55 protein-coding genes (2 of these 55 only partly in view) are annotated in these 57,671 nt (G+C 36.5%); 22 read left to right on the forward strand and 33 right to left on the reverse strand.

From position 1 onward, the window contains the following. Nucleotides 1-69, reverse strand: the beginning of a protein-coding gene (locus C8J95_RS02885; protein WP_107807533.1) for a hypothetical protein. 315 nt of this gene lie to the left of the window's left edge; the window shows 69 of its 384 coding nt (coding positions 1-69); it begins with the start codon at nucleotides 67-69; its stop codon lies beyond the left edge, outside the window. 44 nt (nucleotides 70-113) lie between these two features. Between C8J95_RS02885 and C8J95_RS02890 the strand changes: the two genes are divergently transcribed. Next, nucleotides 114-1,580, forward strand: coding sequence for a S41 family peptidase (locus C8J95_RS02890; protein WP_107807534.1), 1,467 nt, complete (start codon nucleotides 114-116; stop codon nucleotides 1,578-1,580). Nucleotides 1,581-1,610: 30 nt separating this feature from the next. Further along, on the forward strand, nucleotides 1,611-3,179 hold the full coding sequence (locus C8J95_RS02895) for a S41 family peptidase (RefSeq protein ID WP_107807535.1): 1,569 nt from the start codon (nucleotides 1,611-1,613) through the stop codon (nucleotides 3,177-3,179). Nucleotides 3,180-3,223: 44 nt separating this feature from the next. On the opposite strand, the gene ribH is transcribed toward C8J95_RS02895, so the two are convergent. The 10 genes from ribH to C8J95_RS02945 all read right to left on the reverse strand — a co-directional run bounded on the left by ribH (nucleotide 3,224) and on the right by C8J95_RS02945 (nucleotide 14,796). Further along, on the reverse strand, nucleotides 3,224-3,712 hold the full coding sequence (gene ribH / locus C8J95_RS02900; RefSeq protein WP_059154455.1) for a 6,7-dimethyl-8-ribityllumazine synthase: 489 nt from the start codon (nucleotides 3,710-3,712) through the stop codon (nucleotides 3,224-3,226). Nucleotides 3,713-3,715: 3 nt separating this feature from the next. Beyond that, nucleotides 3,716-4,405, reverse strand: a complete 690-nt coding sequence (locus tag C8J95_RS02905) for a tetratricopeptide repeat protein (protein ID WP_107807536.1) — start codon at nucleotides 4,403-4,405, stop codon at nucleotides 3,716-3,718. A 161-nt stretch (nucleotides 4,406-4,566) separates the two neighbouring features. Next, nucleotides 4,567-5,103 (reverse strand): adenine phosphoribosyltransferase, encoded by a 537-nt coding sequence (locus C8J95_RS02910; protein WP_107807537.1) that lies wholly within the window; start codon nucleotides 5,101-5,103, stop codon nucleotides 4,567-4,569. Nucleotides 5,104-5,109: 6 nt separating this feature from the next. Beyond that, complete coding sequence (locus tag C8J95_RS02915; protein ID WP_107807538.1) at nucleotides 5,110-6,309, reverse strand: hypothetical protein; 1,200 nt, start codon at nucleotides 6,307-6,309, stop codon at nucleotides 5,110-5,112. Between the two features lie 76 nt (nucleotides 6,310-6,385). After that, complete coding sequence (locus C8J95_RS02920; RefSeq protein WP_107807539.1) at nucleotides 6,386-7,708, reverse strand: quinol:cytochrome C oxidoreductase; 1,323 nt, start codon at nucleotides 7,706-7,708, stop codon at nucleotides 6,386-6,388. A gap of 11 nt (nucleotides 7,709-7,719) precedes the next feature. After that, nucleotides 7,720-8,430, reverse strand: a complete 711-nt coding sequence (locus C8J95_RS02925) for a cytochrome c (RefSeq protein WP_107807540.1) — start codon at nucleotides 8,428-8,430, stop codon at nucleotides 7,720-7,722. Further along, nucleotides 8,423-8,944 carry a DUF3341 domain-containing protein gene (locus tag C8J95_RS02930; protein WP_059154460.1) on the reverse strand — a complete coding sequence of 174 codons (522 nt, stop codon included), beginning with the start codon at nucleotides 8,942-8,944 and terminating at the stop codon, nucleotides 8,423-8,425. Before C8J95_RS02930 ends, C8J95_RS02925 begins: the two co-directional genes overlap by 8 nt. Further along, nucleotides 8,931-10,328, reverse strand: coding sequence for an NrfD/PsrC family molybdoenzyme membrane anchor subunit (gene nrfD, locus C8J95_RS02935; protein WP_009086546.1), 1,398 nt, complete (start codon nucleotides 10,326-10,328; stop codon nucleotides 8,931-8,933). Before nrfD ends, C8J95_RS02930 begins: the two co-directional genes overlap by 14 nt. A 19-nt stretch (nucleotides 10,329-10,347) precedes the next feature. Beyond that, nucleotides 10,348-13,404 (reverse strand): TAT-variant-translocated molybdopterin oxidoreductase, encoded by a 3,057-nt coding sequence (locus C8J95_RS02940; protein WP_107807541.1) that lies wholly within the window; start codon nucleotides 13,402-13,404, stop codon nucleotides 10,348-10,350. 21 nt (nucleotides 13,405-13,425) lie between these two features. Next, entirely contained in the window at nucleotides 13,426-14,796 is a 1,371-nt protein-coding gene (locus C8J95_RS02945; RefSeq protein WP_065083144.1) for a c-type cytochrome, read from the reverse strand. Between the two features lie 179 nt (nucleotides 14,797-14,975). On the opposite strand from C8J95_RS02945, the gene C8J95_RS02950 reads away from it, so the two are divergent. Next, nucleotides 14,976-15,536: an SPOR domain-containing protein gene (locus C8J95_RS02950; protein WP_107807542.1), complete on the forward strand. Its 561-nt coding sequence runs from the start codon at nucleotides 14,976-14,978 to the stop codon at nucleotides 15,534-15,536. Between the two features lie 49 nt (nucleotides 15,537-15,585). On the opposite strand, the gene C8J95_RS02955 is transcribed toward C8J95_RS02950, so the two are convergent. Together C8J95_RS02955 and C8J95_RS02960 are read right to left on the reverse strand one after the other, a co-directional pair. Further along, nucleotides 15,586-16,272 (reverse strand): response regulator transcription factor, encoded by a 687-nt coding sequence (locus C8J95_RS02955; protein WP_034869927.1) that lies wholly within the window; start codon nucleotides 16,270-16,272, stop codon nucleotides 15,586-15,588. Between the two features lie 18 nt (nucleotides 16,273-16,290). Beyond that, nucleotides 16,291-17,838, reverse strand: coding sequence for a sensor histidine kinase KdpD (locus tag C8J95_RS02960; protein WP_185124585.1), 1,548 nt, complete (start codon nucleotides 17,836-17,838; stop codon nucleotides 16,291-16,293). A 218-nt stretch (nucleotides 17,839-18,056) separates the two neighbouring features. Between C8J95_RS02960 and C8J95_RS02970 the strand changes: the two genes are divergently transcribed. Further along, the gene (locus tag C8J95_RS02970; RefSeq protein ID WP_107807545.1) at nucleotides 18,057-18,338 is read left to right on the forward strand and encodes a DUF2752 domain-containing protein; all 282 of its coding nucleotides are present in this window, start codon (nucleotides 18,057-18,059) and stop codon (nucleotides 18,336-18,338) included. 32 nt (nucleotides 18,339-18,370) lie between these two features. Beyond that, nucleotides 18,371-18,745 (forward strand): CCC motif membrane protein, encoded by a 375-nt coding sequence (locus tag C8J95_RS02975; protein ID WP_107807546.1) that lies wholly within the window; start codon nucleotides 18,371-18,373, stop codon nucleotides 18,743-18,745. 51 nt (nucleotides 18,746-18,796) lie between these two features. On the opposite strand, the gene C8J95_RS02980 is transcribed toward C8J95_RS02975, so the two are convergent. From C8J95_RS02980 to C8J95_RS02995, 4 genes are all read right to left on the reverse strand, one after another. After that, entirely contained in the window at nucleotides 18,797-19,141 is a 345-nt protein-coding gene (locus tag C8J95_RS02980) for a hypothetical protein (RefSeq protein ID WP_045182467.1), read from the reverse strand. A gap of 3 nt (nucleotides 19,142-19,144) precedes the next feature. Next, complete coding sequence (locus C8J95_RS02985; protein ID WP_107807547.1) at nucleotides 19,145-21,208, reverse strand: S9 family peptidase; 2,064 nt, start codon at nucleotides 21,206-21,208, stop codon at nucleotides 19,145-19,147. Nucleotides 21,209-21,293: 85 nt separating this feature from the next. After that, nucleotides 21,294-22,037, reverse strand: coding sequence for a uroporphyrinogen-III synthase (locus C8J95_RS02990; protein WP_107807548.1), 744 nt, complete (start codon nucleotides 22,035-22,037; stop codon nucleotides 21,294-21,296). 19 nt (nucleotides 22,038-22,056) lie between these two features. Continuing rightward, nucleotides 22,057-22,701 (reverse strand): DUF4271 domain-containing protein, encoded by a 645-nt coding sequence (locus C8J95_RS02995; RefSeq protein ID WP_255412706.1) that lies wholly within the window; start codon nucleotides 22,699-22,701, stop codon nucleotides 22,057-22,059. An 81-nt stretch (nucleotides 22,702-22,782) separates the two neighbouring features. Here C8J95_RS02995 and C8J95_RS03000 point away from each other — a divergent pair, with 81 nt between their 5' ends. From C8J95_RS03000 to C8J95_RS03015, 4 genes are read left to right on the forward strand one after another with little or no spacing between them, the layout of a single operon-like run. Continuing rightward, on the forward strand, nucleotides 22,783-23,499 hold the full coding sequence (locus C8J95_RS03000) for a polyprenol monophosphomannose synthase (RefSeq protein WP_107807550.1): 717 nt from the start codon (nucleotides 22,783-22,785) through the stop codon (nucleotides 23,497-23,499). Next, entirely contained in the window at nucleotides 23,496-23,849 is a 354-nt protein-coding gene (locus C8J95_RS03005; RefSeq protein ID WP_029728169.1) for a DUF4296 domain-containing protein, read from the forward strand. The genes C8J95_RS03000 and C8J95_RS03005 overlap by 4 nt, the downstream gene beginning before the upstream one ends. A gap of 3 nt (nucleotides 23,850-23,852) precedes the next feature. Continuing rightward, entirely contained in the window at nucleotides 23,853-24,989 is a 1,137-nt protein-coding gene (tgt, locus tag C8J95_RS03010) for a tRNA guanosine(34) transglycosylase Tgt (RefSeq protein WP_059154469.1), read from the forward strand. 3 nt (nucleotides 24,990-24,992) lie between these two features. Beyond that, nucleotides 24,993-26,087: an LptF/LptG family permease gene (locus tag C8J95_RS03015; protein WP_107807551.1), complete on the forward strand. Its 1,095-nt coding sequence runs from the start codon at nucleotides 24,993-24,995 to the stop codon at nucleotides 26,085-26,087. On the opposite strand, the gene C8J95_RS03020 is transcribed toward C8J95_RS03015, so the two are convergent. Further along, complete coding sequence (locus C8J95_RS03020) at nucleotides 26,081-26,800, reverse strand: biotin--[acetyl-CoA-carboxylase] ligase (RefSeq protein WP_107807552.1); 720 nt, start codon at nucleotides 26,798-26,800, stop codon at nucleotides 26,081-26,083. The two genes, C8J95_RS03015 and C8J95_RS03020, sit on opposite strands and share 7 nt — an antisense overlap. Nucleotides 26,801-26,868: 68 nt before the next feature. Between C8J95_RS03020 and rsfS the strand changes: the two genes are divergently transcribed. The 6 genes from rsfS to C8J95_RS03050 all read left to right on the forward strand — a co-directional run bounded on the left by rsfS (nucleotide 26,869) and on the right by C8J95_RS03050 (nucleotide 31,872). Beyond that, a complete protein-coding gene (gene rsfS / locus C8J95_RS03025; RefSeq protein WP_009086569.1) occupies nucleotides 26,869-27,231 on the forward strand; it encodes a ribosome silencing factor in 363 nt (120 codons plus the stop codon). A gap of 36 nt (nucleotides 27,232-27,267) precedes the next feature. Next, nucleotides 27,268-29,241: an ATP-dependent zinc metalloprotease FtsH gene (gene ftsH / locus C8J95_RS03030; protein WP_034869944.1), complete on the forward strand. Its 1,974-nt coding sequence runs from the start codon at nucleotides 27,268-27,270 to the stop codon at nucleotides 29,239-29,241. A gap of 46 nt (nucleotides 29,242-29,287) precedes the next feature. Then, a complete protein-coding gene (locus C8J95_RS03035; RefSeq protein ID WP_107807553.1) occupies nucleotides 29,288-29,866 on the forward strand; it encodes an LUD domain-containing protein in 579 nt (192 codons plus the stop codon). Between the two features lie 11 nt (nucleotides 29,867-29,877). Beyond that, nucleotides 29,878-30,750 (forward strand): phosphatidate cytidylyltransferase, encoded by an 873-nt coding sequence (locus C8J95_RS03040; RefSeq protein WP_059322747.1) that lies wholly within the window; start codon nucleotides 29,878-29,880, stop codon nucleotides 30,748-30,750. Next, nucleotides 30,751-31,413: a phosphatidylserine decarboxylase family protein gene (locus C8J95_RS03045; protein ID WP_059322746.1), complete on the forward strand. Its 663-nt coding sequence runs from the start codon at nucleotides 30,751-30,753 to the stop codon at nucleotides 31,411-31,413. Nucleotides 31,414-31,491: 78 nt separating this feature from the next. Continuing rightward, on the forward strand, nucleotides 31,492-31,872 hold the full coding sequence (locus C8J95_RS03050; RefSeq protein WP_107807554.1) for an OsmC family protein: 381 nt from the start codon (nucleotides 31,492-31,494) through the stop codon (nucleotides 31,870-31,872). 88 nt (nucleotides 31,873-31,960) lie between these two features. Here the strand turns inward: C8J95_RS03050 and C8J95_RS03055 are convergent, their stop codons facing one another. Next, nucleotides 31,961-33,772 carry an ABC transporter ATP-binding protein gene (locus tag C8J95_RS03055; RefSeq protein ID WP_107807555.1) on the reverse strand — a complete coding sequence of 604 codons (1,812 nt, stop codon included), beginning with the start codon at nucleotides 33,770-33,772 and terminating at the stop codon, nucleotides 31,961-31,963. A 109-nt stretch (nucleotides 33,773-33,881) separates the two neighbouring features. Next, nucleotides 33,882-34,271, reverse strand: a complete 390-nt coding sequence (locus C8J95_RS03060) for a DUF4293 family protein (protein WP_107807556.1) — start codon at nucleotides 34,269-34,271, stop codon at nucleotides 33,882-33,884. A gap of 168 nt (nucleotides 34,272-34,439) precedes the next feature. On the opposite strand from C8J95_RS03060, the gene rho reads away from it, so the two are divergent. The 5 genes from rho (at nucleotide 34,440) to C8J95_RS03080 (ending at nucleotide 38,391) form a co-directional block, all read left to right on the forward strand. Further along, nucleotides 34,440-36,227 (forward strand): transcription termination factor Rho, encoded by a 1,788-nt coding sequence (rho, locus tag C8J95_RS03065; protein ID WP_107807557.1) that lies wholly within the window; start codon nucleotides 34,440-34,442, stop codon nucleotides 36,225-36,227. A 2-nt stretch (nucleotides 36,228-36,229) separates the two neighbouring features. Beyond that, on the forward strand, nucleotides 36,230-36,712 hold the full coding sequence (locus C8J95_RS03070) for a hypothetical protein (protein ID WP_107807558.1): 483 nt from the start codon (nucleotides 36,230-36,232) through the stop codon (nucleotides 36,710-36,712). Nucleotides 36,713-36,880: 168 nt separating this feature from the next. Continuing rightward, entirely contained in the window at nucleotides 36,881-37,471 is a 591-nt protein-coding gene (locus C8J95_RS03075) for an RNA polymerase sigma factor (RefSeq protein WP_107807559.1), read from the forward strand. Between the two features lie 50 nt (nucleotides 37,472-37,521). Further along, nucleotides 37,522-37,656 carry a hypothetical protein gene (locus C8J95_RS18910; protein WP_255365527.1) on the forward strand — a complete coding sequence of 45 codons (135 nt, stop codon included), beginning with the start codon at nucleotides 37,522-37,524 and terminating at the stop codon, nucleotides 37,654-37,656. Between the two features lie 39 nt (nucleotides 37,657-37,695). Next, nucleotides 37,696-38,391 (forward strand): YjjG family noncanonical pyrimidine nucleotidase, encoded by a 696-nt coding sequence (locus tag C8J95_RS03080; RefSeq protein ID WP_107807560.1) that lies wholly within the window; start codon nucleotides 37,696-37,698, stop codon nucleotides 38,389-38,391. A gap of 154 nt (nucleotides 38,392-38,545) precedes the next feature. On the opposite strand, the gene C8J95_RS03085 is transcribed toward C8J95_RS03080, so the two are convergent. The 4 genes from C8J95_RS03085 to C8J95_RS03100 all read right to left on the reverse strand — a co-directional run bounded on the left by C8J95_RS03085 (nucleotide 38,546) and on the right by C8J95_RS03100 (nucleotide 43,095). After that, a complete protein-coding gene (locus tag C8J95_RS03085; RefSeq protein WP_107807561.1) occupies nucleotides 38,546-39,469 on the reverse strand; it encodes a carbohydrate kinase in 924 nt (307 codons plus the stop codon). Between the two features lie 95 nt (nucleotides 39,470-39,564). After that, a complete protein-coding gene (locus tag C8J95_RS03090; protein ID WP_107807562.1) occupies nucleotides 39,565-40,296 on the reverse strand; it encodes a hypothetical protein in 732 nt (243 codons plus the stop codon). 14 nt (nucleotides 40,297-40,310) lie between these two features. Beyond that, entirely contained in the window at nucleotides 40,311-41,636 is a 1,326-nt protein-coding gene (locus C8J95_RS03095) for an MFS transporter (protein ID WP_107807563.1), read from the reverse strand. 4 nt (nucleotides 41,637-41,640) lie between these two features. Then, nucleotides 41,641-43,095, reverse strand: coding sequence for a mannitol dehydrogenase family protein (locus C8J95_RS03100; RefSeq protein ID WP_107807564.1), 1,455 nt, complete (start codon nucleotides 43,093-43,095; stop codon nucleotides 41,641-41,643). 166 nt (nucleotides 43,096-43,261) lie between these two features. On the opposite strand from C8J95_RS03100, the gene C8J95_RS03105 reads away from it, so the two are divergent. Then, nucleotides 43,262-44,272, forward strand: a complete 1,011-nt coding sequence (locus C8J95_RS03105; RefSeq protein ID WP_107807565.1) for a LacI family DNA-binding transcriptional regulator — start codon at nucleotides 43,262-43,264, stop codon at nucleotides 44,270-44,272. Between the two features lie 49 nt (nucleotides 44,273-44,321). On the opposite strand, the gene trpS is transcribed toward C8J95_RS03105, so the two are convergent. The 9 genes from trpS to topA form a co-directional block, all read right to left on the reverse strand. Continuing rightward, nucleotides 44,322-45,287, reverse strand: coding sequence for a tryptophan--tRNA ligase (gene trpS, locus C8J95_RS03110; RefSeq protein WP_107807566.1), 966 nt, complete (start codon nucleotides 45,285-45,287; stop codon nucleotides 44,322-44,324). A gap of 80 nt (nucleotides 45,288-45,367) precedes the next feature. Further along, nucleotides 45,368-46,045 carry a hypothetical protein gene (locus C8J95_RS03115; RefSeq protein ID WP_107807567.1) on the reverse strand — a complete coding sequence of 226 codons (678 nt, stop codon included), beginning with the start codon at nucleotides 46,043-46,045 and terminating at the stop codon, nucleotides 45,368-45,370. 2 nt (nucleotides 46,046-46,047) lie between these two features. After that, nucleotides 46,048-46,905 carry a dTDP-4-dehydrorhamnose reductase gene (gene rfbD / locus C8J95_RS03120; protein ID WP_107807568.1) on the reverse strand — a complete coding sequence of 286 codons (858 nt, stop codon included), beginning with the start codon at nucleotides 46,903-46,905 and terminating at the stop codon, nucleotides 46,048-46,050. Beyond that, on the reverse strand, nucleotides 46,890-47,381 hold the full coding sequence (locus C8J95_RS03125; RefSeq protein WP_107807569.1) for a thioesterase family protein: 492 nt from the start codon (nucleotides 47,379-47,381) through the stop codon (nucleotides 46,890-46,892). Before C8J95_RS03125 ends, rfbD begins: the two co-directional genes overlap by 16 nt. Nucleotides 47,382-47,454: 73 nt before the next feature. Continuing rightward, complete coding sequence (locus C8J95_RS03130) at nucleotides 47,455-47,940, reverse strand: OmpH family outer membrane protein (RefSeq protein WP_107807570.1); 486 nt, start codon at nucleotides 47,938-47,940, stop codon at nucleotides 47,455-47,457. A gap of 72 nt (nucleotides 47,941-48,012) precedes the next feature. After that, the gene (locus C8J95_RS03135) at nucleotides 48,013-50,538 is read right to left on the reverse strand and encodes an outer membrane protein assembly factor (protein ID WP_107807571.1); all 2,526 of its coding nucleotides are present in this window, start codon (nucleotides 50,536-50,538) and stop codon (nucleotides 48,013-48,015) included. Between the two features lie 28 nt (nucleotides 50,539-50,566). Then, on the reverse strand, nucleotides 50,567-51,322 hold the full coding sequence (locus C8J95_RS03140) for an isoprenyl transferase (RefSeq protein ID WP_107807572.1): 756 nt from the start codon (nucleotides 51,320-51,322) through the stop codon (nucleotides 50,567-50,569). Nucleotides 51,323-51,657: 335 nt separating this feature from the next. Next, nucleotides 51,658-52,737 carry a formimidoylglutamase gene (locus C8J95_RS03145; RefSeq protein ID WP_107807573.1) on the reverse strand — a complete coding sequence of 360 codons (1,080 nt, stop codon included), beginning with the start codon at nucleotides 52,735-52,737 and terminating at the stop codon, nucleotides 51,658-51,660. Nucleotides 52,738-52,745: 8 nt separating this feature from the next. Beyond that, on the reverse strand, nucleotides 52,746-55,286 hold the full coding sequence (topA, locus tag C8J95_RS03150) for a type I DNA topoisomerase (protein ID WP_107807574.1): 2,541 nt from the start codon (nucleotides 55,284-55,286) through the stop codon (nucleotides 52,746-52,748). 237 nt (nucleotides 55,287-55,523) lie between these two features. Between topA and ileS the strand changes: the two genes are divergently transcribed. Next, nucleotides 55,524-57,671: the 5' portion of an isoleucine--tRNA ligase gene (ileS, locus tag C8J95_RS03155; RefSeq protein ID WP_107807575.1), read on the forward strand. Its footprint extends 1,239 nt past the window's final position; 2,148 of the gene's 3,387 nt are visible here — the first part of the coding sequence; it begins with the start codon at nucleotides 55,524-55,526; its stop codon lies off the right edge, out of view.

Genomic DNA, 57,671 nt, shown 5'->3' on the forward strand with positions numbered 1-57,671 from the left:
TTTACAAGATTCACAGATAAAAAATAGAGCACCTAAAAAAAATAAGCTGTACATTAATCTCTTTTTCATACTTTTAATTTTGAATTTAAGATACACAAATCTACCTGAAAAATATGAAATTTATAAATAAATTATTGTTTGCTTCCGTTACTGGAGCAATGCTTCTTACTTCATGTAACAGAAATAATCCGGATCCTGTGGAACCTGAAAAGCCAAAGGAGGTAAATGATTTTGTTTGGCGAGGGCTTAATTCCTGGTATTACTGGCAGGAAAAAGTTCCGGAACTTGCGGATAGTTTTAAAAATTCTGCACAATATGTGAGTACTATTAATAGCAAAACTCCGGATGCTTTATTTTACAGCCTTCTTTATCAATATACTATAGTAGACCGAAACTCCTGGATTATATCTGATATAGATAAAGAATTAGCAAATTCGAACGGAGTATCTAAAAGTACCGGAATGGATTTTACAATTTATACTAAAGTTCCGAACGGAGATACAAAAATAGGCATTGTAAATTATGTTGTCCCGAATTCTCCAGCATATAACGCCGGGATCAAAAGGGGAGATGTTATTACAAAAGTTAACGGAGCCACTCTTAATAATTTTAATTATGGACAACTATTAAATGATAGTTTCAGTGTTACTTTTGCTCAGAGTGCTAGTGGAGATCCTAGCTCCGGTGTAATAACAACTACTGGTGAAAAAGCGGCAATTACGCTTACAGCTGTGGATAATCTTGTAGAGCATGCTGTCGCTGCTCAACAGGTTTTTACAGAAGGCAATAAAAAGATTGGTTATCTTGTTTACAATGCGTTTCAGAATAGCGATAGTGAGCTTGTCACTGTATTTGGAGATTTAAAAGGTCAGGGCATTACAGATCTTATTTTGGATCTACGGTATAATGGTGGTGGGTTTGTAAATACAGCCGTATCACTTGGAAGTTTGGTAACGGGACAATTCTCGAACTCTCCATTTGTTATTATGGACTTTAATAAGAAGCATTTGGATGAAAATGAAACTAAATATTTAGGTTCAGCTGCTGGTAGTTTAAATCTGAGTAAAATTTATGTTCTTACAAGTGGAGGGACTGCATCGGCAAGTGAACTGACAATAGACTGTCTGCGTCGTTATATCAGTGTAATTACAATAGGAGAGGAAACGTATGGTAAATTTGTAGGATCTAATACCATTTATGACTCTCCATCTATGTATTCATCGTCAGGAAGGAATTTGTCTCATAATTGGGCATTACAACCTATTACATTTGCATACTACAATAAAGATCGTGTAGCCCCACAAGTAGGTTCGAAGGGAGGGTTACTGCCAAATTATGCTATACAGCCTGCACAATATGCCGGCCAGCTTAAAGAATTTGGAGACAGATCGGATGTTGCTTTAGACAGTGCTATAAAATTGGCTACAGGACAACTTCAACTATCTTCGGCTACTGCAATGGCTTCTACTAAAGGTCGTAGCGCTTATCCTCTTGCTTCCGGAGGTGATTCCTTTGTTGCCAGCAAAAGAACAATGACTCCCTTAGGTACAGATGTATATACTAAACCTAAAAATAAATAACTAAACAAATCCAATATTATAAATTATTATATGAAAAATTTAAATAAACTATCCTTAGTCTCTCTAATAGGGCTATTATCATTTACATCCTGTTCCAGAGATACTATAAATATAGATAATAATACGAATGGAGGTGGTACCACAGTAGCTGTAAAAGCAGAGAATGATTTTGTATGGAAAGGTCTTAATTCCTGGTATTATTGGCAGAAAAACGTTCCTGTTCTTGCAGATAACTTTAAAAATTCTACTGAGTATGCGAGTACTTTAAATGCAAAAACTCCGGATGCACTATTTTATAGTTTTCTATACCAATATAAAGTTGTAGATCGTTTTTCTTGGATTGAGCAAAATGGAGTTATCCAAAGGTCTGCAAGTATAAGGGCTGCTATTACTAAAACCACAGGTTTAGAGTTTAATGCATGGTTAAAAGAGGTTAATAAGCCAAATCTTATAGGTATTGTTAATTATGTTGTTCCTGGTTCTTCGGCAGAAAGAGAAGGTGTTAGAAGAGGAGATGCAATTCTGGAAGTTAATGGGTCTCCTCTTACAGTAGATAATTACAGCAGTCTGTTTGCTGATTCATTTAGTGTTACTGTACAAAAAGTTAAAGGTTTGGATAGTAATTCGGATCCAATAGGTGATGGAGATAAAAGAAAAGTTAACCTCTCTTCGAGTGAAATAAACGATAATCCAGTAGCTTTTGATACAGTAATTGATTCTGGAGGGAAAAAGATTGGTTATTTAGTATATAACGCCTTTAAATCTGATTTCAATGGAGAATTAAATGATGCTATTGGAAGAATGAAGCAAGCTAATATTACAGATTTGGTATTAGATCTAAGATATAATGGTGGTGGTTCTGTAGAAACGGCCGTGGCTCTTGGAACAATGATTACGGGTAAAATAGGCCAGCCTTACGTTATTGAACAGTATAATGATAAGCATACAAAATATAGTGGAGCAGAGCTTATGAAAAAGCAAGTACCTCTTTATAGTAAAACAGATTCGAGAGTTCAAATTAATCCGGGAGTTGACATTAATACACTAGGGAATCTTAATAAAATCTGCATCCTTACAACTGGAGGAACTGCATCTGCCAGTGAATTAACTATTGATGCATTAAGACCTTATATGGAAGGGAGGGTTATTACTATTGGAGAGACAACTTACGGAAAGTTTGTTGGCTCTATTACGTTATATGATTCACCCAGTACAGATTATATAAACCGTAATGCTAGTGATCTTAATAAATCCCACAATTGGACTATGCAGCCAATTGTATTTGCTTATTGGAACTCCAGAAATGATGCTCACCCTCTAATTACTGAAACTAATAAAAATGGAGGTTTTGTTCCTAATATAAGAACGGCAGGAAGAGAATATTTTGGAAATCTTAAAGAATTTGGTAATACTTCCGATCCGGACTTAGCGAAGGCGATAGAACAAATTACAGGAGTAAGTACAAAGGCTCAATTATCGGCTTCGATAAGAAATAATAGTGTTTCATCTTTTTCAGATTTAACCTTTTTTGGAAGTAGAAAGACACATACTCCTTACGCTACAGATGCGTATATAGACAATCCAAAAGTAAAAAAATAAAAAAAGGAGCCGAAAGGCTCCTTTTTATTTTATAGAGGCAGAGATTATTTACTCAGGTTCTTTTTGAATTCCACCATTTCCATTGCTGTTACAGCAGCTTCAATACCTTTATTTCCTAATGCACCACCACTTCTGGCAATAGACTGCTCTTTGTTATCATCAGTTAATAGGCAGAAGATAGCAGGGGTGTCTGTCATTAAATTGATGTTAGTGATACCTTGGGTCACTCCAGAGCATACGTAGTCAAAATGAGCCGTTTCTCCGCGAATTACACACCCAATAGCAATGACTGCATCATACTTCCCGGTTTTTGCCAACTGCATAGAAGCATAACTTAGTTCAAAAGCTCCCGGAACAGGAAATACATGGATATTATTTTCTTTTAAACCTTCCTTTTTCAGAGTTTCAATTGCTCCGTCACGAAGGTTATGAGTTACAAAATCATTCCACTCAGAAAAAACAATGCCGATAATCATTTCATCGGCATTTGTTATATGGAGTGGCTTATAAGCTGAAAGATCAGTTGTTGCCATTTTTTAATAATATTTTACCATTTCAATATAAGCATCGGATGCTCCATTGTCATAATCTTTATATTTTTCGTCAATTGAAGAAAAGTATTTTTTAGCAGCGTCGTTCTTTTTTAAAGATAAAGAAAGAAGACCGGCCTTTCTTGTAAAGTAGTATGATGTATAATCATCATCTGAAGAGCTTACCGCTTTTTCAAACTGAGAAAGAGCATCGTCACCTTTGTTAAGGTTAGCTAGACAATCTCCCATTACACCATATTTAAGAGCCATAAGAATCTTGTTGGAAGAACTGAAATTATCCATCATATCGTATGCTTTCTGGAAATTTCCTTTTTTAAATTCTAAAACAGCAGCATTGTAAGCAGCAAGTTTACCTACTTTAGTTCCGGAGTATTCGTTATAAGTACCAATAAATCCAGGATTAGCAGCAGACTTTCCACCAAGGGCTACGTCTTCTTTTCCTTGGCTTAGATTTTTCTGTGCAGCAAGAAACTCAGTTGTTGCCTCTTCATTTTTCGGACCTAATACAAATTGGTCATAAGCAAAGTAACCTAAGATACCAAGAAGGATAACACCTAGTGCAATCCCGATTTGCTTTGAGTATCTTTCAATGAATTTTTCAGAATTCAGATTTCTTTTGTCTAAATCTTCGAAAAACTCTACAGTTTCTTTTCCGCTGTTATTATTTTTAGTCATTTTCTGATTTTAATGAATTGCAAATTTAATGTTTCTCTGTTGATATACAAATAATTCATTTGAGATTTAAAACCTTAGGCTTGAAATTCTTTCATGATACTTTATATTTTATCAGGAAGCACTTTTAAAAGCTTCTAATTTTGTTATTAGTACTCTAGTATTTAGTATGAAAGAATTTTATAAACTTCAGCATTGAATGGGCGAAGTTTTTCTTCTCCATTCAGAAAATCCAGCCCAATTAAGAAACTGAACTGTGAAACTATTGCACCCTGCTTTTCGACAAGCATTGCAGCTGCTTCAGTTGTACCACCTGTGGCAAGCAGATCATCATGGATTAATACCCTTTGCCCGGCTTTTAGCTGATCGGCTTTCATTTCTATTTCAGAAGAACCATATTCCAGATCATATTTTTGAGAAATAAAAGGTGGAGGTAATTTCCCTTTTTTCCGGATCAGAATAAAAGGAACTTCCAGCTTTACAGCCAATGCAATTCCGAATAGAAAACCACGACTTTCGATTCCGCAAACAACATCAACTTTCCCACGACTGAAATTAGCTAAATCATCAATTACCTCCTCATAGAGTTTTGGATTTAGAAATACAGGTGTAATATCCTTGAACTGTATTCCCGGTTTTGGGAAGTCAGGAATATTTTCAATTGTTGCTTCTAGCTTTTGGATTAAGCTTTCGGATGCCATATTATATTATTTTGCAGAATTTATTTTATAACCAGTAATCTTCCAACCGTCAGCAGATGCTTTCAGTGTATAAGTAACATTCAGGTCTGTATTTTTACCACCATTATCTGTTACGGTATAGTTAGCATTTACAGTTGCCTGATCAGCTGTTTTGCTGGCCGTATTTACAGATTTTACATTAATTGATTTTATAGCTCCAAAACCAGAATTTGCATTTGAGAAAGACTCATAAGAACCCCAGCTTGGGTTATTAGACATTTCATAAGCAGCTTTTAGATTTTTAGCTCCGATACTTCCGATAAATTTGGAAACAGATGCTTTTGGATCAGCCAATGGCTTTGGTGTTTCTACAGGAGCAACAGGAGGGGGTGTAGTTCCGTCCGGATTGGTTGGAGTTGTTGTACCGTCAGGATTTGTAATCGTACCATCAGGATTGGTTACAGGCTCTGTTGGCTCGGTAATTACAGGTTTGTTCAGAGCATTAGGATTAAGAGAGATTCCGGCTTTGGTCATCTGCAATGTTTTCTTAGCCGTTTTTACGCTTACTTTTACATCAATGGTGTTATCCATAATTCTGTCGAAAGGCAATGAACTTAGCTTTAGATAAAAACCTTTGAAGTTATTATTAACCATCAGGTTTTTGGAGGTTGATATTTTGGCACCACCGCTTGACACTTCCAGTACTGTTTCTAGTGCAGCATTACTAAATTCTATTTTATTCCCTTGTGCATCTACTAAGCGAGGAATAATCATCAGGGCTTTAGGACCCGAAATTGAATCTACACTTGCCGGTTGTACAGAAAGGCTAATAGCAGAAGCCTGAATATCATTCGGGTCTACCTCTGTAGGTTTGCTTTCTTCGAAGATATTCATTTCACCTAGTGAAGGTGGAGCAGTACTTGCCCATTCTATTCCCTGCTTTTGTGCAATACTATCTGCTAATGCAAGAATTTCGGCAACATTTTTCCCATTAAGAAGTTTTGCTGTCGCATTCATCTGATCGATATCTCCCTCTGTATTGGTTCCGAATTTCTTGATGATGTATAACGCCTCATTAAACTTTATCTGTTTAATAGTGGTTAGGGAAGAGGCCATATCATTTACACTACTCTGAAATGATTTTAGCGACTCACCGTCAACTTTGTCTTTCTTACAACTTACAAGAAATAAAAATGACAATAGGAAAAGATATTTAAGGTATCTCATAATATAAGTTTAGTTTGTGCAAAATTAAAAAAAAATCCCGTCGTTGGACGGGATTAAATTTGTATTGATCAAAATTTTAGAATGGATATTCATAAATTTCAGATTCTTTTAAGAATGGGTTACCTGTAGGTATTAGTTTCAACTTAGAAAGAGCTGACATTACGGCGAAGATAAACAGACCGATAATGAATAAAGTTGCTCCGATTTCTAGTAAACCAATATTCCAGAAAGGACCTACTGTACCAGGCATTACAATGTTGAAATAATCTAACCAGTGTCCGCAGATTACAACAACTGCCATAGTACTAACTACTTTATAGTTTCTCTTGATGCTGCTACTTACTAATACCAATAATGGTAATACGAAGTTAGGAATCAGCATTGGAAGGAAAGTCCAACGGTAGTATTCAAATCTTCCGTAGAAGTAGTTAACCTCTTCCGGTACGTTAGCATACCAGTAAAGCATGAACTGTGCAAACCAAAGGTAAGTCCAAAGCATACTTGTTGCAAATAAGAATACACCAAGATCATGCAAGTGGTTATCATTGAACTGAGGTAATACTCCTTTTTTCTTAAGATAAACACAGATAAGGATGATAATACCTACTGCAGTAGACAGACAGCTTACCATTGTATACCAGATATAAAGGGTAGAGTACCAGTGAGGGTCAATAGACATCATCCAGTCCCAAGCCCAAGCTGCAGAAGCAAAACCAAAGAATGCGATATAACCAACACTCCAGTTATAGTATTGTTGATATACTGCTCTAGACTTAGTTTCATCTACTTTTTTGGACATTGCCTTTAATTTCCATACAAAGAAACTAGCTCCGATAACGAAGATAAGGGTTCTTACAATATAGAAAGGAATATTCAGGTATTTGCTCTTTTCGTATAAAATTACATCGAAGTTTGGTGAATTTGGGTCAACAAGACTTCCATCCATCCAGTGGTAAAGGTGGCTCCATCCGATTGTGTTTGCAATAACAATGATCAGCATTAATACACCACCATAAGGAATGAACGATGCTACTGCTTCCATAACTCTTAGGATGATAATAGGCCATCCTGCGTGAGATGCATTTTGTACACAATAGAAGAACAATGCTGCACAGGCAATACCAAAGGCAAATACAGAAACCTGTAATAATGCTGCCATTGGCTCATTATGAACCTGATGTAAAGCAGTTTCTATATGCTCATCATGCGTTTTGTCGTGCTCCTGCATAGAGTTGGACTTTGGTCCGTGCTCCAGATCAACGTGCTTAGCAGCAACCATTTGCTCTACTTTAGCTTTATCGATACTGTGATTTACAGCGTAGCCAATACCAAACAGAACAAGCCCCACAACAATTAAAATAATGGAATACAGTCTTAATTTAGGTGAAAAACTATACATCTTTTTTCTTTTTATTTTTTAGTATTAGCATTATCAGCCGGAGCATCTTTAGCCGCAGCATCTTTATTTTCAGCTGCTGCCGGAGCTGCAGCTTGTTTTTTAAATTCGTTCATAACGTACATTGCCACTCTCCATCTGTCACCAGCATTTAACTGACCAGCGTAAGATCCCATGTTGTTACGTCCGTTTTCCAATACATAATGTACAGAACCTACAGTGATTTCTCTATCTGCATAGTTAGGAACACCACTATAAGCACCAGATTCTACGATAGGCCCTTTACCATCTCCACCTGTACCATGACAAGCAGCACATGTATGATCAAATAATTTCTTTCCTCTTTCTAAATCCTTTTCTTTATTAGCCGGATTTAAAGGAGAAGAAGTTATTTTTTTAGACTCATCGTATAGTCTGTTATAATCTTCAGCATCATTTGGCTTAGGAGCTTCAGATGGTAATACACCGTCTTTATTCTGAGCTACGGTTCCAGTTACAGGATCTAGGCCAGTTTGTCCATTTCTGGATGCAAATGCCGGAATTTCGTTCTCATGATCTGAATAAGGATCCTGAGCTTTCATTAACGGGTCATATGCTACCGGAAAATACATATCCGGGAAGTATACTAAAGGCGGTTCAGTTTTGTCCCCGCAAGAATTTAAGGTAATTACTCCAACGCTAAGGATACCTGCTATTTTTAAAAAATTCTTTTTCATGTTAGGCATCTTTAATAGTTATTTCTTCAACTCCTGTATCCACAAGCAATTGCTTGATAGTGTCCACATCATCAGATACAAATTCAATTAAGAATTTATCATCCGTAGTTCTTGGATCTGGATTCTGAGGTTTAGCACCAGGATACATTTTATTTCTTACTAAGTAAGTTAGTGACATTAAGTGCGCAGCACAGAAAACCATTAACTCGAACATTGGTACTACGAAAGCTGGCATGTTGTGTGCCCAGTCGAAGTTTGGTTTACCACCAATAACCTGAGGCCAGTCGTGGTTCATCATGTACCATGTTGTCAATGCTCCGATACTTACACCATAACAAGCATAGATAAATGCAGCATCTGAAATTCTGGTTTTTTTCAACCCTAAAGCTTTATCTAACCCGTGAACCGGGAATGGAGTATAAACTTCAGCAATTTCAATTCCTTTATCTCTGAACAATTTAACACCGTGCATTAAATCGTCATCGTCGCCATAAAGGCCGTATATTCTTTTAGTGGTGCTCATCTCCTTCTTTTGCTTTATAAGTTTCACCAGAAATTTTCAAAATCGTTTTCAATTCCGCCTGTGCAATTACAGGGAATGTTCTTGCATATAAAAGGAATAATACAGAGAAGAATCCGATAGTTCCTAAATATACACCCACGTCTATAATAGTTGGCTTAAACATTGTCCATGAAGATGGTAAGTAGTCTCTTGAAAGGTTGATAACGATGATATCAAAACGCTCAAACCACATACCGATGTTGATGATTAATGCTACTATAAATGTCCAGATAATATTAGTTCTTAATTTCTTAAACCAGAATGATGCAGGTACAACAAGGTTACAGATAATTAATGCCCAGAATGCCCACCAGTAAGGTCCAACTGCTGCTCCCGGAGATAAATAGGTGAAGTCCTCGAATCTTGAACCTGAGTACCATCCGATGAAATATTCAGTTGCATAAGCTACAGTTACCATACCACCAGTTACAATGATTACGATGTTCATAATCTCGATGTGGTACATTGTAATATATTGCTCCAAGTGACATACTTTTCTTGCAACTAAAAGAAGGGTCTGTACCATTGCAAATCCTGAGAAGATCGCACCCGCAACGAAGTACGGAGGATAGATGGTAGAGTGCCATCCTTTGATTACCGAAGTGGCGAAGTCAAAGGATACCGTGGTGTGTACCGAGAATACAAGTGGCGTTGCCAAACCTGCAAGAACTAATGAAAGTTCTTCAAATCTTTGCCAGTGCTTCGCTTTACCTCCCCAACCAAAAGCAAGGATAGTATAAATCTTTTTAGTGAATGGAGTCTTTGCTCTGTCACGGATCATTGCAAAGTCAGGAATAAGTCCCATGAACCAGAATACTACTGATACTGAGAAATAAGTTGAGATTGCAAATACGTCCCAAAGTAGAGGCGAGTTAAAGTTTGGCCAAAGAGATCCAAACTGGTTTGGTAATGGGAATACCCAGTATCCAACCCAAACACGACCCATGTGAATTACCGGGAATAACGCTGCCTGAACAACGGCAAAGATTGTCATTGCCTCTGCAGAACGGTTAACCGACATTCTCCATCTTTGTCTAAATAATAATAGTACGGCAGAGATCAATGTACCGGCGTGACCAATACCTACCCACCATACGAAGTTGGTAATATCCCAACCCCAGTTGATAGTCCTGTTTAACCCCCATGCACCAATACCTGTACCAATTGTATAAGCTATACATCCAACTCCGTAGATAAATAGTACAAGTGCTGCATAAAGTGAGTACCACCATAATTTTCCGGCTCTTTCCTCGATTGGACGAGCAATATCTTCCGTAATATCATGGTAAGTCTTGTGACCAATAATAAGCGGTTCCCTAATCGGGGCTTCGTAATGTCCTGACATTTGTTACTTTATTTATTATTTAAACTTCTTTTTCTTCTCTATTTCTAATTTTCGTATGGTAGAAAACGTTTGGTTTTGTACCAATTTCCTCTAGCAGGTAATATCTTCTCTTGCTACCGAATAAGCTTCTTACATGAGATCCATTATCATTCATATCTCCGAACTGCATAGCTCCTGTAGAACAAGCTTTAGAACAAGCTGTCTGGAATTCTCCATCAGCAACTCTTCTTCCGTCTTTCTTAGCTTCAAGGATTGATGCCTGAGTCATTTGGATACACATTGAACACTTCTCCATTACCCCTCTGGTTCTAACCACAACATCCGGGTTTAGTACCATACGACCAAGGTCATTGTTCATGTTATAATCAAACTTATCGTTTAATGCATAGTTGAACCAGTTGAATCTTCTTACTTTGTAAGGACAGTTGTTTGCACAATATCTTGTACCAATACATCTGTTGTATGCCATTTGGTTCTGACCTTGCTTACCGTGAGATGTTGCCGCTACCGGACATACAGTTTCACATGGAGCATGGTTACAGTGCTGGCACATTACCGGTTGGAAGATTACGTCCGGATTTTCTGCAGGATTTTCCAAGGCTCCTTCCATACCTAGAATTTTACTTCCATAAAGTCCCGGAACAGCCATTCCTTCTTTTAATCCTTCAGCTACCTCAACTTTCTTTGTTGAAGAATAGTAACGGTCAATTCTTAACCAGTACATATCACGAGACATTCTGATCTCTTCTTTACCTACTACAGGAACGTTGTTCTCTGCCTGACAAGCAATTACACAAGCTCCACAACCTGTACATGAGTTAAGGTCGATAGAAAGATTGAAGTGAGGACCATCAGTGTCATCATTATTATCCCAAAGGTCAATTTTACCCATTGGTAAAGTCCCTCCGTAAGTGTGCATTTCTAATGGCTTGTTCCAATCGTTAACATCTTTGTGCAAGAATGTTTGTAACGGAACTTCTTTTGCAATTTCATAACGCCCCATTAGGGTGTTCTGAAGCTGCATACCTGCAAACTGGTGCATTTCACCTGTTTTTTCAAGTTTAACACCTGAAAGTGCAAGGTTAGATCCGTCGAATAACGGATATGCGTTGATACCAGTCTTAGCTACTTCACCATTATCGGTTTTACCATATCCAAGTGCTAGACCGATAGAACCATCTGCTTGACCTGGCTGGATGAATACAGGAACATCTTTTAATGTTACTCCATTTACAGTAAGGTTAACGATAGAACCATCTAACTGCATTCTGGCATTAAGATCATTATCTAAATCTAATTTCTTAGCATCAGCAGGAGAAATAGTGATGTAGTTATCCCAAGACATTCTTGTGATAGGATCTGGTAATTCTTGCAACCAAGGGTTGTTAGCTTGTGTACCATCTCCAATCGCAGTATTGGTGTTTAATACTAATTCTAAATCAGAAGCTTTGAATGCCTGTAACTCAGAAATAGCCTGAGAAGCATTACCCCCTGAATAAGAAAGGTTGTTACCACCACCTACATTATTGAAACCGTTGTATAATGCCTGGTTGAATGAAGTACCACCAAGGATTGATACAGCGTTTGCTTTAAGGTAATCGTAGTAATTATTGTTAGTAGCCCCTTTTCCGTTTGTCCAGATTAAAAGAGACTCTTCAGTTTGTCTTGATTTGTAAACCTTTTGGATAGTTGGCTGCATTAAAGTGTAAACACCTGTTTCAGGCATTACATCACCCCAAGATTCTAACCAGTGTGTTGCAGGGATAACAACTTTAGCCGCTTTAGCTACTTCGTTATTTTTATCTGCAATTGCTACTACAAAATTTGCTTTTGATAAAGCAGCTTTGAACTGAGCACCTTTATTAGAAGAGTATACAGGATCGATGTTATTTGTAATAACAACACCTACCTGACCACCATTTAACCAAGAAAGGAATTCATTATAACGAGCTCCGTCAAATTCTTTCAGGTAAGAAGCCTTACCAGTGAAAGCATTAGAAGCTAATTTTTGATTAATTAAGTGTGCTAAAACGTGTGCCGCTTTAGAACCATCAGCAAATACTACTGCATTGCTTCCTTTAGCCTGAAGTTCTTTAACGATAGAAGCAGCAATCTTATCAGATGTACCACCGTTTAATCCGTTATAAACCTCTACTAAAGTTTTGTAAAGCTGAGAAGGCTTTTGCTTAATTCTTGTATCAGCATTTGCTCCTGTTAAAGACATGTTAGATTCAATCTGTACGTGTCTCAACATTTTGTCTCCAGGAACTCTTGCCGCTGCATAAGAAGTCTCTAAGCTAGCTCCGTTGAAATCTCCTAAGAAATCTGCATTGAAAGATACTACCAACTGAGATTTGCTTAGATCATAAACTGGAATGTTTCTACTTCCGAATACTTCCTGTGCTGCATCTAATGCTGCTGCATATGGGAATGCATCGTAAGTTACTAACTCAGCATTAGGATATTTAGCTTTGAAGTCACCAAAAAGTTTTTTGAAAGTAGGGCTTGGTATAGAGTGAGAAAGTAAAACCACTTTCTTGTTTGATGCCTGAGCATCTGCCAAAGCCTTAAGTACAGTGTTGTCTACTTCATCAAAAGTAGCTTCCTTACCGTTAACTTTTGGTTGCTTTATTTTATCATTGTCATAAAGAGAAAGAACACTTGCCTGAGCTCTTGCATTTGTTTTACCAAGGTTGCCAGCTGCCGGGTTTGGTTCAATTTTAATTGGACGCCCTTCTCTTGTTTTTACCAATACACTAGCAAAATCGAATCCGTCAAAATAAGATGATGCATAGTAATTAGGTACACCCGGGATAATATCGTGAGGTTTCACAACATATGGAATAGTTTTAACTACCGGAGCTTCACAAGCAGCAAGTGTTACTGCTGCTGTAGAGAATCCTAAAAGTTTTAGGAAATCTCTTCTGCTGGTAGAAGAACCATTCATTTTTTCCTCATTCCCTAGGAATTCATCTACCGGAATTTCTTCGGCAAATTCTTTCTGAGCCAACTTGTTTGTTAAAGTTGGATCTTTTAGTTCGTGAATACTTCTGAATTGTATTTTATTTGAAGCCATTGATACTTCTAGTTTTCGTTATTAATAATGACATTTACCACATTCGATACCTCCAATAGCATCTACAGTAATCTTAGCACCGCTACCATATTGTTTCTTCAACTTGTCGTGAAGTTTCTCAAAATAAGCCTGGTTGTAAGTGTTACCCATATCTACTTCTGTAGTTCTGTGACATTCGATACACCATCCCATAGTGAAATCGTTAGCCATTTGTACTACGTTCATAGTATCGATTTTACCGTGACAAGCTTTACATACTACATCGATTTGCTCGTTAGGATGTTTTTTGTTGAATGAATTGATAATCGCTTGTTCTCCGGCAATAACGTGCTGAGAGTGGTTGAAGTATACAAAATCCGGCATGTTGTGGATTCTTGTCCATTCAACTGGAGTCTCTTTTCCAGTGTATGCCATTTTAGCTGGATCCCAACCTGTTGCTGCATAAAGTTTTTTGATCTCCCCGTTGTAGAAGTCTCTGTCATGACCTGGCTCTAGGTATTCACCTTTGTATTCAGGGATAGCTTTGTGACAGTTCATACATACGTTAAGTGAAGGGATTTCAGATACTTTACCATACTTAGCACCAGAGTGACAAAGCTGACAGTCAATCTTGTTGATTCCTGCGTGAATTTTGTGAGAGAAGTAGATTGGTTGCTCAGGCTTGTAACCTTTGTAAACACCGATCCACATTAACCAGTTCCATACACCATATGCTGCAAAGATTGCTAAAAGAGCAACAACACCTTGTCCTACAATTTTGTATTTTGCATAAAGCTCGCTGAAAGATTGAATTCTTGTAGCGTTAAGAGCGGTAATCTCTTCGGATTGGTTAAGTTTTACTAGCTGTCTTATTTTGAATAAGATCCAGATTAATAGACCTGCAATAGCGAAAAGTGAAATCATTACGATTTTAGCATTTCCTTCGCTAGCTTTAGCTGCGTTTACAGCGTTTAGGTCTGGGGAATCAGTAGCTTTAGCATCTTTCTTTGCGTCAGCTGCTGGTTCAGCAGGAGGATTGGATGTATAGGCTAAGATATCATCGATATCTTTTTCAGAAAGATTAGGGAATTGTTGCATCTCAACTTTTCCGTTTTCTTCGAAGATTTTATTTGCGTACTTGTCTCCGGAAGCTCTTAAAGCTTTGTTGTCTTTAATCCACTTTTGGAACCAGTCACGTCCTAGACCTTCCTCTGCTTTTACCTTTTCTACAATGCCTTTTAATGGTGGCCCAATTAGTTTTGAGTCAAGTTTGTGGCAGGCTGTACAATTTGTTTTAAAGAGCTCTGCCCCTTTTGCAGGGTCGCCTTCCTGTGCGTTATAAAGAGCACTGGTTGATAGCAAAATACCAATTGCAATCAGCCCTTTCTTGTAATGCTTTCTCCAATTAATCATTTAATTAATCTTGATTAGTTAATCTTTGATACTATATCATTCAATTCGGCAAAAATACTATTTTAACACTACATTAACAGGGCTAAAATATGTCTAAATGTCATTTTTCTTTAATTTATATCAATTCTAAATTAGTTTCAAGAATTAGTATTATTTTTGCATAAATTAACTATTAATAGATGAAAAAGATATTCCAGATAGGAGCTGTTATGATGTTGTTTTGTTTTCAAAATATTTATGCTCAGAAGATTATCAGTAAGAAAGATAGTGTGAGCGGTAATGTTTATACTACACAAATGGATAGCAGAATAGACGAATTGTTGACCAGATCTGAAGAGAGCTGTAATCGTCCTGCAGGCCCTAAAATTGTAAATAACACTACTGGCGGTGGATCGGTAATAAGCGATGACAGAACTGTTACAAGTACACCTCGTGTTATCAATACAAAAACACTATCCACAGCAGATATCTGTAGAAACAGACCTAAGCTTAGTGGTTATAAGATTCAGATTGCTGTGACTAACAATAGCAATGATGCAAATAAGATAAGATATGAGGTAAGACAGAGTTTTCCGGATCTTAGAACGGAGCTTGACAGTAGCCTTAGACCTAACTATAAAATTCTTGCCGGAAGTTTCTTTAGTAAGCAAAGCGGAAGCGAAGATCTGAGGAGGGTAAGAAGAGTGTACAGCGGAGCAATACTTATTCCTTACAGAATCTTCTGTGTGGAAGCAAAATAAAAATAAAAAAGGAAGCCAATCAGCTTCCTTTTTTTATTGTAATCAGTACCTAGTTTTTTACTAAAAGTCTGAATCCTTCACCGTGTACATTGATGATTTCTAAACCTTCATCTTCTTTCAGAAGTTTACGAAGCTTAGCAATGTAAACATCCATACTTCTCGCTGTAAAATAATTCTCTTTCTTCCAGATTTTTCTTAGTGCCAGATCACGAGGCATAAAATCATTTCTGTGGATGCAAAGTAGTTTTAATAACTCGTTTTCTTTTGGAGAAAGCTTGTATTCCTGATCGTTTACACGCAGCTGACGCAACATTGAATCGAAGAAAATGTTACTGATTTTAAACTGCTCCTGTTCTTCATCTTCAATGGAAGAACTTCTCTGAAGAATTGCTTTGATTTTGTAAAGCAATAATTCAGTATCAAAAGGTTTTGTGATGTAATCATCGGCTCCGATTTGGTACCCTTTTAGGATATCCTCACGCAAGTTTTTAGCGGTAAGAAAGATGATCGGAATATTTTTATCAATTTTTTTAATTTCTTCTGCTAAAGAGAAACCATCCTTTTTTGGCATCATTACATCGGTAATGCAGATGTCAAATTCGTTTTCGGTAAATTCTTTTAGTCCTTGTTCACCATCGGCAGCCAGAGTTACATCGAAGTTATTAATGGTTAAATAATCCTTCAGTACAGCTCCGAAGCTTTGGTCGTCTTCTACGAGTAAGATTCTGTTGTTCATTTTTTTAATATTTTGTTGTTAGACGATTAACGGAAGTTTTATGGTAAAGGTGCTTCCTTTTTCCTTTTGTGATTCTACAATTATTTGTCCTTTATGGAGTTCTATAATCTTTTTAACATAAGAAAGACCTAGTCCTTGCCCTTTTACATTGTGAATATTTCCGGTTTCTTCACGGAAGAATTTCTCAAAAATCCGGCTCTTATTTTCTGTTTCCATGCCCATTCCTTTATCGGAAATTTCTATGACATACCAGTGGCCTTCATTTCTGGTTTTTATTCTTATATCAGGCTTTTCGGGAGAATATTTGTTTGCATTGTCCAATAGGTTTACAAGCGCATTTGAAATATGAAATTCATCAATTTTGAAGTTGTATTTCTCTGCTTTGAATTCCTCTGTAAGGGAACCTTCTCTTTGTTCAACAATCAGGCGGAAGGAACGGGTTATTTCCTTTATCAACTCTCTTACATTTGTTGTCTTCAGGAAAAGTTTCATTTCATTACGCTCCAATTTGGACATGTTCAGTACATTCTCTACCTGTTTTTTCATACGCAGGTTTTCCTGTTTTATAAGGCTTGAGTAATATTTTACTTTTTCCGGATTGGTTGCTATTTTATCATTGTTCAGAGAGTCTGTAGCAACGGAAATAGTAGCTAGCGGAGTCTTGAACTCATGAGACATATTATTGATAAAATCAGTCTTTACTTCGGAAATTTTCTTCTGCTTGCTCATGTAGTTGATGGAGATAATGTAAATCCCCAGAATCGTAAGCAGGGATAGCATTGTTCCCAGAAGCATCGGTAGATTATTTTCCACAAGTGAATAGTCTTTGCTTGGGAAAATTAATGCTAAAGTATAGAGTGTTTTATACTGATTGTCAGTGAAAAGTTCGAATGTGTAATTTTGTTTATCAGGTTGTGCTAAAAAATTATTATTAGCAACCTTTGTTGGGTTGTTATTCTTATCTAAAATGGCAAATCCTATTGGAGTATTAATGCCCTTCATGTTTAGCTCGCGTTTGATGAGGCTGTCTAGTTCTTTCGTATTTATACGCTGCTGAATAGGCATATTGCTGGCATTAATTTTGACCAATTGCTTGAGAGTAAAATTATTGCTGGATAAATCCTGGTTCATTTCAGAGGTCAATGGCTTTGGTGCAGTGTTTTTTAGCTTTATCAGCCCCTCATCTCCATACAAGTTAGTTAGCTCTACATTGTCCCCCGGAGTAGGTAACGGAATGTCTTTCTTTTCAATAATATTTTTAGAGAATGCAATAACTCTTTTGTTATTAGTAGAGTCCGTAGTAGACTGAATATATTGCTGGGTAGCTTGTCCGCTGGAGTTTTTTATAGCTTCCGAAAAATTGGTTTTGTTGTTGGCGTAATATTTATCCACCTCCATTTCATTTACCTTTTCACGGATATTTTCCATGGAAGAATACACCTTGTTAGAGAACTCCTGTTCCAGAGCTCTGTAATATTCTTTCAGCCAGTATAGCTGCATAGATACGAAGACGATAAGAGATATCGTCATAAAAACTGATATGATAGGAATGAACTTGTTATTCATTGTTTGCTCAAATATTTGTTAAAATTAAAAATAAATTGAAATAAAAAGAAAATAAATTGAAAAAAAATGTTTCAAATTTCTTAAAACGAGCATTTTTAACATAAATTTCGATATCTAGAGTGTTCGGATACGATATGCGGTTAAGAATTATGTGAAAATTTTGAAAAAGAATTGAAAATAATTCTTTAAAAGAAATTAAATTTGGAAAAAGTAGTGAAATGCTGTACATTAAAATTCCTAAATTACAGTGCGTTATAAAAGAAAATACCGGAGTAGACTGTCCGGGGTGTGGTCTCCAGAGGAGTGTAGAGTATCTTTTGAATGGTGAAGTGATGAAGTCTCTGCAGATATATCCTGGCCTTATTCCGCTTGTTTGTGTATTTCTGTTTTTAGGTCTTCACTTATGGATAGATAAGACATGGACGTTGAGATTAATGAGCTTTACTTTCTGGTTGACCTCAATTGTAATTCTTGGAAATTATATTTTAAAATTTATTTAAACACCAATATTAATTTGAAAACTATTTAATTTATGAATGAAAACATCGAAATTTATCCTATGGGAGGTGGTAAGTTGCCAAATGATCAGATAGCTCTGATATTGTCTATTTCTGCGGCTGTTTTATTGCTTACAGGTTGCTGTTGCGGACTTTTTACAACAATACCGGCTCTAATCTGTGCTATCATCGGTTTTGTTCTTGCTAATAAAGCAACAACATTATACAAGCTTAATCCAAGTATTTACACTCAGCAAAGTCTTAGCAATGTAAAAACAGCTAAGGTTATAGCGCTTGTGGCTCTTGTTTTATCTGCTATATGGACTGTTTTCAGTATATTGGCTATAGTTGGGGCAGTGACTTCACCAGAATTCCTGAAGGAATATCAAAGTCAGATCAGGAATATGTAATACTGACTCTTAATGAAACAGAAAAACACTGCGCTTTGCAGTGTTTTTTATTTATTCTTCAAAAAGATCTTCGTCAATAAAATACTGTATAATAGATTTTCTCATCAAAACGCTTTGCTCATTGGGCCTTAATTCCGGAACCTCCTGGAGTTGTTCGTATTGTGGCCAACCATCGTCATAACCATTGAATTTATAATAGCCATAAGGTTCTAATAATCTGCAAACAGCAATATGTATAAGATTTAGTTTATCGTCTTTAGAATATTTTTGTTGTCCGCTACCCAGCTCCTGAATGCCAATAAGGAACAAAATAGTTTCTATCGGAGGATTGGGTTCCATATCAAAGTTCTTCTGGAAAAAAGCATCTACTTTCTTCCATAGTTCCTGTTCTGTCATTTTTTAGTTTTTTTGAAGTTCAACTTCGGTTTTATTCTCCAGTTTAAGAAGAAATGCGTATTCAAATGCATCATCTTTCAGGGATTCAAAACGCCCTGAAGCGCCACCATGACCAGAAGACATATCAGTTTTGAAAAGCAGAAGCTTATCATCTGTTTTCAGTTCACGAAGTCTTGCTGTCCACTTTGCAGGTTCCCAGTATTGTACTTGAGAGTCGTGGAAGCCTGTGGTGATCAGAATATTTGGATATTCTTTCTCTTCAATATTGTCATATGGAGAGTAAGATTTCATGTAATCGTAATATTCCTTTTCATTCGGATTTCCCCATTCATCATATTCCCCAGTTGTTAAAGGGATATCTTCATCCAGCATTGTAGTCACAACATCTACAAAAGGTACCTGTGCTACAATCCCGTTAAATAGTTTAGGTTCCATATTGATTATGGCACCCATTAGTAATCCGCCGGCACTTCCGCCCATTGCGTATAAATGTTCCGCAGAAGTATAGTTCTCTTTAATTAGAAATTTGCCTGCATCTATAAAGTCATAAAATGTATTCTTTTTGTACAGCATTTTTCCGTGTTCATACCATTCTCTACCTAGGTATTCTCCACCGCGTATATGAGCAATTGCATAAATGAATCCACGATCCAGTAATGAAAGGCGTACATTGGAGAATGCAGCATCTACTGTATAGCCGTAGCTGCCATATCCGTATAATAGAAGTGGAGTGTCCTCGTTTTTCGAAGTATCTTTATGGTAAACAAGAGAAATAGGTACTTTTTGTCCATCTCTTGCTGTTGCCCAAATCCTTTCAGAGATATAATTTTCTGCCTTAAATGTTCCACCTAAAACCTCCTGCTCCTTAAGGATCTTATTGGTTTTAGTTTTCATATTGTACTCAAACGTGGTTGATGGGCGGGTCATGGATGTGTATCCGTATCGCAGAACCTCTGAGTTGAATTCAAGATTTATACTGATATAAGCAGTGTAGGTAGGATCATGGAATGGTAAATATTCTGTTTCTCCGGTTTTCCAGTTGCGAATATTAATCTTTAGAAGACCTTTTTCTCTTTCCTCAATCACAAGATAATCGTTGAAAATCTCGAAGCCTTCCAGTAAAATTCCTTCTCTGTGCGGAACGATATCTGTCCAATTTTCCTTTGTTGTTTTATCAACAGGTGTTTTTACAAGCTTGAAATTGGTAGCACCGTCAACATTTGTTATGATATAAAAATCATTTTCAAAATGTTCTACAGAGTATTCCAGGTCTGCTTCACGGGGCTGAATAATCTTCCATTCTGCAAAAATATCATTGGCCGGGATAAAGCGCATTTCGTCGGAAATTGTACTGGAGCTGGAAATAACAATATATTCAGATGATTTTGTTTTGAATACATTGACATCGAAAGTATCATCCTTTTCATGGTAAACCAGAACATCTTTTTTGGAGTCTGTTCCTATTTTGTGTCGAAGTATCTGGTAGGCGCGAAGGCTTTTATCTTTACGGATATAGAAAACATATTGTCCGTCTGCAGACCATACGGCTTTTCCGGTTGTGTTTTCTATTTTGTCTTCCAGTATTTCTCCGGTTTCAATATTCTTGAAGTATATAGTGTAGATTCTTCTGCTCAGGTTGTCATAAGAATAAGCAACCATATTGTTGTCTTCGCTTACACTAAGGCTTCCAATTTCAAAGAAATCTAAGCCCTCAGCAAGAATGTTGGAATCCAAAAGGATTTCTTCATTCGCCTCCAGGGTAAGATGCTTTCTGCAGAAAATAGGATATTCTCTACCTTCTTCATAACGTACAATGTACCAGTATTCGTTAAAGAAATAGGGGAGTGAAGAATCGTCTTTTTTATAACGGGATTTCATTTCTTCATAAAGAAAATTCTGAAAATCTTCAGTATCTCTCATTATTTCAGAGGTGTACTGGTTTTCTTCATTTAGGTATGCAATAACTTCAGGGTTTTCCCTTTCATTTAGCCAATAGTAAGGATCGATTCGTTGATCGCCATGTTTACTAAGGATTTTATCTATCTTTTTTGCCTTTGGCGCTTTCATTTATAAGTGAATAAAAAATTAAAGTTAAATAAAAAAACCATCACAACCCGAAGGTAATGATGGCTTTTGTATTATTTATAGATTTTTACTTGTTGTTAGCTTTGATAAACTTTTCCAAAGCCATTGTCATAGAAGGAGATTCTTTTGTAGGAGCCATAAGATCTACACGAAGTTTAAGCTCTTCTGCTGCCTGCTGGGTTGTTAGCCCGAATACTCCGATCTTAGTGTCTTCCTGCTTGAAGTCCGGGAAGTTCTCGAATAGAGAACGTACACCCTGTGGGCTAAAGAATATCACAAGATCATACTCTTTTATGTTAACATCCTGCAGGTTACTGCAAACTGTTCTGTACATAATCGCTCTTTTCCATTCTACACCTGCTTCACTTAGTACATTAGGAATGTCCTCTGTGAAAACGTCAGAAGATGGAAGAAGGTATTTTTCAGTATTATGCTTCTTTAATAATGGTAAAAGATCTTTTGCTGTTTTTTCACCAAAGCTGATTTTTCTTTTTCTATAGACAATATGCTTCTGAAGGTAGTTGGCTACAGCTTCAGATTGGCAAATGTATCGCATAGAATCTGGCACAGCAAAGCGCATCTCTTCTGCTAAGCGGAAGTAATGGTCAATAGCATTCTTACTGGTAAAAATAATACCAGTGTACTGACTAAGATCTATTTTTTGAGAACGAAGTTCTTTCGCATCTGCTCCTTCTACATGTATAAAAGGTCTAAAATCAATCTTCACCTTTTCTTTTTTAGCTATCTCACCATAAGGGGATGTAGCTAAGTTAGGAGCTGGTTGAGAGACTAGAACGGACTTTACTTTCATCAATTTATTTTTATAATGACTAAAAAAATAAAAATTTCCATACTACCAAATGAGGTAAAATTTGGAGTGTGCAAATATACAAAAATTTATAATACCATTCTTTAGGAAGAGTAGGATTCCTGTTAAAAAGTAGAAATGCTATTTTGCCGGTAAAGATAAAAACCAGCATTCCTATGTAATAATTGAACACCCGGAAATGATCTATAGGGTAGAAATAATGAACCAATGTAAGTGCACAAAATAGCAAAATAATAATACGGAAGAACTTGTTTATGTTGAAGGTATATGACTTCCAGCGATCTGCATTGCCAGAGCTGGCAAAAAACAGATAAGATAAGACACATTTTATTCCGTATAATAATAGGTAGGTAATAAAGATAAAACCAAACTTATTGAGGGTGTAACCACCAAGGTTTATATTATCATTAATAAATCTTGGTACTACAGGAATGTACTGTGATAAAAAAACAGATAAGATGAAAATATAAATGAAGCCGGAAATAAACCAGTTGATAAAGATATTGCTGCTATCCTCTATTGAAAGGCGAAGATGTTCTACAAAAGAAATATCTTTATTCAGTACCCTGGACGATATAATATATATTATAGCAATACCTAAGATACTGTAGATTACCCAGTCATTGTTTTCTACAATTCTAATCAATGATTTTTTTTGCAAAAGTACACACATTCATCTCCTGTACAAAATTTAGATCAGAATAACTTATCTTTGTGCTCGATTTGTATGAAAAAATTAGTCGTTATCCCAACTTTCAACGAGAAAGAAAACATTGCCGATATTATAAAAGCTGTAATGGATTTGCAGCAGGATTTTCATATTCTGGTGGTAGATGATTCCTCTCCGGATGGTACTGCCAGTATTGTAGAGGATCTTCTGCTTGTTTATGCAGGACAGGTTTTTCTTAGTGTAAGACAAGTAAAAGACGGATTAGGGAAGGCTTATATTCATGGATTTAAATGGGCTTTGGAGCACGGATATGATTATATATTTGAGATGGATGCCGATTTTTCACACAATCCGAATGATCTGCCTAAGCTGTATGAAGCTTGCCAGGATGCAGACATGACTATCGGATCGCGTTATTCTAAGGGAGTAAATGTGGTAAACTGGCCTATGGGCAGAGTATTACTTTCTTACTTTGCTTCCAAATATGTACGTTTTGTTTTGGGAGTACCAATTCATGATACAACTGCCGGATTTGTATGTTTCTCCAGAAAAGTACTGGAGGAAATAGGTTTAGACAAAATTAAACTAAGGGGTTACGGATTTCAAATCGAGATGAAATTCCGAACCTATAAAAAAGACTTTAAAATTGTTGAAGTCCCAATTATTTTTACCGACAGAACTAAGGGTGAATCAAAAATGAGTGCAAACATTTTTCAGGAGGCTTTATTTGGAGTACTCAACCTGAAGTGGAAAAGTATAATAAACAGATTATGAGAAAACTGTTTTTTTTCATATTTATAGTGTTCCTGTCTGCATGTTCGCAGGTAGATAAACCAAAAAAGCTTATTTCTAAAGACGAAATGGCGGATATTTTTGTGGAGATGGCCATTTATGATGGAGCATTGAATATAAATCCGCAAGCTAATATGGAGGGAACAAGCAAATATATTTTGCAGCAGCATAAAATTACAGGAACTGTTTTTATGGATAGTTACAACTATTACTTATCCCAAAAACAAATGGAATCTATTTTTGATTCAGCAGAAAAGAAGCTGATGAAAAAGGATCCGAAACTGGAAGCATATATTAAAAAGAAAAATAAAGGAACTGAAGTTCCGAAATAACATATGGAGAAGTTTTTTGAAGTAGAACAATTTTCAGCAAAAGGTAAAGCCAGAGCAGGTGTTATTACAACAGACCATGGTAAAATACAGACACCTATATTTATGCCGGTTGGTACTGTAGCAACAGTAAAAACTGTTCATCAGAGAGAACTGAGAGACGATATTAAAGCTCAGATTATCTTAGGAAATACCTATCACCTATACCTGAGACCAGGAATGGACGTTATGCAGAATGCCGGCGGATTACATAAATTTATGAACTGGGAGCTTCCTATTCTTACAGATAGTGGAGGTTTTCAGGTTTTTTCACTGGCTTCCAGCCGTAAGATGACTGAAGAGGGTGTGAAATTCAAATCTCACATCGACGGAAGTTATCATTTTATTTCACCTGAAGTTTCTATGGAAATTCAGCGTAAAATCGGTGCAGATATCTTTATGGCATTTGATGAATGTACTCCATATCCATGTGAATACAATCAGGCAAAGCTTTCTATGGAACTTACACACAGATGGCTGAAGAGATGTATTGAATGGACAGAAAATAATCCGGAATATTACGGACACAAGCAAAGGTTGTTTCCAATTGTTCAAGGGTCTGTGTATTCGGATCTTAGAAAAGCTTCCGCTGAAGTTATTGCTGAGGCAGGAGCTGAAGGAAACGCTATTGGTGGTCTTTCTGTTGGTGAGCCGGAAGAGGAAATGTACAGAATTACAGATGAAGTAACAGATATTCTTCCTAAAGATAAACCTCGTTATCTGATGGGAGTTGGGACACCATGGAATATTCTGGAATCTATAGGTAACGGTATCGATATGATGGATTGTGTAATGCCTACCCGTAATGCCAGAAACGGTATGCTGTTCACATGGGGTGGTGTGATCAATATTAAGAACGAAAAATGGAAGAATGATTTTTCTCCGTTAGACGAATTTGGTACATCGTATGTAGATCAGGAATATACAAAAGCATATGTAAGACACTTATTCTCAGCAAGAGAATACTTAGGAAAACAGATTGCTTCTATTCATAATCTTGCTTTTTATTTAGATTTGGTAAAAGTCGCAAGAGAACATATCTTAGCAGGAGATTTCTATGAATGGAAAGATAGCATTATTCCACAACTAAAAAGCAGAATGTAGTCCTTGAAGATTATAGATAAATATATTATCCGGAAATTCCTGGGAACCCTGGGATTTATGTTGGCATTGCTGTCTATTATTGTATTGGTAATAGACGTTCAGGCAAAGATTCCACGTATTGAAAGTAATGGCTTTACAACAGGTTACTTTCTGATTCATTTTTACCCTTACTGGTTAATATATCTGGTTATAACCTTTATGTCTATTCTGGTATTTATTTCGGTTATTTTCTTTACATCGAGAATGGCCAATAATACCGAGATTGTAGCTATTATTAGTAGTGGGGCCAGCTTTCACAGATTTGCCAAGCCTTATCTTATTGCCGCTTTATTACTGGCTTTTTCTGCATTGGCAATTAATCACTTTATATTGCCATGGGCAAATATTAAGAAAAACAAGCTAATCATCTATACCTATAGTGCGGCTAACAGAAGTAAATTTACAGATAGCCGTCAGATTTCTACGCAATTATCGCCTACAGAGTATGTCTTTATCAATAGCTATAATCCTAAAGAGAAAAGAGGTTTCTCCTATATTTATCAGAAATTTGATAAAAACAGACGACTGATTTATCAGCTTACTTCAAGCGATATGGTTTGGGAAGAGAAGAAGAAAAGCTTCATGCTGACCAACTATTACGAAAAGTGGGTGAATAAAGATGATACGGAAAAACTGGCTAAAGGAGATACAAAGTATCAGAAGCTGGGTGCTTCTCCTGAAGAAATTTTCCCGGATGAGCTTGTCGGTGAAAACAAGACAACACCCGAACTTATTAAGTTTATCAATAACGAAAGAAGGAAAGGTAATGCCAATGTTGCTGCCTATCAAAATGAGCTGCATTTGCGTACTGCCATGCCTTTTTCTATTATTATATTAACCTTTTTGGCGCTATCACTTTCTTCCCAGAAGAAAAGAGGTGGACTTGGTGCAAACCTGGCAATTGGTATTGCCCTGGCATTTGTATTTGTCTTCTCATTCGAAGTACTGAAACTGGTTTCTTCTTCACAAACTCTATCGCCTTTGGTAGCGATGTGGCTCCCGAATATTGTATTTGCTCCGATTGCATTCTATCTGTACTGGAAGCGTGCTAATCAGTAGAGCAGAGTGATTTCTTTGTGGAAAAACTTTTTCATGTCGTCTTCATTTTCCAGTTCCACATTTAGATAACCGTCATTGTCTACATATCTTATAATGCCATTTTGTCTGATATTGTTAATCTCGAATACGGATATCTGATCTTTTCGGAACAATGCCTCGTTGTATCGTGCCAGTACTTCTTCGTCTGAAGGAAACTGTACAAGTTGCTCAGAAAAATGATTGTGCATATCTTCCGTAAACTGATGCAGGTCGAAGATTAAACCGGTTTGTGTCTTTATAGAACCCGCTTTTGTAATCTCGTCAAAATTATCCTGAAGAACATTTACACCAAAACCGGCAATATAATAATCTACATGTTCTACTGTAATTTTCTCTATGAGAATTCCTACAATTTTTTTATTTTGCAGAATTATATCGTTGGGCCACTTCACTTTTGCCTCTTTATCGGTAATTTTGACAATAAAGTCACGAAGTAACAAAGCGGTATAGAAGTTGAATAGATTTGGAGACAATCTCACTAGCTTTGTTGGTAAGATAAAAGAGTAAGCTACGTTCTTGTCTTTTGGGATTTTCCAGGTGTTGCCATATTGTCCACGTCCTTTGGTCTGGTCAAATGTATATACTGAGGATATTCCTGTAGCGTTTGGATTTGCAAGTTCAGAAACGATATCGTTTGTGGATCCAACACTTGGAAGGTAAAGCAGGCTGTTCATTTTTTAAAGCTAATTAAAGAGGATTTGAGATAAAAAAAAGTAACTTTGCAAATATTACAATTTTTTGAATGAGTAAAAATACAGAAAAACAGCAACTAATAGACAAAATACTAGAAGCGATTCAGGATACTAAAGGGGAGGATATCCAAGTTCTTGATCTCTCGCATATTGAAAATACAGTTGCCGATACATTTATTATATGTAGTGCCAATTCTAATACACAGGTTTCAGCAATCGCAGGAAATGTAGAAAAGAAAGTAAGAAATGAACTACAGGATCGTCCATGGCATGTGGAAGGTGCTGAAAACTCATTGTGGGTATTAGTAGACTATGTATCGGTTGTTGTGCATATCTTCCAAAGACATATTCGTGAATATTACGATATTGAAAGCCTTTGGGGAGATGCCAAAGTCACAAAAATAGAATCTTAACAGAGAGAACGCTCTCCTAATTATTTAAAAGAAGTAATGAAAAGTAAAGGATTTAATTGGTTTTATTTAATCTTTGCAGCAGTATTGCTTATGCTTTTCCTTCCTGGTTTAATGTCTTCATCGGACACCAGAAAACTAGACGAGAAAAGTTTTTATGCATTATTGAGCCAAAATAAAATCAAAAATGTTGTCGTATTAAAGGATACAGACGTTGCTCAGGTTTTTTTAACACCTGAAGCTAAAAACGATCCTGCATTGGCTAAGAAGAAAACGACTCCGTCGCCAATGATGGGATTCATGAAAGAAAACCCGGATTTTACTGTAAATATTGGTGACCTGAAGTATTTTCAGGAACGCTATAACGCTATCACAGATAAAGATTCAAATATCAAATCTAAACTTACGTTCGATACGGAAAGTTCTCCATGGAGTAGCTTCCTTATGAATATTTTGGTGTGGGTAGGTATTATGGTTCTGTTCTATTATATCTTCTTCAGAAAGATAGCTGGTGGCTCAGGTGGAGCAGGTGGCCAAATCTTTAACATTGGAAAATCGAGAGCGAAACTTTTTGATGAAAAAGAAAAGGTAAATGTTAGCTTTAAAGATGTTGCTGGTTTAGAAGGTGCTAAAGAAGAAGTACAGGAAGTTGTAGACTTTCTGAAGAACTCTGAAAAATACACCAAATTAGGTGGTAAAATACCAAAAGGTGTTCTTTTAGTAGGCCCTCCGGGAACAGGTAAAACCTTATTGGCGAAAGCTGTAGCTGGTGAAGCAAAAGTTCCTTTCTTCTCACTTTCAGGTTCCGATTTTGTGGAAATGTTTGTAGGGGTAGGTGCGTCCAGAGTACGTGATCTTTTTGCACAGGCAAAAGCGAAATCTCCGGCGATTATATTTATCGATGAGATCGATGCTATTGGTAGAGCCAGAGGTCGTGGAAATATTACAGGTGGTAACGACGAAAGAGAAAACACACTAAATCAGTTGTTGACAGAAATGGATGGTTTTGGTACAGATACCAACGTTATTGTAATGGCAGCGACTAACCGTGCGGATATCCTGGATAAAGCATTAATGCGTGCTGGACGTTTTGACAGATCTATTTATGTGGATCTTCCGGAATTACATGAGCGTAAACAAATCTTTAATGTTCACCTTAAGAAAATTAAACTGGATTCTTCTGTAGATGTTGACTTCCTTGCGAAGCAAACACCTGGATTCAGTGGGGCAGATATTGCCAATGTTTGTAACGAAGCAGCTCTTATTGCAGCTAGAAACGGACACGAATCTGTAAATAAACAAGACTTCCTGGATGCTGTAGACAGAATTATTGGTGGTCTTGAAAAGAAAAATAAAGCGATTAAACCATCTGAAAAACGTAGAGTTGCTTTCCATGAAGCAGGTCATGCTACTGTTAGCTGGTTGGTAGAACATGCAGCGCCTTTACTAAAGGTTACAATTGTACCAAGAGGACGTTCTCTTGGGGCAGCATGGTATCTTCCGGAAGAAAGACAACTTACTACAACTGAACAAATGCTGGACGAAATGTGTGCAACATTAGGTGGTAGAGCTGCAGAGCAGGTTGTATTCGGAAATATCTCTACAGGTGCCCTTTCCGATTTGGAAAGAGTAACTAAGCAGGCGCAGGCAATGGTAACAATCTACGGACTAAGTGATGCTGTAGGTAACCTGTCTTATTATGACAGCTCAGGTCAGCAGGAATACTCTTTTGGAAAACCATATTCAGAAGAAACTGCTAAGCTTATTGATAAGGAAATTTCCAAAATTGTAGAGTCTCAGTATCAGAGAGCTGTAGAAATTCTTTCAACTCATCGCAATAAATTGGATGCTTTAGCGTCTAAGTTATTAGATAAGGAAGTTATTTTTAGAGAAGATCTGGAGGAAATCTTTGGAAAAAGAGCCTGGGATCCGGAGTTAACAGAGCAACCGCTTTCTGCAACGACAGAGAATGATACTGTTAGCCCAATAAATGAGGAAGCAAAAGAGCTTTAATTAAAAATAATTTTTATTTTTGTTAGGCTAATTAAAAATATTCAGATTGAGCATTTTTAAAAAAATTGTTAATAAACTGTTTAATAAAGACGAAGAGGAGGAAATAACTTCTGTTCGTCTGGGGGATCAACTGAAAAATGCTGATCTCGACTATAAATTTGCTCAACTTTTCACACATTCAGGAGGTTATTTTAACTATTGTGCGGACGAAGCAGAGGCTCTTCAAGCTTTGAATAGTATACTCAAACTTGAACAGGTAAAATCTGTTTTCTGCTGCGACGAAGACTTACAAAACTTCCTGAATGTTGTAAAAGTTCCTTACACCGAAAGTCTGGAACTTATAAATGATACTGCCTTTATTTCATGCGAATATCTTATCGCTTTCGATGGTAGAATCATGTTGTCTTATAACAATATCAGACATTTCCCTTCATCTTCATTACCCGAGAAGATCATTATTATAGCAAACGTCTCTCAGATTGTTGCTAACCTCAACGACGCTATGATGAAAGTTAAGCGCAGAGGAACCCTGAAAAATCTTACATCAATTAGTGGAAATATTTCCAAATTAGATTCTCCTAACTCGGATAATACTAAACTTTTCTTACTTTTGCTGGAAGATTAAAAGGCATCACTTTGGATAAAAATCTCATACAGCGTCTTATTTCAGGACTGATATACGGATTGGTTATTTTTCTGTGTACAACCCATTACGGCTCCACACTTATTTTAAAAACATTTTCAGTATCTGTTAATCAGTCTTATCTGTATTACGGATTGATGACTTTTTTTGTAGTCGTTGGCGTTTATGAATGTGTAAAGATTACAAAATTAAAATCCTGGTTATGGATTCTTATAACCGTTATTCTTGGCGGATATATCTATTACAGATTTTCTTATAAATTTTTCTATCAGTATTTCTATCTAGGAATTAACATGATGGATATTTTTGGCATTATACTTATGGCATTGGCCATGATTACTATTTTCAAGTTTCCGCAGGAAATTAAAAATGATAATGGTAAAATGATCTTTACCATCCTGTATGTAACAATTCCTTTTGGCTTCGCACTTGGATTACCGGATTTTTTACCTTATGATACCCACTTTAGCTGGGAAGCTTTCATGCTGTTTGTCCTGATCTGGAGTAGCGATTCTTTTGCATATTTTGCTGGTAGATTGTTTGGGAAGCATAAAATGGCGCCAACGATCAGCCCTAAAAAAACATGGGAAGGTTTTGCCGGTGGTGTTGTATGTACAGTGATTTTAGGCTATTTTATTGAATATAAATTCCCTGAAATGAAAGGAAACTGGATGGTGGTTGGACTTTTAGTTGCTATCTTTGCACCGTTGGGAGATTTGGTAGAGTCACAGCTCAAAAGAACTTTCAATGTAAAAGATTCGGGAAATATAATCCCGGGACACGGAGGTGTATTGGACAGGCTGGACAGCTTTATACTTTGCGCTCCTGTCGTTTATGTTTATTTTATGATTTTAACAAGGTTTTAGATGAAATTTCACAAAGAAGGTAAAGGTACTTTACTTACGGTTTTATTAGCCATTATTATTATTTCAGGAGTTAGTATCTACTTTCTGGAGATGTGGTCATTGCTTATTATTATACCATTATTGGTATTGTATGGTTTTGTAATGTGGTTCTTCAGAAATCCTGAAAGAAATATTCTGGATCAGGTGGATAACGTTATTGCTCCGGTAGATGGTAAAGTAGTAATGATAAAGAAGGTTTTCGAAGGAGAGGTTCTTCAGCAGGAATGTCTGCAGATTTCAATCTTTATGTCACCACTTAACGTACACGTTTGTCGTTATCCGGTTACAGGGGAGGTAACGTATAAAAAATACCATAAAGGTAAATATCTGGTTGCATGGCATGAGAAATCCTCTGAGCTTAATGAAAGAACAACTATGGCAGTTAAAACTTTAACGGGGGCCAATGTTGTATTCAGACAAATTGCAGGATATGTGGCTAGACGTATCGTATTCTATCCGGAAATCGGAGATTCTGCAAAAGCCGGTCATGAATATGGTTTTATTAAATTCGGGTCCAGAATGGACGTTTTTCTGCCTTTGGATACAGAAGTGATCTGTAAAATAGGAGATATTACAAAAGGAGGTATAGACATTATTGCAAAGCTTCCTACAGAAAATAAATAAATCTTCGTTAGCAAGATTAGAATAATAAAAAAACAGGTCCCGTTTTCAGGACCTGTTTTTTTGTTGTATTTTTAACTCATGGCAAAAGCATTAATTTCACAACAGAACTATTATACAGATGTTGAATTAGATTCTTACAGAGTTCACGTAGATGAACCTAAGAATGTCGGAGGTCAGAATCTTGGCCCAAAACCAACAGAACTTTTAGATGCAGCACTGGCTTCATGTACGGCAATTACACTAAAGATGTATGCAGACCGTAAGCAATGGGAACTTGGTGACCTGTATGTGGAAGCCAAGAGAATAATAAACACAAAAGGAGAAAGCACTTTCAGAATAAGCTTGTCAACAAATGTTGAGCTTAGCGACGAACAGAAAGATAAGCTTCTGGAAATAGCAGATAAATGCCCTGTGCACAAAATGCTGGACCAGAATGAAATGAAAACTTTTTGGATTTAAGAAAGAACAACTTATGTTAAATATAAAGGCACCAAAGAAATTTCTTTGGTGCCTTATAAAATATTTTTAGTTTTTTGTCAGATCCTGATTAATCAAAGTTCTGAAGATCTACTAATTTGCGGTATACGCTATTATTTTCCATCAGATTATGGTGGGTGCCCTGCTCAACGATAACTCCTCTTTCCATCACAACGATCCAGTCTGCTTTCTGAATTGTCGATAGTCTGTGGGCAATCACCAGAGAAGTTCTGTTCTCCATCATTTTTTCCAAAGCTTCTTGTACAAATCGTTCGGACTCTGTATCCAGAGCCGATGTAGCCTCATCCAGAATCATAATTGGTGGATTCTTCAATACAGCACGGGCAATTGAAACTCTTTGTTTTTGACCACCGGATAGCTTGTTACCATCGTCTCCAATATTAGTTTCATAACCATCAGGAAGGTTTTCTATAAACTGGTGTGCATTAGCAATTTTTGCCGCTTCAATAATTTCTTCACGGGTGGCATTTTCTTTACCCATGGCAATATTGTTATAGATGGTGTCATTGAATAATACTGATTCCTGAGTTACCATACCCAGAATAGAGCGGTATTCCTTTAATTTCAGATCTTTAATGTTGTTGCCGTCTACTGTTATGGCACCTTCAGTTACATCATAGAAACGAGCCAGGAGGTTGGCAATTGTTGTTTTTCCGCTACCACTTTGTCCTACCAGAGCAACAGTACTCCCTTTTGGAATACTAAGATTAAAGTTTTTCAGAATCAGATTCTCCTTGTTATAATAGAAGCCTACATTTTTGAACTCAATACGATCTTTCAGCTCAGAAACCGGAATAGGATTCGCTATTTCGTCAACTTTAACGTCGGCATCCAATATGTCCATTACTCTTACAAGTGAAGCTTCACCTTTTTGGATATTGGATATAGATGTTGCTAAACTCTTTGCAGGGGGTAAGATCTGAAAGAACATACCCAGGAAAACTAAGAAGTCCTGTGGCTGCATATTCTTATTTACCAAAATCTGATAACCTCCGTACCATGTAATAATAAGGAAAGTAATAGCTCCTAAGAATTCACTCATAGGAGAGGCTAGCTCTCTTTTTCTGCCAAGGCTGATGGAGTGGTTGATCCATTTGGTCATAGAACCGGTAAAACGATTATCCAGTAACTTATCAGCATTGAAAATCTTGATAATCTTTGCCGACTTCAATGTTTCGTCTACGATGGAGAAAACATTCCCTAGTTCATTCTGAGCTTTATGAGAATCCTTTTTCAGACTTTTCCCTATAAGAGAAATTAATGTTCCCATTACAGGTAATACCAATAAACTGAAAAGTGTTAATTGTGGATTCAAAAAGAATAATGATGCCAATGTACCTATAAGCATAAACGGTGAGTTTACAAGGTCTACAAGGCTTCCCAGAATATTATTTTCTACTTCGCCAACATCATTAGACATTCTGGACATAAGATCTCCTTTTCTTTGCTCCGAAAAGAAAGAAACAGGAAGCGTAAGAATCTTTCTGTACATAGATCCTCTAAGATCTTTTGTTACTCCAACGCGGTAGAAGATCAGGAGGTAAGCTCCAAGATAACGGACAATATTTCTCAGGAAGAAAGCAACACCGGTAATAATACAAAGCCAAAGCAATACATTTAAACTGCCATGCTTTTCTATTTCATTATTAATAAAAGTATAAAGCGTTCTTTTAAGGTTGTCAGAAAAACCATCTCCTTTTATTTCCTGCTTCTCTGTGCCGAAGAGTATTCCCAGTACAGGTAAGAGTGTTCCGATGGATGCTATTTGAAGAAGAGAGTATAAAATATTGAAAAATAAACTCCCGTAAATATATTTTTGGTGTGGTTTAGCAAATTTTAGAATCCTAAAGTATAAGTTCATCAATTTTTAGATTAAGCTACAAATGTAGTGCATTTACATTTACTATACAGCATACATGAAAAAACCGTCCCTCTCAGGACGGTTCTCACTCAAAAAAATCGTTGTAAGTCTACCGGAATCTGTCTACAGATTTTACAAGTTTCTCATCTTTTTTAATGTAGATGTTTGCTATAATCAAACCTACAATTGCGATGAGCGGAAATGTTAACTCAATACCCTTCTCAGGAAAACTAATTCCTCCGGGTAATTTTAGTAGCCAGTAAGCCAATAAGCCGATCAACAAGGCGTTTATGAAAATGCTGATATTATTCAGCAAGATTTGTCTTTTTCTGTTTTTATAACTGAAAATGCTTAGCAAAGAGATTAATATCAATATGACTGTTGCAATAGTTATAACAGGAGTTGTTCCTAATACGTCTACATCCTGCCCTGTATAAAATAAAAAAACAGCGGCTAATACAGCAAGAAACATCCAGACAGTTTGTATTCTTTGAAGCATTTATGCAATTAATTTATGCAAAAGTAATAATATTTTTTTGGTTTTTATAAAAAATGTGTAGATTTGCATTACACAGAATCGCAAAATGGACATTATCAATCTGATAGGTTCACTCTCATAAAGATTTTAAATTACAATTTTATACCTTACATACATTATTAATTTCATATGTTTGACATTGAAAGTCTAAAGTCAAAATCGGATACCGAATTGACGAAAATCTCAAAAGATTTAGGTATTGGTGTGAAGAAAACTTCCGATATTAACGAAAAAATTTACGCTATATTGGATTTTCAGGCATCCAACCCTCAAACGATTAAGGATTACCTCGGACCACAGGATAAAGGAAATGATGCCGGAAATGAAGAAGCCGCGCAACCTAAGAAAAGAGGAAGGAAGCCTGCTGCCAAAGCTGAAGTTGTAAAAACTCCAGAGGAACCGGCTAAGCCTGAAACGCCTGTAAAGGAAGTTAGAAAGAAGGCCGAGACTACTAAAGCTGAAGTTCCTGTAGAGGAGGCTGCTAAAGTTACCGAGGAAACTAGTCAGCCAGAAAAAAAGCAAAGAAGAAGAGTTACAAAAACTCAACCGCCTGTAGAGGCAAAAACAACACCGGAAGAAACTGCTCCGGAAGCTTCAGAACCTGTTGAAGTTGTGGTACCTACCAAAAAAGAAACACAAGCTGTTCCTCAGCAAAAAAATAACAACCAGAACAATAACAACAACAACAACAATAACAACAACAATAATAATAATCAGAATCAGAACAGACAACATCACCATAATCAGAATAGAAATAATGGCGATGCAAAACATTCTGAACCACAGAAGAAGGAATATAGCTTCGATGGTATTGTAACTGTGGAAGGTGTTCTGGAAATTTTACCAGATAATTATGGATTCCTTAGATCTTCAGACTTTAGCTATATATCGTCTCCTGATGATGTATATGTATCTACAAGTCAGATTAAGAACTACGGATTAAAAACTGGTGATACAGTAAAAGGTATTGTTCGTTTACCTAAAGAAGGAGAGAAATATTTCTCTTTGCAACGTCCTACAGAAGTTAACGGAAGGGATCTTGCTTATATTAAGGACAGAGTAGCTTTCGAATTTTTAACACCACTTTTCCCACAGGAGAAATTTAACCTGGCAGGAAAAAATGCAACATTATCAACAAGAATTGTAGATCTTTTTGCACCAATTGGTAAAGGCCAGCGTGCGATGATCGTAGCACAGCCTAAAACTGGTAAAACAATGTTGTTGAAGGATATCGCCAATAGTATTTCTGCAAATCACCCGGAAGCTTATATGATGGTCTTATTGATCGACGAAAGACCGGAAGAAGTTACGGATATGCAGAGAAGTGTAAATGCAGAAGTTATTGCATCTACATTCGACGAAGCTGCTGATAAGCACGTAAAAGTTGCCAACCTGGTATTGTCCAAAGCACAGAGACTTGTAGAATGTGGGCACGATGTAGTAATTCTTCTGGATTCTATTACGCGTTTGGCCAGAGCTTACAATACAGTAACTCCTGCATCCGGTAAAATACTTTCTGGTGGTGTTGATGCTAATGCATTGCACAAGCCAAAGAGATTCTTTGGTGCAGCGAGAAAAATTGAAGGTGGCGGTTCTTTAACTATTATTGCAACTGCACTAATTGATACAGGTTCTAAAATGGACGAAGTGATCTTTGAAGAATTCAAAGGAACTGGTAACATGGAACTTCAATTAGACAGAAAGATTGCGAACAAGCGTATTTATCCTGCTGTAGACCTTATCTCTTCCAGTACACGTAGAGATGATCTGTTACTCGACGAAGTAACTCAGCAAAGAATGTGGATTATGCGTAAGTACCTTGCCGATATGAATCCTGTAGAAGCAATGGAGTTTGTAAAAAAACACATGCAGTCTACCGTAAATAATGAAGAGTTCTTAATGTCCATGAACAAATAGTCATGAAGATTTTTCTTAAAATATTACCTGCGTTTTTGTTGCTACTTTCAGTAGCAGCAAAAGCCCAGATAACAGTGCACCCAATGGTACATGCCGGATATGTTTATCAGAACCAAAGCTTTGGAGAAGTAGGTGGGCGTCTATTATTTTTAACCAATGACGATACTCTTTTCAGAGTTGGGGCAGCCGCAATGATGGGTGAGACTAATGGTAAGTTTGCTGTTATGCCAAAAGTACAGGCAGATATTTTACTAAACTTCGAAAAGAATGTAGATATTTTTCACTCATGGTACCTTCTTCTTGGTGCAGAAAGTACGAACAAGTACATTGCACCAAAAGCAGGATTTAGCCTTTTCGGGATTATAGATCTTACCGGAGGTTATGCCTTTAATTATGGAGATGCTACTTTAAACGGGAAACAGTTGAAAGGCTTTAATTTTAATCTGACTTTTAATATTCCTTTAGTAGCTTTATCTAAAAAATAGCACGATTTCTTTTATTAAAAGTTGGTGCTATTAAATAATTTTATAATTTAGCAGTTCAAACAGACAAATAATATTACTATAAGCAGAACATTTACTTTAAAACAATGAGTCGAAGAGATAGCAAATTAATTTTGCTACTGCTTCTCGGCATTTTAAAGTAAATGAATAATGAAGACACTGCCAGATAGTAAACTTATTGCTGATTTTCAAAAAGGAAATGAAGCTGCTTTGGAAATCCTCTTAAAGCGTCACCAGCGCGAAATTTTCACTTTTATTTTTTACAAATTAGGGGACGAAGACCTTGCCAACGATATTTTTCAGGATACGTTCATGAAAATTATTATCACCTTGAAAGATGGGCGTTATAAAGATGAAGGTAAATTCTCATTATGGGCCAAACGTATTGCCCATAATTTGGTTATAGATCACTACCGGGGAAAAGCAAAGAACTTCAAAATATCTGAATCTTCTTATGATAATGATGAGTTTTCTATTTTCGATATTATAAAGGAGCCTGATGCAAATATAGAAGATAGACTTATCCAGATTCAGATTAATGATGATTTGTATAAAATGATAGAATGTCTCCCGGAAAATCAAAGAGAGGTATTGGAACTCCGTTTCTTTAAAGAATTAAGTTTTAAAGAAATTGCCGAGCACACCAATTCCAGTATTAATACGACATTGGGAAGGGTCCGTTATGCTCTTATTAATCTGCGGAAAATGGCAGATGAACATCAAATTATTCTTACGAAATAATAAATTGGAAATCGTTGCGTTATATAGATATAACAACGAAACGATTTTCTATGAAACAACTCGACTCTTTAGGAATGGCTAAATTAAAGCCAAGAAAGTCTACAATAGATTTTCTATTAAGCTATTCCAAAAATATTAAAGTAGTGAATACACGTACTATAAAAGTTGTATTTTCTAAAAACTAACTAGCAATTTTCTTTAAATTTGTGTCTGAATTTTACAATATGAAATTTAGACACATTTTTTTTGACCTAGACAATACTTTGTGGGACCACCGCAAGAACGCATACTTAACACTTAAGGACCTTTTCAACCGTAAAGAAATAAATAATATTTACGGAATAGACTTTGAAGAATTTCATCACAAATATGATGAAATTAATGAGAGATTATGGGAACAGATAAGAGATGGTGAAATCGATAAGGAATATCTAAGAAAGCACCGCTTCTATGATGCTTTCTTGTTCTTTGGTGTAGACGATGCCGAACTTGCAGAACATTTTGAAGTAAACTTTCTGGATGAAATTGTAGAATACAACGAACTTGTAGATGGAACAAAGGAAGTATTAGATTACCTTAAAGATAAAAACTACAATATCCACATTATATCGAATGGATTCTATGATGTTACTCACCGCAAAATAAACGGATCGGGTCTTACTCCTTATTTTGAAACGATAACAAGTGCAGATGATGTAGGGGTAAGAAAGCCAAATCCAAAAATATTTGAGTACGCATTAGGAAAAGCGAACGCTCAGAAAGAAGAAAGTATCCTGATAGGAGACGATTGGATTGCTGATGTAAAAGGCTCACAGGGATTTGGTATGGATGTTATTTTCTTTGATGCTTTGAAAGAAGATAAGCAGGAAGAAAAACTAAAATCTGTAAAAAACCTTTTGGATATAAAAAGTTTCCTGTAAGCGGAGTGCATACTTCAATTAATTAGAAATAGGATAATTACCCTTTCTCTAGAAATTAAGCATTACTTTAATATATAAACGTCATAGACTTCCGAAGCCTATGACGTTTTTCTTTAATTTCTTTTATAAATTATTAATAATCTCTGTCAAAGATTTACAGAGGAAGTGCAGAAACCTGATGCTGGTCTCTGAATGTTGTAAACTCATGTAATGAATATTCCGGGCAGGCGCCTTCCTGTGCTGTGATAAAAGCTCCCAATGCAACCGCCTGATGCATAATTTGGTGAGCTGAGGTGCCTATTTCTAAACGTTTGGACAAGAAACCGGCAAGGAAAGAATCTCCGCTACCTACGGTATCTTTTACTTCAACAGATACAGTTGGATACAAATAGAGGTCATCTCCATTGGCATATAATGCTCCTTTGCTGCCTTTAGAAATAATTATTTCCTTCATGGCAAATACATCCTGAAGGTATTGTATACTGTCTTTTTCGGTAACATAATCTTTACCCATAAAATTCAACATCATACGAAGCTCCGCTTTGTTGAATTTTGCCAGCTGGGTTCTGTGCAACAAGTCTTTAATCAAATATATATCGTAATAAGGGGGACGTAGGTTAATATCAAATACATTATAATTACTGGCTTCTGTTAATTCGAACAATGTATTTTTAGATTTTTCATTTCTGGCGGCCAATGTTCCGAATACCAATGCATCAGTTTCTGCCAGAAGGTTTAGGTCTGCAGGTCTTGTTTCAATATAATCCCAGGCTACATGCTGGACGATATCATACTGTGCATCATTATTTTCGTCTATGCTTGCTATAACAGTACTGGTTGGATATTGATTAGTTACCTGAATTCCGTTAACAGATATGTTCCAGCCTTGTATTTTTTCCAGTAGTTCATTCCCTAAATCATCATTTCCAACACCACTAATCATATGGGCTTCTACACCCATTCTGGAAAGATGATAAGCAACATTAAACGGAGCTCCTCCAATTCTTCGTTGACCTCCCGGAAATATATCCCATAGCACTTCGCCATAGCAGGCAATTTTTATTTTGTTTTCTTTCATTGTAATTATTTAATAACCTGTTTTATCTTCTTCAGCAGGATCTATAGTTTTCATTTTTTATTAAAATTAATATATTTCTTTTTACAGATGTAATATTAAAAAGAATATACTTGGGCTGAGAACTGCAGAAGTGCACGATTATCTACAGGATTCCACATGCCCCATAAACCCAAGGGGATTTTATAGCTGCCAATTGTCAGTGGCTTTGATATCATAAGGCTGATTTCGTTGAAACCTGCCTTCTTCGAAAAGAAATTATTATGTTCTCCGGGATTGTTTAGTGCAAAGCTATAACCAATTCTTCCACGTACTTCCAGATCATCCTTTTTGTATACAGGATATTCTGCAAAAACAAAAGTAGAATACTTATTATGGGTATTTTCTTTATTTCTGTCCCTTCCGGAGATTACAGTGTTCCAGCTTAGAATCAATGGGATACGATCGCTGATAGTGTAATAAGATCTGAAATCTATAAAGCGCCCAGTCTCCTTGGCATTGTAATTAAAAAACTCTTTATTGTTATAGGTAGCGTTAGGGGAGAAGTTGTAAATATCCCAAAACTCTAGGGTCAGATGCTTGTTTTTGTATCCAATATAGTTGTTGAATTCTTTATAATCGCCATTAGCTGTGCCACCAGCCCAAAAACCACCGTAAAAATTTTTATAATCCAAATGGATATCTCCGGTATATACAAGGCCTGACGCTACTTCTATACCTCTCCATAAATGATTATTGCGAAGCTGTAAAGCAGAATGTATTTCCTGTGCATATAGTAATATGTTCCCTGTGATCATTGAAAAAATGATCAGTAATTTAAATCGATACATAGTGTGACTGGTTTTTAGTTTGACTGAATAATATCTTTAGGCCTGATGCGGGAACCGAAAAGTGCATAGGAAAGCATGAGTAATTCACATATAACAGTGAGACCCCATGTCCATCTCCACGAACCGAATATATCAGCAAGACCGCCTTGTATCAATGTGAATACGGCACCTCCGAAAACAGCAGATATGAATACGCCGGAAGCTTTTGAAGTATATTTCCCCAATCCTTTTATTGCTAGAGAGAAAATACAACTCCACATGGTGGAATGTAACAGCCCAATAGCTACCAGATACCACAGATTTTGGGTAAGCATAGATATAATGGCCAGTATAGTTGCCAGTATTGTGGTTACGGTGAGCTGTGCACGGGCAGAAACCTTACTGAAGAAGCTGGAAATAGCCCTGCCGACTAAAAAACCACCCCAGTATAGCGTAGATAATAAAGCATGTATACCCAGATCCATTCCACCAATGATAATATCACTTTTTCCAAAGAATGTCATCGGATGCCCGGATTCAGCAAGTTCGAATGCATGCAGATTAATATTTGCTCCTATGGCTACTTCTGTTCCTACATAAAAGAATATAGCTATTACACCCAGTGCAAAATGCCTAAAGGACCAGATGCTTCTTTCCAGCTTTTCACCTGTTACGGCACGTGTATTGGCAATGTCCGGAAGATGAAGTTTCTTAGTAATTAAAGTTACAATAAGAACGGATGTTATTAGTATTACCAAAGGCAGTATCAGCTGTCGGATCTCGATATTTGCAATGGAAATGCCACTGAACATAACAACTGTTACAAAAAATGGAGCTGAGGTAGTACCAATGGAGTTGATCGCAGTTAAAATATTTAAACGCTGTACAGGTTGCGTTCCTGGTAGCTCATAAGCCGCAGCATATGGATTGACAACAACCTGTATAATAGCGGCTGAAGTTCCCATAAGATATGAGCCAATAACAAAAATTATAAAACCATAAGGTAATGCTGCATTACCAAAATGTATTGCCAGGTGTGGATACTGATAACCAAACCATGAGGAACAGAGATACATACATAAACCAGACATCATAAATAGTAAACCTCGAAGAATGGTGTTTTTATAACCATAAGCATTAACCCATTTACTCCCCAGAGTACCGTTGAGCAAATAGCCCAGAAAGAAAAAAAATGAAATGAGAGTTGTAAAGGTATTTTTCAAGCTTCCGGCTTCTGCAAGAAATGTAAATTTTAATGGAGCCTGTAATTGTTCGTTTACTGTAGTAAGAAAACCCACAATAAAATAAATGAAGGTAATAATTGCAAAGGGCAATAGACTATTACGATGTTTAGTTTCCATAATTTTATGAGCTTATCTTAGGTTGAACAATAATGGTTTGTAACACTGGCTTGATCCCTTCGTTTTTAATTCTTTCTGTAAAGGATATATATAATGTGGTAAAAGTGCTTACAGTATCAAGGTTGATGCTTTTGAAAGCAGAAATATTCAAAAAGTCAAGAAGATTATCGCTGGAGATGAGTTCCTGATCTTCTGGAGTGATCCAGGGTTCTGCAATCTCGTAAGATAGACCATTGTCATCTACTTTGTACTTCAGGTAATGTCGGTAAGCAGCAAAAAGGAATGCTATTCTTGAAAGATCCTGCTCATGGTTAATCATCTTAATCAGATTAGGCATTATATAAACAGGGAATTTAGAGATGCCATCAGAGCATAATCTGCTGATCTGGTCACTTACAGAACTATTGGCAAATCTTTCTATTAAAGTTTGTTTGTATTCATCCAAATCTACACCTTCCGGGGCCGGAATATGAGGTGTAATATCAATATCCATAAAACTGCGGATAAAGCTTACAATATCTTTGTCATGCATTGCTTCGTCTACTTTGCGGTATCCGGCTAAAAATGAAGGATAGGATAGCAGAGTATGAGAGGCATTAAGCAGACTCAGCTTCATATTTTCGTAAGCAGTTACATCTTTTGTGAAAGTAACTCCAACTCTTTCCCAGGCAGGTCTTCCGGCAATAAAATTGTCTTCTATTACCCATTGGACAAAATCTTCACAGTATACCGGTGCTTTATCAGCTATACCACTTTTTTCGTTCAGTTTTTTCACATCTTCTATTGTTGTTACAGGTGTTATTCTGTCAACCATACTGTTTGGGAATGTTACATTTTGCTGAACCCATTTTGCTAAATCTTTATCCTGAGTTTCAATAAATGTGGAAAATACATTTCGGGCAGTATTGCCGTTATGCTGTAGGTTGTCACAGGAGAGAATGGTAATACTGCCATTACCTTTAGATTTTCGCAGACGAAGACCTTCGGCAATAAAACCGAAAACAGTAGTCGGAAATTCAGGATTCTTCAAGTCATGTTGTATACTTTCATTATCCAGTATAAACTCGTTTGTCGCTTTGTCCAGATTATAACCACCTTCAGTGATTGTTAGTGTAATAATTCTGGTGCTGCTGTCAGCTATTTTATTCAATAAATCCTTTGGAGCTTTTACTGCCCAGATGAGATCATTTATAGCTCCGATTTTATAAACTTCGTCGTTGCCGTCTCTTCCACATATGGTTAAGGTATACTCCAGATCCTGTGATTTTAGATTAGTGACAATTTTCTCATCCGAGGGCAATAAGCAGGCACCGCATATACCCCAGGAATATTGGTCTTCATCTTTTAACAACTGATTTGTATAGAATGCCTGATGGGCACGATGAAAGTTTCCAACACCGATATGTAAAATGCCCGTTTGAATAGCTTTTCGATTGTAATAATAATCTGATACTTTCATAATTACATTGATTTTTTTAACTTAAGTATCTCAAGTTTAGAACAATAAGTTTATTGCTAAATCATTTGTACTTAAAAAAAGTATATGGGAACGTTCCCAAAATTCAGGGAACGTTCCCGGGAATAATTGTTTTTATTATTTTTGAATAAAATGTAATCACTACTTTATGAAACGTATCACTATTAAAGACTTGTCTAAACATCTTTCGATATCTAAATCCACGATATCCAGGGCTTTAATGAATGATAAGAACGTTCATCCGGAAACAAGAGAAAAGATCTTGGCAGCAGCTCAAGAATTAGGGTATAAGCCCAATCCTGCAGCACTTAACCTTAGATATGGACAATCTAAAAGTATTGGTTTTGTTGTTCCGGAGATGACAACTCCGTTTTCATCGAAAGTGCTTCGTGGTATTCAGAACATTTTATATCCGTTCGGCTACAGGGTTATTATTACACAGTCGGATGAAAATCCTTTAATTGAAAGAAAAAATCTTCTTTTACTGGAAGAGTTTAATGTAGATGGAATTATTATTAATCCATGTCATGAAAATTATAATAAGGATATATACCAACAAATCATAGAGCGGGGAACACCAGTGGTCTTTTTTGACAGAATTCCTGATAATTCTCTGGATGCTTCTAAAGTAATGGTAAACGATCAGCTTAAAGCTTCTTTGATGACAGAACATTTGGTAAGTACCGGAAGAAAAAGAATTGTTCATATTACTGGACCGGATACTATACGGAATGCTGCTGAAAGAATTTCCGGTTATAAACGGATCCTGACCAAGTACAATATTTTCGATCCAGAATTGCTCATAAAACCTGAAGGAATGATGTTTGAGCACGGACGGAATGCGGCCAAACAGTTATTGGACAGAGAAATTAAATTTGACAGTATTTTTGCTTTTACAGATACATTGGCTATTGGAGCGATGAACTATCTGCTGGAACAAGGGATGAAGATTCCTGATGATGTTGCTGTTGCCAGTTTTTCGGGAACAGAACTGGCGACAATTGTATATCCACAGCTAACCAGTGTGGAGCAGCCATTAACAGAAATGGGAGAGGTGGCAGCAGGGTTAATTCTGGATAGAATAAAAGATAATTCAGCGCTAAGCAGAACTGTTATGATGGATGCTGAATTAGTTTACAGAGCTTCAACAGGTAAATAAAAAACTCACAAGTAAAACTTGTGAGTTTTTTATTCTTTTTATAGGTATGTTAATACCCTAAAGCTTTTCTTGCTTTATCCAGTGTTGTGCGGGCAATAACTCTTGCTTTTGCAGCACCTTGCTGAAGTTTTTCTTCCAGTTCATCCAGGTGGGACAAATAGTAACTGAAAAGTTCTCTTTCTTTTGCAAAACGTTCCAGAATTAGATTTAGAAGCTCTGTTTTAGCGTGTCCATACCCAAAGTTTCCGGCAAGATATTTCTGACGTAGTGCTTCGGTTTGCTCCGGAGTAGCAATAAGAGCATAGATTGTAAATGTCTTATCCGTTTCAGGATCTTTTGGTTCTTCCAGACTTTTACTATCTGTTTCAATAGACATCACCTGCTTTTTTAGTTCTTTTTCTGGCAGGAAGATGTTGATGATGTTTCCTCTGGACTTACTCATTTTGTGACCGTCGGTTCCGGGAACATACTTAGTGCTTTCCTGAATTTCTGCGCCAGGTAGTACAAATACTTCTCCCATTTGTCTGTTGAACTTCTCTGCAACATCTCTTGTAATTTCAAGATGTTGTAACTGGTCTTTACCTACTGGTACAACTTCGGCATCATATAATAATATGTCTGCTGCCATCAGAATAGGATAGTTGAACAGACCCGCATTTACATCCTGAAGTCTGTCTGCTTTATCTTTAAAAGAGTGAGCTAATGTTAATCTCTGGAAAGGGAAAAAGCAATCCAGATACCATGTTAATTCACATGTTTCAGGAATATCACTTTGTCTGTAAAAGATTGTTTTTTCAGTATCTAAACCACAAGCAAGCCACGCAGCTGCAATCTCGTAAGTGTTTTGTCTTAGCTGTGCTGCATCTTTTATCTGCGTTAATGTGTGCAAATTGGCAATGAAAAATAACGAATCATTTTCGGGTTTTTTTGCCAATTCGATAGCAGGAATAATGGCTCCTAAAAGGTTTCCCAAGTGGGGCGTTCCTGTTGCTTGTATTCCGGTTAGAATTCTCATATATTTATATTATAAATTAAGATTTATATCTCTTGATATGCAAATTTACAGGGTTTTAGTGCGATAAGAAAATTTATTTGCTACTTTATTTCCTGATAAATAGTGGTAAGAAACATCCCGTAAGATTTTTCCAGTCGTATAATGTCTCCTGATTTCAGGTTAATTCCTGCCTGTCCATATGGATTAGACTTTACTTTGAAACCTGAAACCTGGAAGTAATTGGTGTTTTCTTTATCCGAAGCAGTAAGTTTTATGGAAGACCCAAGAAACTTTAATGTAGAAATGGTATAGATCTCTCCGGGATTTAATTTGATCTTTTTAAAAGAACGTTCCGGGAGTGTTATTTTCTCCTGGTTTACACCAATCTTTTGAGAAGTTGTCGGGCTGCCGATAAGGAAAGCAATATTGTTTTCTTCTTTCTCAGCAGACTCAGAAGGTAGATAATAAACACTCAGGAAATAGTGGTTTGGATCAAAAGGTTCCAGTTTTCCGTCTATAGTTTCAATAGGTCTTAGCTTAAATGCATTTGCACCCATTTTTTTTGCTCTGGAATAGATATTACTAAACATCAATGCATCATCATTGCTAAAACCTCCTATTTCGATTTCACCTAGATATTCTGCCTTGCTGATATCTTCAATTTTATAAAGATGTTTGTCTTTATTTTCATAAATGTTAGCCATCTTAGAGATGGTAACTGATTGTGCTCCTATTATTGTAAAAGAAAGGAGAGAGAATATAAAAAGAAACTGCTTCATAATTATTTCTGTAAGATATTAATACACTCTTCAAGGCTATTCTCCCAATACTCCGGAGTTATTTTATAATCCTGTTCAATTTTGTCTAAACACATAGTACTTCTTTCTGGTCTTTTTGCAGGTGTTGGATACTCAGCAGTGGTCAAAGGTTTTAGTTTTATAGAAGAACCTGATAATTCTGCAATTTTAGAGGCAAAATCATACCATGTAGTCTCACCGTAGTTGGAGAAGTGATAAATTCCGAAGATCTTTTTTGGAGTACTTATAATAGCCATAATAGCTTCTGCAAGATCGGCAGCATTAGTTGGCTGTCCGTACTGATCTGCAACAATCCCTAATTCATCTTTAGTACTAAAAAGATGAAGCATGGTCTTTACAAAATTTTTATTAAACTCTGAATAAAGCCAGGAAGTACGAAGGATGATGGTATTAGGATTAGCTTCCAATGCCAAAATTTCACCCTCTCTTTTGGAGTTTCCATATACCCCAATAGGATCAGTAAAGTCATCTTCTGTATAAGCAAGATTTGTTATACCATCGAATACGTAATCTGTTGATACATGTATGAAAACAGCATTGTTATCTGCTGATGCTTTTGCCAGGTTTTCTACACCATAAGCATTAACTGCATATGCTTTTTCTTTTTCAGTTTCTGCAAGGTCAACAGCTGTATACGCAGAAGCGTTGACACAATATTGTGGCTGAAAATTTTCAAAGACTTTTTTCACAGAATCTTCATTTGTTATATCTAATTCAGAAGATGAGGTGAATAAGAATTCATAATTAGAATATTGCTCCTCTAATTTTTTCAGACAATTTCCAAGCTGGCCGTTTCCGCCTGTTACTAAGATTTTCTCCATTGTTTATTTTCTTTTCTTAAAGATTCTGTTCTTTGTTCGAATTGTTGCTCAGGAATTTCAACCCAAAAGTCTTTGAAAAACTCCATTAGTTCCGGAGAGTGGGGTAAAGATCTCCTTTCCTTCATGCTAAAATAAATAGCTGTTGTCCATAGTACAGCATGTATAGCTTCATTTTTTTCATCTCTCATCAAAATTTCCACTACAGAAGTTCTTTCTCCCAATTTTATAATTTTGCTGCTGATGTTTACAAGTGTATTTGGACGTACTTCTTTTAGATAAGCAATCTGATTCTGAATGGCTACCCATGTACAGCTTGTAAGGCGGATATGCTCTTCATAAGTGAAGCCATAAGTTTCTACCACGTGATCTTCACGGGCATTAAGCATATAATCCAGATATTTTACATTATTAAGATGGCCTATGGGGTCGCAATCGTTAAAGCGTATTTTGGTTTGTGTAGTTGTTTCTCCTTTCATAAATTTTTATCAGTTACAAAAATAAAAAAACCACCGCAAAGGGTGGTTTTATTTATGATACTTTAAGAGCTTATTAAAGACCTAATTGCTTTTTGATATCAGCAGTTACATCAACACCTCCTTTGTATACTAAACCTTGACCGTTAGCATCAAATACGTATTCTAAACCTTTAGCTTTAGCTACAGCGCTAATAGCGTCATTAAGTTTTTTATCGATAGGAGCATAAAGAGTTTCTTGCTTGTCAGCTACATCTTTTTGTGCAGCCTGACCCATTTTTTGGATGTTATCTCCTTCTTTTTGTAATTCTGCCTCTTTAGCAGCATCTTGTTTACCTGCTTTTTGGTATACTTGTACTTTCTCTTGGAAAGCTTGTTGTAATTTACCAAGCTCAGCTTGCTTCATTTTCCCAAGAGCTTCAAGTTGTTCGTTAGCCTTTTTCATTTCTGGCATTGCTGTAAGAATTCCAGCAATATCAGCGTGAGCTAATTTCTGAGCTTTTATAACAGTGAAAGACACCATCATTAATACCGCCGCGAATAATACACTTAATCTTTTCATAGTATAATCTAAAATTTAATTTGTTTTTAATTTAATTCCTTGTTTTTTATCAAAAACTATACCTAAATAGTTTTACAGTTGTTGGTTCATTAAGAAGTGAGTCTTCCATCCGTTTGGCTGAGTTCCTCCGATTGTTTTATCGAATCCGTAAGCGAAGTCAAATCCAATAAGACCAAACGCTCCCATATAAACTCTGATACCTATACCGGCAGATCTCTTCAACTGGAATGGGTTGTAATTTCCCCATCCTTGCCATGTATTACCACCTTCCAGGAAGGTTAATGCATAAATCTTCGCTGTTTGTGACATAGAGATTGGGTATCTTAACTCGAAGTTAATACGGTTATAGATTGTACCCCCTCCGTATGGTGTAATATCCTGATTAGTACCTCCGGTAGAAGATGCATCTTCATAACCACGAAGTGGAATAAGTTCACGTCCATCGAAACGTCCGTTAAATAGTCCTACACCACCCATATAGAATCTTTCGAATGGTGGTGCTCCAAGTTGTTTGTTATAACCATCCAGGAATCCCATTTCGATAGAACTTCTTAGAACTAATTTACCAATAATTTGGTTATAAGAATCAGCTTTTAATTTAATTTTATAGAATTCCAACCATCTGTACTTACTAATAGCTGACATATTGCTATAATCCTTCTTTGCGAATAAAGAATATGGCGGCGTAAGCTTCGCTGAAATTTCAAAGTCAGAACCAGACGTTTTAAAGAATGGGTCCGGACCTGCTGCATTTCTGGAGATACCTATGTTAACAGCAAAGTTGTTCGCTTCCCCATTGTATAGCGTTTCAGTACCAAACTGGAACGGATAATTGTTAAATTCATATCGCTGGTATGATAAACCAGTGTATAAAGAGAAGTAATCATCCGGCCAACGAAGTAGTCTGTTCAGACCCGCATTAGCAGAGAATATATTCAACTTCTGAGCAGCACCATACTGGTCTGTATATTTAACTCTGGAATAGTTGAAACCAACTGATAATGCTGTAGGTTTTGTACCAAATAACCAAGGTTCCGTAAAGGAGACACTATAGTTTTGGAAGTACTGACCTGCCTGTGCCTGTAATGAAAGGATTTGTCCGTCACCCTGAGGAACTGGTCTGAAGTCTTTCAATCTCAAGAAATTTTTCAAAGAGAAGTTGTTGAACGTAAGACCTAAGGTTCCGATGAAAGAGTTACCACCATAACCTGCCTGAACCTGAACCTGCGAAGATCCTTTCTCTACCACAGTCCAGTGAATATCTGCTGTATTGTCTACTGAATTTGGCTTAATATCCTGTCCGATTTGCTGAGGGTCGAAGTAAGACATCCCTGCAAGATCGAAATAAGTTCTTTTAATATTTGCTTTAGAGAATAAATCTCCAGGACGCGTTCTTAATGATCTTAAGATAACATGGTCATGTGTTGTAACGTTTCCGCCCCATGTTACACGATTCCACGTTGCTTTTGTACCTTCATGGATACGAACTTCCATACTAATGGTATCGTTCTTAATAGATTTCTCTACTGCATTTACATTAGAGAAAAGGTAACCACTATCCATATAAGATGAAGCGATATCGGAATTATCTTCTTTACCTCCTTCTTCACCTACTTTTTTCTTGAAACCTACAGAATCGTAGATATCACCTTTTTTGTAACCAAGAAGTTTTGTCAAAGCTTCAGTTGAGAATACTGTATTTCCTACGAATGTAATATCCCCAATATAGTATTTTTTACCCTCATCTACTTTTACTTTGATGTTGTAGCCTTTAGTATTACGCGAAACAGAATCTGATACGACTCTCATATCTCTAAATCCTAAAGAGTTGTAATAGTCTACAAGAGTTTTCTTGTCTTCCTCATATTTATCTTTGATGAATTTCGAAGGCTTAAGTAGACCAAGAAGGAATCTCTTTTGTTTCGTGTTTTTAAAACCGTTTTTACGAAGTTTAGATGAAGAAACACTGTTGTTCCCTTCAAAATCTATACGGTCTATTTTAACACGTTTTCCTTTATCTACATTAATGGTCCAGTCGATAAGGCTAGGATCTTTTGCATTGATTTTATCTTCAATGGTGATCTTAGCATCTGGGAATCCTTTTGTAATGTATTGCTGAGGTACATTATGTTTTAGGTTAGTAACCAGGTTCTCGGTAATTTTCATACCAGGTTTCAGGTTATTATCCTTAATAAGTTTTTCGTTTTTAGATTTCTTGATCCCCTTTCCGGTAAATTTTACTTCACCAAGTTCTTTTAAATCCTGAAGAGAGAATTTTAAGACAATATTTTGCCCTTCAATGCTCTGTACATATACTTCAACCTCCGAAAAATATTGGCTATCCCAAAGTTTTTTGATAGCTGTACTCAGTCTTTGTCCGGGAATTTCAACAGATTCACCTTTCACAAGACCTGTAAAGCGTAAAATTTGCTCAGGTGTGTATTTTTTAACACCATCTACTACAATATCTTTCAGAACATAAGTGCCCTCATGTTGAGCAACTGCTTCACTGTCCTGCTTCGTTTGCGGAGGTGTCACCTGCCCATAAAAATGAGCAGAAGCAATGAAAAGGAATATCGGTAACGATCTAAACTTCATTTTTAATGTATCTTTTCTTATATATACTCTAAGCTTTATCAGCTTCTATTTGTTCACTAGTTTTTCCATATCTGCGTTCCTTATCCTGATAATTAAGAATACAGTTGAAGAAATCATCCTTGGTAAAGTCTGGCCAGAAAATATCCAGGAATTGTAATTCTGCATAAGCAATCTGCCATAACAGGAAATTACTAATACGAATCTCTCCGCTTGTTCTTATCATAAGATCTACTGGAGGCATATCCTTTGTATAAAGATGGCTTTCGAATAATTGGTTATTGATGTCTTCAGGATTTATCTTTCCGTCTTTAGTATCTTTGGCAATAGATTTTACAGCATGAATAATTTCATCCTGAGATCCGTAGTTTAATGCTAGTACTAAAGTTCCGCCTTTGTTGTTTTCGGTCAGATTCATTACATTTTGTAATTGTTCTCTTACCATTTCTGGCATTTTGGAAACGTCGCCAATTACTTTCAGGCGTAATCCTTTTGTGTATATTTCATCCGCTTCATTTAATAATGTTTCCGAAAGAAGAGACATCAGAGTAGATACTTCATCTTCCGGGCGGTTCCAGTTTTCTGTGGAAAAGGTATATAGCGTTAAATAAGGAATGTGAATTTCGTTACAGGCATTAATGGCATTGCGTACAGATTGTATTGCACTGCGGTGTCCATAAGTCCTTTCCTCACCACGAGATTTAGCCCAACGACCATTACCATCCATAATAATGGCAACGTGTTTCGGCAGTTTTGTCATATCAATTTTCGACTTCAATTCTTCCATAACATTAATTGCGGTAGTCCTGTGGCTTTTGTATTGAGTGAATAACAGAATACTTTAGACTATTATAACCGGAAAATTGCGGCAGCAAAATTCTACCCGTTCCGGTAAGAGAACTGATAAAGGATAAAATAGAATATTGTGGTTGCTTCATTCTGTTATTTACTATTCCGTAGAATAATTATTTATAATATCAATGGTGCAAATATAAAACAAATTTATATTAGGAATATTCATAATGTTTAGTTAAATAATCCATTAATTTTCAGCAATTATTAACGTATTTTTAGAAAAAAAGCTTTTTCCAAGTAGAACATATTTTCCTAAATAACTTTGGTCTATTCTTCAAATCTTAGCAGCCTGTTATTAAGATGTCCGGCCTTTGCATTTTCAAAGTCAGATTTTGCACAGGGCAGACATTCTGCAATATTTGGGCTCTTCCCAAAATACCATAGATTACTAAAGGTATCGCGTTTAAAAGCAACCTCATGATCTCCGATCATAATCCAGAATGTTTCGTATTCTCTTTCTTTAGGATGGCTCCTCTGAATATTGATTCCCTCCAAAAGGTACCATATCATTTGTGCCAATAGTTGTTGGTTCAGATAGTTTTTAGAAGATGTCTGATAATTGAAGATACCTATGGATTTAAGGTTTTCAGACAAACCTGCTTCTTTCATATAGGCACAAATCTCTCTTCTGTTTAATCCGTTAACCTGTGGTTGGACTGAAAAAGGTTCAGCAATACTTTCTACAGCATTACAACTAATCGTAACCAGATCCGCTTTTCGGAAGTATGGTTCAATAGGTTCTGTAGAATTCATCATCTCAGCAAGTCTGATAATGTCAAAGTTTACTTCATTCATCAGCTTCACAGCATCATATTCACTAGAGTGCTTCTGGAAGCCAAGGTGATGGTATTTTCCTACGGGATTAGTTTCGGAGCTAAGAATCTTAGCCAAGAAATTCTTTTCTGTTAAGGTTTCATCAGAGTGGTCCAGGCTAAGCATATTATTGATCTGTACATAAGTCAGATTTTTATAAATATGATTAATGGCTGAGAATACAGAGTAAGATATATCATTAGAACCTCCTATAACAATTGGAAGAACATGCTTGCGTAAACAATACGTAAGAAGTTCCTGTAATGCAAAATGAGTGTTTTCAGGATTCTTACCGGAAATAAAATCTCCAAGATCTGCAATAGGAACTTCCCAATCATGTCGGGATAGCTGGTATAATTGCTTTCTTACTTCTGTGAAGTTTTTCGGAGTTGCTGTTCCGCCAGCTCCTCTTTCATCAGAACAGAAAATAAGAGCAATACCCCCTTCTTTGATTTCTGGTTTTATCATTGCTCCTAATTGCCACTTTTCAGTAGGGATACTAGGAGCAGGAATAAGAAGATCTTCAATATTCATGATTAACCTTATTTTTTAGAAGGTTTTTTAGCAGCAGCTTTCTTGGCAGGTGCTTTTTTTGCTTTTGGTTTTTCTTTAAAAGCAGTTTCGTCCTGAGCAATGATCCATTTCTTTACTTCATCAAAGGAAATATCCTGTAGGTCTTCAGCAGTATATTTTTCTCCCTTTCCTTTCAATGGAATTTTCAACATTTTCTTTCCAAAACGAATGAAAGGTCCCCATCTTCCGTTTTCAAGAGATACCTTTTGGTCTTCCCATTGCTGAATATATCTGTTAGCTTCTTTTTCCAGTTTGGCATCGATTAGTTCGTTGATGTCACTTTGAGAAAGATTATTAAAATCATATTTCTTCGGAACGTTTACAAAGATGTCCTTATATTTTATGAAAGGCCCGAATCTTCCGGTTCCTTTTGTTACAGGCTCTCCTTTATAAGTTGCGATAGGAGCATCAGCTCTCTTCTTTTCTTCTATAATCTCGATTGCTCTGTCATTATCTACAGACAGAGGATCTTCGGTTTTAGGAATGCTGATATAAGCTTCTCCCCATTTGATATATGGTCCAAAACGTCCAACACCAACCACAACTTCTTTACCTTCATAATCATTAAGATTAAAAGGTATTTTGAAAAGCTCCATTGCCTCTTCAAAAGTAATTGTAGTGATATTCTGATTAGGCATCAGAGAAGCAAAGATTGGTTTCTCTTCATCATCTGTTTCTCCAATTTGGATCATAGCACCAAATCTTCCGATTCTTGCATGTACATTCTTGCCCGTTTTAGGATCTACACCTAATATACGGTCACCATTTGCTCTGTCAGCATTTTCTTCTACATCAGCAATTCTTGGATGGAATTTCCCATAGAACTCAGTCATTACATCTTTCCACGCTCTGTTTCCCTCCGCAATAATATCGAAAGCTTCCTCAACACGAGCTGTAAATCCGTAATCAAGAACTTCGTTGAAGTTATTAACAAGGAAGTCATTAACAACAACACCTATATCAGTTGGTAAAAATTTGTTTTTATCAGCACCATACTTTTCTGTAAGTGTTTCTTTTTTCAGTGAAGAAGTTAGAGTTAGCTGGACGATTTCGCGTTCTTTAGCCATAATTTCTCTCTTGTCCACATACTCACGATTTTGGATCGTCTGGATTGTTGGAGCATAGGTAGAAGGTCTTCCGATTCCAAGTTCTTCCAGTTTTCTTACCAATGATGCTTCTGTAAATCTTGCAGGAGCTTTTGTATATTTCTCGGTAGCAATGATTTTTTTGTATTTAAGAGCTTCACCAATATTTACTTTTGGCAGAAGTTTATCATCGTTCTCATCATCTTCCTCATCATTTTTAGTAATACCATATACTTTTAAGAAACCATCGAAAATAATAACTTCACCAGTTGTCTCAAAATGTTGCGAAAGTTTCTGATCTCCTATCTCAATTACTGTTTTCTCAATTTTAGCATTGGCCATCTGACTAGCCATTGCTCTTTTATATATTAGCTGGTATAATTTATTAAGCTGTGCATCTCCTACTGTTTTTACACCAAAATCGGTAGGACGAATTGCTTCGTGTGCTTCCTGAGCAGATGCATTCTTAGTAGTATAGTTTCTCGGTGCAGAATATTCCTTTCCGAATTCTTTCGTAATAGTTGCTTTTGCCGAATTAATAGCCTCCTGAGAAAGGTTAACACTGTCCGTTCTCATATAGGTAATATAACCTTCTTCATACAGACGCTGAGCTACACGCATTGTAGACGTTACGGAATATCCTAATCTGTTCGAAGCTTCCTGCTGTAGAGTGGAAGTGGTAAACGGAGCTGAAGCAGAGCGTTGTCCCGGCTTTTTTTCTACATTTAAAACTTTGAAGTCTGTAGTACTACATTGGTTAAGGAAAGATTCAGCTTCTTTTTCTGTAGAGAAGTCCTTTTTTAGTTTTGCTAAAATTTCCTTCTTCTCGTCGTTCAGGAAAGTTCCTTCTACCTTATAAGAAGCCTGAGACTGGAATCCGTGGATTTCCTTTTCTCTTTCAACAACAAGACGTACCGCTACCGACTGTACACGTCCTGCAGAAAGGCCTGGTTTTACTTTTTTCCATAAAACAGGAGACATTTCAAAACCTACAATTCTATCCAGAACTCTTCTTGCCTGTTGGGCATTGACAAGATTATTATCTATTTTTCTCGGATTCTCTATAGCTTTAAGAATTGCATTCTTAGTGATTTCATGAAATACAATTCTTTTAGTTTTATCTTCTTTTAATTTTAATTCCTCCGCCAGATGCCATGCAATAGCTTCCCCCTCGCGGTCTTCATCGGAAGCCAGCCATACCATATCGGCTTTTTTAGCTAAAGACTTAAGCTCTGTAACGAGCTTCTTCTTATCCGGAGAAACTTCGTAATCAGGAGTAAATGTTTCAAGGTTAATACCCATGCCCTTTTTAGGAAGATCACGGATGTGTCCCATACTAGAGGTTACTTCAAAGTCATTACCAAGATACTTCTGTATCGTCTTAGCCTTCGCAGGGGACTCCACAATTACGAGATTTTTCGACATAGAAAATTTTTTGCAAAATTAGGATTTATTTTGAAAATCAAATTTTTCTTTATCATTCAAATTTTCTATTTAGGCAACAAGCTGTGTTATTGCTTATTCCTAAAAAGAAGAATGCTTAATATTTAAAAGCTTAAATTTCAATAGATTTAAGCTTTCTTAATATAGGATAAATTCGACAATTTTTTTTATATTCGCAATCTTAATTTATAAAGGACTAGAAATATTTTTTAACGTCACATGAAGAAGTTTACCGAGTATAAAAACTTAGATCTTATCGGTTCTGCCGAAAATGTATTGAAATTCTGGGAAGAGAACGATACTTTCGAAAAAAGTGTAGAAAATCGCCAGGGGAGCCCTGAGTACGTTTTCTATGAAGGTCCGCCATCCGCGAATGGGATGCCGGGTATTCACCACGTTATGGCCAGAAGTATTAAGGATATTTTCTGCCGTTTCCAGACTCAGAATGGTAAGCAGGTTTTTCGTAAAGCCGGCTGGGATACCCATGGACTTCCGATTGAACTTGGTGTTGAAAAAGAATTAGGCATCACTAAAGAAGATATTGGTAAGAAAATTAGTGTTGAAGATTATAATAAGGCTTGTCGCGAAGCGGTAATGCGTTATACCGATGCATGGAATAAACTTACTGAAAAAATTGGTTATTGGGTAGACCTGGAGAATCCTTATATTACCTACGAACCAAAATATATGGAAACTGTATGGTGGCTATTGAAGCAGCTATACAACAAAGAATTATTGTATAAAGGATATACAATACAGCCATATTCACCGGCAGCAGGGACAGGACTTTCTTCACACGAATTAAATCAGCCCGGAACTTACCGAGATGTGTCTGATACAACAATCGTAGCACAATTCAGAGTTAAAAAAGAAAGCTCAGATCTATTTAATGATATCGACGGAAATGTAGATATCCTTGCATGGACAACTACACCGTGGACATTACCTTCAAATACTGCTTTAACAATTGGAAGAGATATCGAGTATGTAGTTGTTAAGACTTTCAATCAGTATACGTTTGAGCCAATCAATGTGGTATTGGCAAGAGTTCTTTTAGAAAAGAACTTTGGTAAAAAATATGCAGAAGGAACAGATGAAGATTTTGCTAATTACACACCGGAAAGCAAAGTTATTCCTTACAGAATATTAAAAGAATTTACAGGAGAACAGCTTGCAGGTACACATTATGAGCAACTTGTACAATGGTTTACTCCAGAGGAAAATGCTGAAAAAGCATTCCGCGTAATTATCGGAGACTTTGTAACTACCGAAGATGGTACAGGGGTAGTGCACACGGCACCTACATTTGGTGCGGATGATGCTCGTGTATCCAAGGAAAATGATATCCCGCCAATGTTGGTGAAGGATGAAAATGGAAACCTTATCCCGTTGGTAGATCTGCAAGGACGCTTTATCCATGGGAAAAATGTTCCTGAACTATTTGCAGGTAAATACATTAAGAACGAATACTATGACAACGGTCAGGCTCCTGAAAAATCTTGGGATGTTGAATTAGCAATTTTATTGAAGACTGAAAACAAAGCCTTCAAAGTAGAAAAATATGTACACAGTTATCCACACTGCTGGAGAACAGATAAACCAGTTCTTTATTATCCGCTGGATTCATGGTTTGTAAAAATGACGGCTGTAAAAGACCGTTTGGTAAACCTGAATAAAGAAATTAACTGGAAGCCAAAGGCTACAGGAGAAGGACGTTTTGCAAACTGGTTAGAAAATGTAAACGATTGGAATCTTTCCCGTTCGCGCTACTGGGGGATTCCGTTGCCAATATGGAGAACAGAAGATCTAAGAGAAGAATTGGCAATAGGTTCGGTTGAAGAACTAATGCAGGAAATTCAGAAATCTATTGATGCCGGGTTTATGACTTCTAACCCTTACGAGGGCTTTGAAGTTGGAAACATGGATGAAGCTAACTATGCTAAAGTAGATTTACATAAAAATATTGTAGATCAGATTATTTTGGTTTCCGCTTCAGGAAAACCAATGAAGAGAGAATCTGACCTTATCGATGTATGGTTCGATTCAGGATCAATGCCATATGCACAATTACATTATCCTTTCGAAAACAAAGAGCTGATAGATGAAAGAAAAGCTTTCCCTGCAGACTTTATTGCGGAAGGTGTAGACCAGACAAGAGGATGGTTCTATACGTTGCACGCAATCGGAACAGCTGTTTTCGATTCTGTAGCCTACAAAAATGTAATGTCTAACGGACTGGTGTTAGATAAAAACGGACAAAAAATGTCTAAGCGTTTAGGAAATGCAATTGATCCTTTCAAGACCTTAGAAACATACGGGCCGGATGCTACCCGTTGGTATATGATCTCCAATGCAATGCCTTGGGAG

Source organism: Elizabethkingia sp. YR214 (genome assembly GCF_003058195.1).
GTDB lineage: Bacteria > Bacteroidota > Bacteroidia > Flavobacteriales > Weeksellaceae > Elizabethkingia.

What these genes read in the sequence shown, in the direction of transcription:
- C8J95_RS02890 (WP_107807534.1), top strand. Translation starts at nt 114, where the DNA reads ATGAAATTTATAAATAAATTATTGTTTGCTTCCGTTACTGGAGCAATG.
- C8J95_RS02895 (WP_107807535.1), top strand. Translation starts at nt 1,611, where the DNA reads ATGAAAAATTTAAATAAACTATCCTTAGTCTCTCTAATAGGGCTATTA.
- ribH (WP_059154455.1), bottom strand. Translation starts at nt 3,712, where the DNA reads ATGGCAACAACTGATCTTTCAGCTTATAAGCCACTCCATATAACAAAT.
- C8J95_RS02905 (WP_107807536.1), bottom strand. Translation starts at nt 4,405, where the DNA reads ATGACTAAAAATAATAACAGCGGAAAAGAAACTGTAGAGTTTTTCGAA.
- C8J95_RS02910 (WP_107807537.1), bottom strand. Translation starts at nt 5,103, where the DNA reads ATGGCATCCGAAAGCTTAATCCAAAAGCTAGAAGCAACAATTGAAAAT.
- C8J95_RS02915 (WP_107807538.1), bottom strand. Translation starts at nt 6,309, where the DNA reads ATGAGATACCTTAAATATCTTTTCCTATTGTCATTTTTATTTCTTGTA.
- C8J95_RS02920 (WP_107807539.1), bottom strand. Translation starts at nt 7,708, where the DNA reads ATGTATAGTTTTTCACCTAAATTAAGACTGTATTCCATTATTTTAATT.
- C8J95_RS02925 (WP_107807540.1), bottom strand. Translation starts at nt 8,430, where the DNA reads ATGCCTAACATGAAAAAGAATTTTTTAAAAATAGCAGGTATCCTTAGC.
- C8J95_RS02930 (WP_059154460.1), bottom strand. Translation starts at nt 8,944, where the DNA reads ATGAGCACCACTAAAAGAATATACGGCCTTTATGGCGACGATGACGAT.
- nrfD (WP_009086546.1), bottom strand. Translation starts at nt 10,328, where the DNA reads ATGTCAGGACATTACGAAGCCCCGATTAGGGAACCGCTTATTATTGGT.
- C8J95_RS02940 (WP_107807541.1), bottom strand. Translation starts at nt 13,404, where the DNA reads ATGGCTTCAAATAAAATACAATTCAGAAGTATTCACGAACTAAAAGAT.
- C8J95_RS02945 (WP_065083144.1), bottom strand. Translation starts at nt 14,796, where the DNA reads ATGATTAATTGGAGAAAGCATTACAAGAAAGGGCTGATTGCAATTGGT.
- C8J95_RS02950 (WP_107807542.1), top strand. Translation starts at nt 14,976, where the DNA reads ATGAAAAAGATATTCCAGATAGGAGCTGTTATGATGTTGTTTTGTTTT.
- C8J95_RS02955 (WP_034869927.1), bottom strand. Translation starts at nt 16,272, where the DNA reads ATGAACAACAGAATCTTACTCGTAGAAGACGACCAAAGCTTCGGAGCT.
- C8J95_RS02960 (WP_185124585.1), bottom strand. Translation starts at nt 17,838, where the DNA reads ATGAATAACAAGTTCATTCCTATCATATCAGTTTTTATGACGATATCT.
- C8J95_RS02970 (WP_107807545.1), top strand. Translation starts at nt 18,057, where the DNA reads ATGCTGTACATTAAAATTCCTAAATTACAGTGCGTTATAAAAGAAAAT.
- C8J95_RS02975 (WP_107807546.1), top strand. Translation starts at nt 18,371, where the DNA reads ATGAATGAAAACATCGAAATTTATCCTATGGGAGGTGGTAAGTTGCCA.
- C8J95_RS02980 (WP_045182467.1), bottom strand. Translation starts at nt 19,141, where the DNA reads ATGACAGAACAGGAACTATGGAAGAAAGTAGATGCTTTTTTCCAGAAG.
- C8J95_RS02985 (WP_107807547.1), bottom strand. Translation starts at nt 21,208, where the DNA reads ATGAAAGCGCCAAAGGCAAAAAAGATAGATAAAATCCTTAGTAAACAT.
- C8J95_RS02990 (WP_107807548.1), bottom strand. Translation starts at nt 22,037, where the DNA reads ATGAAAGTAAAGTCCGTTCTAGTCTCTCAACCAGCTCCTAACTTAGCT.
- C8J95_RS03000 (WP_107807550.1), top strand. Translation starts at nt 22,783, where the DNA reads ATGAAAAAATTAGTCGTTATCCCAACTTTCAACGAGAAAGAAAACATT.
- C8J95_RS03005 (WP_029728169.1), top strand. Translation starts at nt 23,496, where the DNA reads ATGAGAAAACTGTTTTTTTTCATATTTATAGTGTTCCTGTCTGCATGT.
- tgt (WP_059154469.1), top strand. Translation starts at nt 23,853, where the DNA reads ATGGAGAAGTTTTTTGAAGTAGAACAATTTTCAGCAAAAGGTAAAGCC.
- C8J95_RS03020 (WP_107807552.1), bottom strand. Translation starts at nt 26,800, where the DNA reads ATGAACAGCCTGCTTTACCTTCCAAGTGTTGGATCCACAAACGATATC.
- rsfS (WP_009086569.1), top strand. Translation starts at nt 26,869, where the DNA reads ATGAGTAAAAATACAGAAAAACAGCAACTAATAGACAAAATACTAGAA.
- ftsH (WP_034869944.1), top strand. Translation starts at nt 27,268, where the DNA reads ATGAAAAGTAAAGGATTTAATTGGTTTTATTTAATCTTTGCAGCAGTA.
- C8J95_RS03045 (WP_059322746.1), top strand. Translation starts at nt 30,751, where the DNA reads ATGAAATTTCACAAAGAAGGTAAAGGTACTTTACTTACGGTTTTATTA.
- C8J95_RS03050 (WP_107807554.1), top strand. Translation starts at nt 31,492, where the DNA reads ATGGCAAAAGCATTAATTTCACAACAGAACTATTATACAGATGTTGAA.
- C8J95_RS03055 (WP_107807555.1), bottom strand. Translation starts at nt 33,772, where the DNA reads ATGAACTTATACTTTAGGATTCTAAAATTTGCTAAACCACACCAAAAA.
- C8J95_RS03060 (WP_107807556.1), bottom strand. Translation starts at nt 34,271, where the DNA reads ATGCTTCAAAGAATACAAACTGTCTGGATGTTTCTTGCTGTATTAGCC.
- rho (WP_107807557.1), top strand. Translation starts at nt 34,440, where the DNA reads ATGTTTGACATTGAAAGTCTAAAGTCAAAATCGGATACCGAATTGACG.
- C8J95_RS03070 (WP_107807558.1), top strand. Translation starts at nt 36,230, where the DNA reads ATGAAGATTTTTCTTAAAATATTACCTGCGTTTTTGTTGCTACTTTCA.
- C8J95_RS03075 (WP_107807559.1), top strand. Translation starts at nt 36,881, where the DNA reads ATGAAGACACTGCCAGATAGTAAACTTATTGCTGATTTTCAAAAAGGA.
- C8J95_RS18910 (WP_255365527.1), top strand. Translation starts at nt 37,522, where the DNA reads ATGAAACAACTCGACTCTTTAGGAATGGCTAAATTAAAGCCAAGAAAG.
- C8J95_RS03080 (WP_107807560.1), top strand. Translation starts at nt 37,696, where the DNA reads ATGAAATTTAGACACATTTTTTTTGACCTAGACAATACTTTGTGGGAC.
- C8J95_RS03085 (WP_107807561.1), bottom strand. Translation starts at nt 39,469, where the DNA reads ATGAAAGAAAACAAAATAAAAATTGCCTGCTATGGCGAAGTGCTATGG.
- C8J95_RS03090 (WP_107807562.1), bottom strand. Translation starts at nt 40,296, where the DNA reads ATGTATCGATTTAAATTACTGATCATTTTTTCAATGATCACAGGGAAC.
- C8J95_RS03095 (WP_107807563.1), bottom strand. Translation starts at nt 41,636, where the DNA reads ATGGAAACTAAACATCGTAATAGTCTATTGCCCTTTGCAATTATTACC.
- C8J95_RS03100 (WP_107807564.1), bottom strand. Translation starts at nt 43,095, where the DNA reads ATGAAAGTATCAGATTATTATTACAATCGAAAAGCTATTCAAACGGGC.
- C8J95_RS03105 (WP_107807565.1), top strand. Translation starts at nt 43,262, where the DNA reads ATGAAACGTATCACTATTAAAGACTTGTCTAAACATCTTTCGATATCT.
- trpS (WP_107807566.1), bottom strand. Translation starts at nt 45,287, where the DNA reads ATGAGAATTCTAACCGGAATACAAGCAACAGGAACGCCCCACTTGGGA.
- C8J95_RS03115 (WP_107807567.1), bottom strand. Translation starts at nt 46,045, where the DNA reads ATGAAGCAGTTTCTTTTTATATTCTCTCTCCTTTCTTTTACAATAATA.
- rfbD (WP_107807568.1), bottom strand. Translation starts at nt 46,905, where the DNA reads ATGGAGAAAATCTTAGTAACAGGCGGAAACGGCCAGCTTGGAAATTGT.
- C8J95_RS03125 (WP_107807569.1), bottom strand. Translation starts at nt 47,381, where the DNA reads ATGAAAGGAGAAACAACTACACAAACCAAAATACGCTTTAACGATTGC.
- C8J95_RS03130 (WP_107807570.1), bottom strand. Translation starts at nt 47,940, where the DNA reads ATGAAAAGATTAAGTGTATTATTCGCGGCGGTATTAATGATGGTGTCT.
- C8J95_RS03135 (WP_107807571.1), bottom strand. Translation starts at nt 50,538, where the DNA reads ATGAAGTTTAGATCGTTACCGATATTCCTTTTCATTGCTTCTGCTCAT.
- C8J95_RS03140 (WP_107807572.1), bottom strand. Translation starts at nt 51,322, where the DNA reads ATGGAAGAATTGAAGTCGAAAATTGATATGACAAAACTGCCGAAACAC.
- C8J95_RS03145 (WP_107807573.1), bottom strand. Translation starts at nt 52,737, where the DNA reads ATGAATATTGAAGATCTTCTTATTCCTGCTCCTAGTATCCCTACTGAA.
- topA (WP_107807574.1), bottom strand. Translation starts at nt 55,286, where the DNA reads ATGTCGAAAAATCTCGTAATTGTGGAGTCCCCTGCGAAGGCTAAGACG.